51 protein-coding genes and 1 riboswitch (2 of these 52 cut by a window edge) are annotated in these 57671 nt (G+C 40.1%); of the genes, 24 read left to right on the top strand and 27 right to left on the bottom strand.

Annotated elements, in window-relative coordinates; all coding sequences use genetic code 11:
• From secD to queA, 4 genes are all read right to left on the bottom strand, one after another.
• Nucleotides 1-852: the beginning of a protein translocase subunit SecD gene (secD, locus tag J8L97_RS04735; RefSeq protein WP_211048069.1), read on the bottom strand. 1008 nt of this gene lie to the left of the window's left edge; only the first 852 of its 1860 coding nucleotides appear in the window; the start codon lies at nucleotides 850-852; its stop codon lies beyond the left edge, outside the window.
• A gap of 28 nt (nucleotides 853-880) precedes the next feature.
• A complete protein-coding gene (gene yajC / locus J8L97_RS04730) occupies nucleotides 881-1219 on the bottom strand; it encodes a preprotein translocase subunit YajC (protein WP_010364031.1) in 339 nt (112 codons plus the stop codon).
• Between the two features lie 33 nt (nucleotides 1220-1252).
• Complete coding sequence (gene tgt, locus J8L97_RS04725) at nucleotides 1253-2383, bottom strand: tRNA guanosine(34) transglycosylase Tgt (protein WP_192505812.1); 1131 nt, start codon at nucleotides 2381-2383, stop codon at nucleotides 1253-1255.
• 206 nt (nucleotides 2384-2589) lie between these two features.
• Nucleotides 2590-3630 carry a tRNA preQ1(34) S-adenosylmethionine ribosyltransferase-isomerase QueA gene (gene queA, locus J8L97_RS04720; RefSeq protein WP_192506067.1) on the bottom strand — a complete coding sequence of 347 codons (1041 nt, stop codon included), beginning with the start codon at nucleotides 3628-3630 and terminating at the stop codon, nucleotides 2590-2592.
• 253 nt (nucleotides 3631-3883) lie between these two features.
• Here queA and J8L97_RS04715 point away from each other — a divergent pair, with 253 nt between their 5' ends.
• Nucleotides 3884-6391: an EAL domain-containing protein gene (locus tag J8L97_RS04715; protein WP_211048068.1), complete on the top strand. Its 2508-nt coding sequence runs from the start codon at nucleotides 3884-3886 to the stop codon at nucleotides 6389-6391.
• 156 nt (nucleotides 6392-6547) lie between these two features.
• Nucleotides 6548-6748 carry a hypothetical protein gene (locus J8L97_RS04710; protein ID WP_192505814.1) on the top strand — a complete coding sequence of 67 codons (201 nt, stop codon included), beginning with the start codon at nucleotides 6548-6550 and terminating at the stop codon, nucleotides 6746-6748.
• Nucleotides 6749-6811: 63 nt separating this feature from the next.
• Here J8L97_RS04710 and J8L97_RS04705 read toward each other — a convergent pair whose 3' ends face one another.
• The 7 genes from J8L97_RS04705 to J8L97_RS04675 form a co-directional block, all read right to left on the bottom strand.
• Nucleotides 6812-7717: a hydrogen peroxide-inducible genes activator gene (locus J8L97_RS04705; RefSeq protein WP_211048067.1), complete on the bottom strand. Its 906-nt coding sequence runs from the start codon at nucleotides 7715-7717 to the stop codon at nucleotides 6812-6814.
• 271 nt (nucleotides 7718-7988) lie between these two features.
• Nucleotides 7989-9257 carry an inorganic phosphate transporter gene (locus tag J8L97_RS04700; protein ID WP_192505816.1) on the bottom strand — a complete coding sequence of 423 codons (1269 nt, stop codon included), beginning with the start codon at nucleotides 9255-9257 and terminating at the stop codon, nucleotides 7989-7991.
• A gap of 37 nt (nucleotides 9258-9294) precedes the next feature.
• The gene (locus J8L97_RS04695; RefSeq protein ID WP_192505817.1) at nucleotides 9295-9972 is read right to left on the bottom strand and encodes a TIGR00153 family protein; all 678 of its coding nucleotides are present in this window, start codon (nucleotides 9970-9972) and stop codon (nucleotides 9295-9297) included.
• A gap of 140 nt (nucleotides 9973-10112) precedes the next feature.
• Nucleotides 10113-10814 (bottom strand): phosphate signaling complex protein PhoU, encoded by a 702-nt coding sequence (gene phoU / locus J8L97_RS04690; protein ID WP_192505818.1) that lies wholly within the window; start codon nucleotides 10812-10814, stop codon nucleotides 10113-10115.
• 26 nt (nucleotides 10815-10840) lie between these two features.
• Nucleotides 10841-11668 carry a phosphate ABC transporter ATP-binding protein PstB gene (gene pstB, locus J8L97_RS04685; protein ID WP_192505819.1) on the bottom strand — a complete coding sequence of 276 codons (828 nt, stop codon included), beginning with the start codon at nucleotides 11666-11668 and terminating at the stop codon, nucleotides 10841-10843.
• 28 nt (nucleotides 11669-11696) lie between these two features.
• Nucleotides 11697-13346, bottom strand: a complete 1650-nt coding sequence (pstA, locus tag J8L97_RS04680) for a phosphate ABC transporter permease PstA (RefSeq protein WP_210996560.1) — start codon at nucleotides 13344-13346, stop codon at nucleotides 11697-11699.
• Nucleotides 13347-13363: 17 nt separating this feature from the next.
• Nucleotides 13364-15598, bottom strand: coding sequence for an ABC transporter permease subunit (locus J8L97_RS04675; protein WP_211048066.1), 2235 nt, complete (start codon nucleotides 15596-15598; stop codon nucleotides 13364-13366).
• A gap of 347 nt (nucleotides 15599-15945) precedes the next feature.
• On the opposite strand from J8L97_RS04675, the gene J8L97_RS04670 reads away from it, so the two are divergent.
• The 3 genes from J8L97_RS04670 to J8L97_RS04660 all read left to right on the top strand — a co-directional run bounded on the left by J8L97_RS04670 (nucleotide 15946) and on the right by J8L97_RS04660 (nucleotide 20125).
• A complete protein-coding gene (locus J8L97_RS04670) occupies nucleotides 15946-16452 on the top strand; it encodes a glycine cleavage system protein R (protein ID WP_192505822.1) in 507 nt (168 codons plus the stop codon).
• A gap of 110 nt (nucleotides 16453-16562) precedes the next feature.
• The gene (gene ppk1 / locus J8L97_RS04665; protein WP_211048065.1) at nucleotides 16563-18650 is read left to right on the top strand and encodes a polyphosphate kinase 1; all 2088 of its coding nucleotides are present in this window, start codon (nucleotides 16563-16565) and stop codon (nucleotides 18648-18650) included.
• Nucleotides 18647-20125, top strand: coding sequence for a Ppx/GppA phosphatase family protein (locus J8L97_RS04660; protein ID WP_211048064.1), 1479 nt, complete (start codon nucleotides 18647-18649; stop codon nucleotides 20123-20125). The genes ppk1 and J8L97_RS04660 overlap by 4 nt, the downstream gene beginning before the upstream one ends.
• Nucleotides 20126-20135: 10 nt before the next feature.
• Here J8L97_RS04660 and J8L97_RS04655 read toward each other — a convergent pair whose 3' ends face one another.
• On the bottom strand, nucleotides 20136-21404 hold the full coding sequence (locus J8L97_RS04655) for an EAL and HDOD domain-containing protein (protein ID WP_211048063.1): 1269 nt from the start codon (nucleotides 21402-21404) through the stop codon (nucleotides 20136-20138).
• Between the two features lie 176 nt (nucleotides 21405-21580).
• On the opposite strand from J8L97_RS04655, the gene J8L97_RS04650 reads away from it, so the two are divergent.
• Both J8L97_RS04650 and J8L97_RS04645 read left to right on the top strand, forming a co-directional pair.
• Nucleotides 21581-22324 (top strand): ABC transporter substrate-binding protein, encoded by a 744-nt coding sequence (locus tag J8L97_RS04650; protein ID WP_211048062.1) that lies wholly within the window; start codon nucleotides 21581-21583, stop codon nucleotides 22322-22324.
• A gap of 46 nt (nucleotides 22325-22370) precedes the next feature.
• Nucleotides 22371-22937, top strand: a complete 567-nt coding sequence (locus tag J8L97_RS04645) for an alkylphosphonate utilization protein (RefSeq protein ID WP_192505827.1) — start codon at nucleotides 22371-22373, stop codon at nucleotides 22935-22937.
• A 49-nt stretch (nucleotides 22938-22986) separates the two neighbouring features.
• Here the strand turns inward: J8L97_RS04645 and J8L97_RS04640 are convergent, their stop codons facing one another.
• Complete coding sequence (locus J8L97_RS04640) at nucleotides 22987-23823, bottom strand: 23S rRNA (adenine(2030)-N(6))-methyltransferase RlmJ (RefSeq protein ID WP_210996573.1); 837 nt, start codon at nucleotides 23821-23823, stop codon at nucleotides 22987-22989.
• A 179-nt stretch (nucleotides 23824-24002) separates the two neighbouring features.
• Between J8L97_RS04640 and zapB the strand changes: the two genes are divergently transcribed.
• From zapB to J8L97_RS04605, 7 genes are all read left to right on the top strand, one after another.
• On the top strand, nucleotides 24003-24233 hold the full coding sequence (zapB, locus tag J8L97_RS04635) for a cell division protein ZapB (RefSeq protein ID WP_192505828.1): 231 nt from the start codon (nucleotides 24003-24005) through the stop codon (nucleotides 24231-24233).
• A complete protein-coding gene (locus tag J8L97_RS04630; protein ID WP_210996554.1) occupies nucleotides 24233-24520 on the top strand; it encodes a cell division protein ZapA in 288 nt (95 codons plus the stop codon). The genes zapB and J8L97_RS04630 overlap by 1 nt, the downstream gene beginning before the upstream one ends.
• Before the next feature lie 64 nt (nucleotides 24521-24584).
• Nucleotides 24585-25580, top strand: a complete 996-nt coding sequence (locus J8L97_RS04625; protein WP_211048061.1) for a hypothetical protein — start codon at nucleotides 24585-24587, stop codon at nucleotides 25578-25580.
• An 11-nt stretch (nucleotides 25581-25591) separates the two neighbouring features.
• Nucleotides 25592-27058 (top strand): LysM peptidoglycan-binding domain-containing protein, encoded by a 1467-nt coding sequence (locus J8L97_RS04620; protein ID WP_211048060.1) that lies wholly within the window; start codon nucleotides 25592-25594, stop codon nucleotides 27056-27058.
• Nucleotides 27059-27113: 55 nt separating this feature from the next.
• Nucleotides 27114-27602, top strand: coding sequence for a peptidylprolyl isomerase (locus J8L97_RS04615; RefSeq protein ID WP_210996551.1), 489 nt, complete (start codon nucleotides 27114-27116; stop codon nucleotides 27600-27602).
• Between the two features lie 3 nt (nucleotides 27603-27605).
• Nucleotides 27606-28334 (top strand): SDR family NAD(P)-dependent oxidoreductase, encoded by a 729-nt coding sequence (locus J8L97_RS04610; RefSeq protein WP_211048059.1) that lies wholly within the window; start codon nucleotides 27606-27608, stop codon nucleotides 28332-28334.
• A complete protein-coding gene (locus J8L97_RS04605) occupies nucleotides 28331-29164 on the top strand; it encodes an amidohydrolase (RefSeq protein ID WP_211048058.1) in 834 nt (277 codons plus the stop codon). The genes J8L97_RS04610 and J8L97_RS04605 overlap by 4 nt, the downstream gene beginning before the upstream one ends.
• On the opposite strand, the gene J8L97_RS04600 is transcribed toward J8L97_RS04605, so the two are convergent.
• The 5 genes from J8L97_RS04600 to J8L97_RS04580 are packed head-to-tail and all read right to left on the bottom strand — an operon-like array spanning nucleotide 29161 to nucleotide 33244.
• Nucleotides 29161-29928 carry a YggN family protein gene (locus J8L97_RS04600; protein WP_211048057.1) on the bottom strand — a complete coding sequence of 256 codons (768 nt, stop codon included), beginning with the start codon at nucleotides 29926-29928 and terminating at the stop codon, nucleotides 29161-29163. The genes J8L97_RS04605 and J8L97_RS04600 overlap by 4 nt on opposite strands.
• A 56-nt stretch (nucleotides 29929-29984) precedes the next feature.
• Nucleotides 29985-30458, bottom strand: coding sequence for a DUF1566 domain-containing protein (locus tag J8L97_RS04595; protein ID WP_247682533.1), 474 nt, complete (start codon nucleotides 30456-30458; stop codon nucleotides 29985-29987).
• 48 nt (nucleotides 30459-30506) lie between these two features.
• Entirely contained in the window at nucleotides 30507-32171 is a 1665-nt protein-coding gene (locus J8L97_RS04590; RefSeq protein WP_211048056.1) for a DUF1566 domain-containing protein, read from the bottom strand.
• A 17-nt stretch (nucleotides 32172-32188) separates the two neighbouring features.
• Nucleotides 32189-32521, bottom strand: a complete 333-nt coding sequence (locus J8L97_RS04585) for a hypothetical protein (protein WP_192505837.1) — start codon at nucleotides 32519-32521, stop codon at nucleotides 32189-32191.
• A gap of 12 nt (nucleotides 32522-32533) precedes the next feature.
• On the bottom strand, nucleotides 32534-33244 hold the full coding sequence (locus J8L97_RS04580) for a DUF2982 domain-containing protein (protein WP_211048055.1): 711 nt from the start codon (nucleotides 33242-33244) through the stop codon (nucleotides 32534-32536).
• 255 nt (nucleotides 33245-33499) lie between these two features.
• On the opposite strand from J8L97_RS04580, the gene J8L97_RS04575 reads away from it, so the two are divergent.
• The 5 genes from J8L97_RS04575 (at nucleotide 33500) to J8L97_RS04555 (ending at nucleotide 42112) form a co-directional block, all read left to right on the top strand.
• Entirely contained in the window at nucleotides 33500-34555 is a 1056-nt protein-coding gene (locus J8L97_RS04575) for an efflux RND transporter periplasmic adaptor subunit (RefSeq protein WP_211048054.1), read from the top strand.
• Between the two features lie 3 nt (nucleotides 34556-34558).
• The gene (locus J8L97_RS04570) at nucleotides 34559-37660 is read left to right on the top strand and encodes an efflux RND transporter permease subunit (RefSeq protein WP_211048053.1); all 3102 of its coding nucleotides are present in this window, start codon (nucleotides 34559-34561) and stop codon (nucleotides 37658-37660) included.
• Nucleotides 37653-38183, top strand: a complete 531-nt coding sequence (gene msrA, locus J8L97_RS04565) for a peptide-methionine (S)-S-oxide reductase MsrA (RefSeq protein WP_211048052.1) — start codon at nucleotides 37653-37655, stop codon at nucleotides 38181-38183. The genes J8L97_RS04570 and msrA overlap by 8 nt, the downstream gene beginning before the upstream one ends.
• 194 nt (nucleotides 38184-38377) lie before the next feature.
• Nucleotides 38378-38548, top strand: a riboswitch (cobalamin riboswitch).
• An 87-nt stretch (nucleotides 38549-38635) separates the two neighbouring features.
• The gene (locus J8L97_RS04560; protein WP_211048051.1) at nucleotides 38636-40627 is read left to right on the top strand and encodes a TonB-dependent siderophore receptor; all 1992 of its coding nucleotides are present in this window, start codon (nucleotides 38636-38638) and stop codon (nucleotides 40625-40627) included.
• Nucleotides 40628-40630: 3 nt separating this feature from the next.
• Entirely contained in the window at nucleotides 40631-42112 is a 1482-nt protein-coding gene (locus tag J8L97_RS04555; RefSeq protein ID WP_211048050.1) for an Ig-like domain-containing protein, read from the top strand.
• Between the two features lie 47 nt (nucleotides 42113-42159).
• On the opposite strand, the gene J8L97_RS04550 is transcribed toward J8L97_RS04555, so the two are convergent.
• Nucleotides 42160-42642 carry a YajQ family cyclic di-GMP-binding protein gene (locus tag J8L97_RS04550; RefSeq protein WP_192505844.1) on the bottom strand — a complete coding sequence of 161 codons (483 nt, stop codon included), beginning with the start codon at nucleotides 42640-42642 and terminating at the stop codon, nucleotides 42160-42162.
• Between the two features lie 138 nt (nucleotides 42643-42780).
• Between J8L97_RS04550 and J8L97_RS04545 the strand changes: the two genes are divergently transcribed.
• A complete protein-coding gene (locus tag J8L97_RS04545; protein ID WP_211048049.1) occupies nucleotides 42781-43131 on the top strand; it encodes a VanZ family protein in 351 nt (116 codons plus the stop codon).
• Nucleotides 43124-44026, top strand: a complete 903-nt coding sequence (locus tag J8L97_RS04540; protein ID WP_211048048.1) for a ketopantoate reductase family protein — start codon at nucleotides 43124-43126, stop codon at nucleotides 44024-44026. Before J8L97_RS04545 ends, J8L97_RS04540 begins: the two co-directional genes overlap by 8 nt.
• A 52-nt stretch (nucleotides 44027-44078) precedes the next feature.
• Here J8L97_RS04540 and thiI read toward each other — a convergent pair whose 3' ends face one another.
• Together thiI and J8L97_RS04530 are read right to left on the bottom strand one after the other, a co-directional pair.
• Nucleotides 44079-45539, bottom strand: coding sequence for a tRNA uracil 4-sulfurtransferase ThiI (thiI, locus tag J8L97_RS04535; protein ID WP_211048047.1), 1461 nt, complete (start codon nucleotides 45537-45539; stop codon nucleotides 44079-44081).
• 106 nt (nucleotides 45540-45645) lie between these two features.
• Nucleotides 45646-46302 (bottom strand): TetR/AcrR family transcriptional regulator, encoded by a 657-nt coding sequence (locus tag J8L97_RS04530; RefSeq protein WP_211048046.1) that lies wholly within the window; start codon nucleotides 46300-46302, stop codon nucleotides 45646-45648.
• A gap of 188 nt (nucleotides 46303-46490) precedes the next feature.
• Here J8L97_RS04530 and coaD point away from each other — a divergent pair, with 188 nt between their 5' ends.
• Together coaD and J8L97_RS04520 are read left to right on the top strand one after the other, a co-directional pair.
• Nucleotides 46491-46973, top strand: a complete 483-nt coding sequence (gene coaD / locus J8L97_RS04525) for a pantetheine-phosphate adenylyltransferase (protein WP_210996539.1) — start codon at nucleotides 46491-46493, stop codon at nucleotides 46971-46973.
• Entirely contained in the window at nucleotides 46970-48355 is a 1386-nt protein-coding gene (locus J8L97_RS04520) for a capsule assembly Wzi family protein (protein ID WP_211048045.1), read from the top strand. The genes coaD and J8L97_RS04520 overlap by 4 nt, the downstream gene beginning before the upstream one ends.
• A 1918-nt stretch (nucleotides 48356-50273) precedes the next feature.
• On the opposite strand, the gene argH is transcribed toward J8L97_RS04520, so the two are convergent.
• From argH to argC, 5 genes are read right to left on the bottom strand one after another with little or no spacing between them, the layout of a single operon-like run.
• Nucleotides 50274-52139: an argininosuccinate lyase gene (gene argH, locus J8L97_RS04515; RefSeq protein ID WP_211048044.1), complete on the bottom strand. Its 1866-nt coding sequence runs from the start codon at nucleotides 52137-52139 to the stop codon at nucleotides 50274-50276.
• A gap of 34 nt (nucleotides 52140-52173) precedes the next feature.
• Nucleotides 52174-53382: an argininosuccinate synthase gene (locus J8L97_RS04510; RefSeq protein WP_211048043.1), complete on the bottom strand. Its 1209-nt coding sequence runs from the start codon at nucleotides 53380-53382 to the stop codon at nucleotides 52174-52176.
• An 8-nt stretch (nucleotides 53383-53390) separates the two neighbouring features.
• A complete protein-coding gene (locus tag J8L97_RS04505; RefSeq protein WP_211048042.1) occupies nucleotides 53391-54311 on the bottom strand; it encodes an ornithine carbamoyltransferase in 921 nt (306 codons plus the stop codon).
• An 11-nt stretch (nucleotides 54312-54322) separates the two neighbouring features.
• Nucleotides 54323-55096 carry an acetylglutamate kinase gene (argB, locus tag J8L97_RS04500; RefSeq protein WP_211048041.1) on the bottom strand — a complete coding sequence of 258 codons (774 nt, stop codon included), beginning with the start codon at nucleotides 55094-55096 and terminating at the stop codon, nucleotides 54323-54325.
• On the bottom strand, nucleotides 55093-56109 hold the full coding sequence (argC, locus tag J8L97_RS04495) for an N-acetyl-gamma-glutamyl-phosphate reductase (protein WP_211048040.1): 1017 nt from the start codon (nucleotides 56107-56109) through the stop codon (nucleotides 55093-55095). Before argC ends, argB begins: the two co-directional genes overlap by 4 nt.
• A gap of 181 nt (nucleotides 56110-56290) precedes the next feature.
• Here argC and argE point away from each other — a divergent pair, with 181 nt between their 5' ends.
• Nucleotides 56291-57439, top strand: a complete 1149-nt coding sequence (gene argE, locus J8L97_RS04490) for an acetylornithine deacetylase (RefSeq protein ID WP_211048039.1) — start codon at nucleotides 56291-56293, stop codon at nucleotides 57437-57439.
• A gap of 52 nt (nucleotides 57440-57491) precedes the next feature.
• Here the strand turns inward: argE and J8L97_RS04485 are convergent, their stop codons facing one another.
• Nucleotides 57492-57671, bottom strand: the end of a protein-coding gene (locus tag J8L97_RS04485; protein WP_211048038.1) for a zinc-dependent metalloprotease. It continues 2250 nt past the right edge of the window; 180 of the gene's 2430 nt are visible here — the last part of the coding sequence; the start codon falls outside the window, past its right edge — the gene reads right to left on this strand; it ends in the stop codon at nucleotides 57492-57494.

The following is a 57671-nucleotide window of genomic DNA, read 5'->3' as shown; positions in this document are numbered from 1 at the left end:
AAACTCTAGCGTTGCCGTTGCACCTAAGATCTCTTTTGCACGGGCTGTATCTTGTACACCAGGTAACTGAACAATAATACGCTCAGCGCCTTGGCGTTGAACATTCGGCTCTGCAACCCCAAGTTGGTTAATACGATTACGAATAATCGTTTCATTTTGTTTGATGGCGTATTCACGAATTTCTTTAAATTTTTGCGGTGAAAGACTCGCAAAAAAAGCTAAATCATTACTGCTATCATTAATAAATGTATAAAGAGGGTAACGCCCTTTTAGGAAACGCTCTGCTGCATCCCTATCTGTATCACCACGCATTACAACTTGAATACGCTCACTACCGGAAACTCGTCGAACGCTGCGATAACGCAGTTTTTCACCACGTAAATCGCTCTTAAAATCTTGCTCCATGGTTTCTAACGCATTATCTAGCGCAGTGACCATATCTACTTCCATAGTAAAATGTACACCGCCACTTAAATCCAACCCGAGTTTCATTGGATTACCACCTAAGTTTTTTAACCACTCAGGTTGAGCTGGGCTCATATTTATTGCAGAAATATACTCTTCACTTAATGAGTCACGCAAAATATCTTGAGCTTTTAACTGCTCTTCGACATTTTTAAAGCGTATTAGCACTTGCCCATTTTCTAACACCGTTGATTTAACAGTGACATTATTATCGTTAAGTGTTTTATTTACTTGATCTACTACGCTTAAATCAGCACTAGCACCTTTAGTACCAGAAACTTGTATGGCCGGATCTCGGCCATACAAGTTTGGTGAAGCATATAAAATGCCCACCGCTAACACAGCGAGAACAAGTAAGTATTTCCACATTGGATACTTGTTTAACACTGGACTATCCCTTTTTTATTGTTATGTATTATAGCGACTTCATTGTACCTTTAGGTAACACTGCCGAAATTGCTGATTTTTGAACTGTTACTTCTGCTTGATCATTTAAAGCCACAACAACAAAGTCTTTGTCATCAGATACTTTTGATATTTTCCCAACTAAACCGCCTTGTGTTAAAACCTCGTCACCTTTGCCCAACGCTCCCATCAAACTTTTATGTTCTTTTACACGCTTCGCTTGTGGACGGTAAATTAGGAAGTAGAACACCAAGCCAAATACGGCTAACATGATCAACATTTCCATACCACCACCTGCAGGTGCTGCGCCTGCCGTGCTTGCATGTGCACTCGACATAAATAAACTCATAATACTTCCTCTTTAATTTTTAAAATTTGCTATTTAATTTGTTGTAGTATCAGCCAGTGGCGGTACTGGTAAATTACGGCGTGAATAGAAATCAGCAACAAATTCATCCAATTTACCTTCACTAATTGCATTGCGCAACCCTTCCATAACACGTTGATAGTAACGTAAATTATGAATAGTATTTAAACGTGCGCCTAGAATTTCATTACATTTATCTAAGTGATGTAGGTAAGCGCGAGAGTACCCCTCACACGTATGACAATCGCACTCAGGGTCTAACGGCCCCGTATCTGTTTTATGTACAGCATTGCGGATTTTTATCACCCCGCCTGTAATGAATAAATGACCATTACGCGCATTTCTTGTTGGCATAACACAGTCAAACATATCAATACCGCGACGCACAGCTTCTACTAAATCTTCAGGCTTACCCACCCCCATTAAATAACGAGGTTTATCTTCAGGCATTTTATATGCACAATTGTCCAAAATACGAATCATATCTTCTTTTGGTTCGCCGACTGACAAGCCTCCGAGTGCATAACCGTCAAAGCCTATTTCTTCTAATCCTTTTTGTGATACCGCACGCAGCTCAGGGTACATGCCTCCTTGAATGATCCCAAACAAAGCGGAAGGGTTATCACCATGTCCTTCTTTTGAGCGTTTAGCCCAACGCAATGATAATTCCATTGAATCACGCGCTTCTTTTTCAGTCGCTGGGTATGGCGTACATTCATCAAAAATCATAACAATGTCAGACCCTAAGTCACACTGTACCTGCATCGCTTTCTCAGGTGACAACATTATTTTCTCACCATTAACCGGCGATTGAAATAAAACGCCTTCCTCAGAGATTTTACGCATCGCCCCTAAACTAAATACTTGGAAGCCACCTGAGTCAGTAAGAATTGGTTTATCCCAATTCATAAAATCGTGTAAATCACCATGTTGTTTGATGATTTCAGTGCCCGGACGCAGCATCAAATGAAAGGTGTTACCTAAGCAAATTTCAGCGCCAGTGCCTTTTAACTCATCTGGCGTCATACCTTTTACTGTACCGTACGTACCTACAGGCATAAACGCGGGGGTTTCTACAACACCACGGTCAAAAATCAAGCGGCCACGGCGCGCTTTTCCGTCAGTACGATCTAATTCAAATTTCATTATTACCTCAAAGTCGGAAAAACAGTCCAACATAAACAGCTATTAACAGTTAGTCGTTAATAATCAGGTTAAAAAATCTGCTCGATTCTACCTTGTTTATGGGTGCAATTCTAATTATTGGGCCGAAATTTGACTTTTAAAGCAAGTGAAGACTAAAAGTGATGATTTTGTTAACAAGCCCAGTGAGGTCTGGGCTTGTTTAATTACTACTTTTGGGTTTGTTTTGTTAAAAACATTGCATCACCGTAACTGAAAAAACGGTATTGCTCTTCAACCGCAGTGTGATATGCACTCATAATATGCGCTTGGCCAGAAAATGCGCTCACCAACATAATTAGAGTCGACTCGGGTAAATGAAAGTTAGTCACCATTGCATCCACGACTTGAAACTCATAACCTGGGTAAATAAATATATCAGTATCACCATAAAACGCTTTTAACTCGCTGTCACTTGCTTTGGCTGCTGATTCAAGTGAGCGTACTGAGGTTGTTCCCACAGCAACAACTCTCCCCCCTTTGGCTTTTGTTCTCGCAATGGCTGCAACCACATTATCTGGCACTTCAATATATTCAGAGTGCATAACATGATCATCTATCTCATCTACACGCACCGGTTGAAAAGTCCCTGCGCCGACATGTAGCGTAATAAAAGCAGTTTCAATCCCTTTGTTTTTAATTTGTTCAAGTAGCGCTTCATCAAAGTGTAACCCAGCTGTTGGTGCTGCGACTGCACCAGGTTTCTCATTGTAGACGGTTTGATAGCGCTCTTTATCTTCATCTTCATCAGGTCTGTCGATATAAGGAGGCAACGGCATATGACCAATATCATCTAAAATAGTTAGCACGGTTTGCTCACCCGCAAATTTTAATTCAAACAGTTCTCCATGACGCGCCACCATCGTTGCCTGAGCCTTACCTTCAAGAATAAGTTCAGTGCCAGGCTTAGGTGATTTGCTAGCACGTACATGTGCCAGCACCCTATGCTCATCAAGGACCCGTTCAACCAGTACTTCTACTTTACCACCTGACGCTTTTTGTCCAAACATCCTAGCAGGGATAACTTTTGTATTATTAAACACCATCAAGTCATTCGGTTCGAGCATGTCGATAATGTCTTTAAAGGTTTTATGATCAAGCTGGCCACTATTACCGTTTAAGGTGAGTAAACGACTACTTGTTCGTTCTTTTTTAGGATGACGAGCAATTAATTCATCTGGTAATTCAAAGCTAAAATCAGCAACGCGCATGGCAACTTCTCTCAATATCTTAATTGGCGCCAAGTCTAGAGATCCTAAAAGCCTAAATCAAGTGCTTGTAACCTTGCAAAAATAGCATTAACCTAGCCTGATTGCTGGCTGCTGACAAAAAAGCGCAACGCACCAAAGGAGTTGGATATGCGAGTTACACTAGATAGCCAATTAGAAACAATTACTTGTGACATTACTATAGCTAGAGGTACGGATTGTTACTAAAGACTGACATGGGTTTAAGGTTGTAACCATGGCAAGACAACTTAACTTGCTAATTGTGAACGCGAGCAATGAAGAACGCTGCGCGATAAAACAAACACTCTCTAATTTAGATGTGTTTCAATTCATTGAACGTGCAGATAGCCAAGCTGCTTTACAAGTATTAAAGAAACAAGCGGTTGATTTGATCATAACGGGGTTAGATGTCGGAAAAATAGATGGCTGGCGCTTCGCTAGGATGATCCGTTCAGGGTTACTTCAAACCCCAAAAAATACGCCGATTGTTCTCATACCGCCGATTTATTGCGAGCGCATTGCCGAAACAACCGCCCGCAGCTACAGTATCGATGCAGTATTACCATTCGAACGCCAAGAGATGTTGCCTCAAGTTTTAGCTAATGTACTATCGACACATTTAGAAAAAAGTAGTCGTTTGGATCTATTATTACTCGAAAGCGATACTCAACGAGCCAATGAAATTTGCCAACATTTGGCACTGAACTTCTCGTGTACACATGTCACAACAGCTAATGCCGCGTTATCGCAATTTTTACAACATCAATACTCTATTGTACTGCTAGATGCTACCGCCACCCATGCTGAAGCGGCTAAAGAATTAGTTGATAGTATTTTAGAGCACAACCCCAACCAAGCAATCGTCACGATTATCGACAATAAAGACGCTGATTATGCTGAGCAGTTGCTACTTCTGGGTGTCACTGACTTTGTTCGTGCACCATATGATATTTCTATGCTCGGAAAAGTATGTGATCATGCCGCTCGACGCGAAGATTTCATGGTGAGTTATGCCGAGTTTGCCGATAAAGTCTCTTTGTTAAGTCGCAGTGAACATCGCTATAAAGAACTTTTTTCAGCACATCAGCGTATCTTGTTACACTTAAACACCGTAGTTATGGAACTGGATACACAAGGCCATATACGTTTTATAAACCCAGCTTGGGAGTCTCTCTCTGGGTACCGAATAAAAGCCAGTATTGGTAAAGGGTTGTGTGATTATTTTGGTATAGAACATCAAGAGACATTACAAAAAACACTTGGCAATATCTTATCTGGTGAGTTACAACATGCTCAACTAGAGCTTAAGCTTGTTCACCAACAAGCGCACAGTATATGGACAGAATGCCGCTTTCAATTGATAAAAAATAGTACCAATCGAGCGACAATCACAGCTACTTTAGACAATATTCATGAACGTAAGCAAGCCGAATTACAGTTGCGTCATCTCGCGCTACACGATACTTTAACTGGCTTGCATAATCGCTACTATTTCGATCAGCAATTGCAGTTGTTATGCAGTAAAATTGAACCTAACTCGACAACCGAGCACGCCCTTTTATACATAGATTTAGACCATTTCAAAATCATCAACGATAGTAAAGGCCATCAACAAGGAGATATCGTATTAAAAGAAGTGTCGCAACTATTTGGCAGCAATATCGATGATGAGCATTTAATTTTCCGTATCGGCGGTGATGAATTTGCAGTCATTTTAAAAAATATTAATTTACTCGATGCCCATTTAGCGGCCGAAAGTATCTGTGTTGCTATCGAAAAACATATTTTTCATTCAGAAGAGCATAGCTATTCAATTAGCTGCTCTATTGGACTGACACAAATAACCCCCAGTAACCATGATGCAAATGAGTGCCTTAAACAAGCTGATATTGCACTTTACATAGCAAAAAATTTAGGTCGTAACCTAGTACATTGCTATAACAAAGAAGACGCTCAAAATAACACGTTACAGACGGGACTTGAGTGGGGCCACAGTGTGAGGCAAGCACTGCAAAATAACCATATCGAACTACATTATCAAGCTATTTGGGACTTCAAAAAGAACACGGTTGCTTACTATGAAACCCTCCTGCGTCTAAAAATTAATGATGAACTCGTTTATCCAAACCACTTTATTCCCGCTTTAGAGCTGCTCAACGATACTTTCCTCATGGACAAGTGCGTAATTAAACAAGCCATTAAAGACGTTGCAGAGCATCAGGAGCTCAATCAAATTGCCATTAACCTCTCTGCACACTCTTTCTTAGATGAGCGCTTATTACCGCATATACAAGCGTGTTTGATTGAATATCAAGTGCCTGCTGAACATATTATATTTGAAATAACTGAATCAGCGAGTATTAACAACTTAAACGCAACACAAACCATGATAGCTAAGTTAAATCAGCTTGGTTGCCACTTTTCGATTGATGATTTTGGTACTGGATTTAGCACTTTTAGCTACTTAAAACAGTTGCCTGCGCAGCACGTTAAAATTGACGGATCATTTGTTCGAGATATGCTTAATGACCCCATTGACCTCGCATTGGTAAAAGCGGTACATGATATAAGTCACTCATTAGATAAACGCTCTGTCGCTGAGTATGTTGAAAACATTGAGATTTTTTTAGCCCTTAAAGACATAGGTGTCGATTATGGTCAAGGCTATTTCATTGCTAGACCCATGCCTATTTCAGCGTTAAAAGACAATTTAGAAACTATTTTAGCCAGTAAAACAAGTTGATAAAAAATAATTGCAAGGGCCCTCTTTTCCTTGTCAAAAAATCATCTATAATTACTCTAATGTGAAGATGTCCACCTAAGTCATTGATTTATTCTTTTCTAGTGGACATTCAATGGATTGAGCTACATCACGCTATGGATATCGAGGAGTGTTATTATGCTACTACTGATTTCATTTTTATTGACGGTTCATTTTATCGTCGCACAGCAATGCTACCGTATCTCACTAAATAAAGGTTACCCGAACAAGTTGTTTATAACACTTGCACTAATACCTTACTTCAATTTAGTGGTGTGGGTATATTTATTGTTTTTACCAAATCTCAATAGTGCTAGGAACTTTGAACAGCCACTATAAGTGATCAATTAACATTAGTTAGTCTCTTTAATGGGTGCGTGATGCACCCATTTTTTATTTTGTTTACTTACACTGTTCAGAAACAAATACACCCACTTGCTCACTGAACAGTCTAAAGTCACGAATTCGACCTGTGGTTTTTCGCCACAATAATCCAATTTCGCGATAGGCATCTGCTTGAGAAGCTTTTGCCGTCATGTTTTTTCCATCTAAAATGCCCGCATTAATTGCCATTTTAGGCAAAAACGTCACACCATTTTGATACTCCACCATACTTAATAAGGTATGCAAATTTGCAGCTTCAAAGGGGTTTATGCATGCACTGCGGTTTAAATGACATGCGCTAAGTGCATGGCCTGTCATACAGTGCTCCTTTTCTAGTAAAAACACACTTTGTTCTGGCAATAAATTAAAATCTTCAACGCCGTCGGCTACGAGATACTCTTTGTGGTGCACCAGAGAAAAGTGATCTTGCGCTAAAATTTGAGTGTGAAATTTGTCAGTATGATAAGGCAATGCAAGCATGCCCATATCAATATGACCATGCTCCAGCTTATCTAACAGGCGATCACTGGTGTCTTCGACCAAAACAAGTTGTAACTGCGGGAATTGTTGTTTACAGAACTGATATAGTGGTGCAGCAATAAAACTCGCAATAGTAGGGATCACGCCTAAAGTAAGCTTGCCAGATAAAGGGTGTTTATAACTTTTAGTTAATTCTTTTACGCTCATCATATCCGCAATTATTTTTTTTGCACGAACAACGACCTCCTCTCCGATATCAGTAAACATCAGACTGCGATTTTCTCGTTCTATGAGTTGACACCCCAGAGTTTCTTCCAGTGTTTGAATCGCGCTACTTAGTGTCGATTGACCGATAAAGCATGCTTCAGCAGCTCTGCCAAAATGCTGGTGTTGATGCACTGCGATTAAATATTGAAGTTGCTTGATACTAGGTAAGTTATTCACTGTATAAAACTTTGCTACGGCTTGAGATAGATAGTAGCAGTATAACCTTGATGCCAGGCAAGGAAAACAATTTGCTTATATCAATTGCTTAAAGTGCACTCCTAGATATATGGGTAATATTTTAATATGATTAACACATTTTTATTTGAGGGTACCAACTAGGCAAAAAATGCAAACTTGAAGAACCGTGACTTATAAGCGATTAAAAAATAAAAAGACCCCAATACCTAGAGTATTGAGATCTTTTCAAGCTAAAAGTCTGTTTTATTAATTACACGCCAAATGCGGTTCTTAATATGTAGAATATAACAATAGCAAGGGCAGCGCCAACTGGCAATGTGATTACCCAAGAAACTACAATGTTTCTTACCACTGACATATTCAATGCCGCAATACCACGTGCCATACCAACCCCTAACACCGCACCCACTAATGTTTGTGTAGTAGAAATTGGAAGACCAGTTCCTGAGGCGATAACAACTGTTGAAGCAGCTGCTAATTCAGCGGCAAAGCCTCGGCTAGGTGTTAAATGTGTGATCCCTTCACCAATTGTTTTTATTACTTTTTTACCTAAAATGGCTAGACCTGCAACAATACCGAACCCGCCTAAAGGTAAGATCCACCAAGCAATTGCCGCTTTCTTAGCAATTTCCCCATTGTTTTCAACAATGTTAACAACAGCAGCAAGTGGACCAATCGCATTAGCAACATCATTTGAACCATGTGCAAATGCCATACAACAAGCCGTCAATACCATTAAGATAGCGAATACTTTCTCAACGTTATTAAATTGCATTTGTTTATCAGCTTGTGGATCCATTTTCATACGATCTATCACAAACTTACCGATAATACCGATGACAACAGCAATACCGATAGCCAAAGCATAACCTTCAAAAGTGCCTAAGTTAATGCCTATGTGCTTCAAACCCTTTTTGATCGTTACCAAAGACATAACGAAGCCGGCAAGGCCCATATAGATAGGCACAAAGCGTTTTGCATTCTTTAGTGGCTGCTCTGTGTCAAATATGAGTTTCTGCGCACTCATAAATATGAGATAAGCAATAAAACCTGATATTGCAGGAGTCACAATCCAACTCCCCACAATTCCCGCAACTTTATCCCATTGAATCGCTTCACTACCTACCGCAACTAGGGCAAAACCAATAATGGCACCAATAATCGAATGTGTTGTTGATACAGGCCAACCCAGCACTGACGCCAATAGTAACCATGTTCCGGCTGCAAATAGTGCTGAGATCATACCTAACACCATCAGCTCAGGAATATCCGCAAATGGCGCGGCATCAATGATCCCTTTTCGGATTGTTGATGTCACTTCTCCACCTGCCAGATACGCACCAGCGAATTCAAAGATCATAGCAATAATAATTGCTTGCTTAATAGTTAGTGCTTTAGAACCAACCGAAGTACCCATCGCATTGGCAACGTCATTCGCACCAATACCATAAGCCATAAAAAAACCCACTGCGGCAGCTAAAAGCACCAACATGGTACCGTAGGATGCAATGATATCCATTGTAAAACCTTACTTTTTTAAAACTATTATCTTTAGATTAACGCGCAAGCATTACTTCTAATCTCGAACCAACACGTTCTGCAATATCTGCAAGCTCACCAACCCATTCAATGATTTTATATAAAAACATCACATCAATTGGATTTAGTTCACTTTCAACCGCTCGTAATTCTCGGCGGATTATTATTTGCATATCATCCGTGTCTTGCTCAATTGCATCCAACTCAACTAACATTTTTTCTACCAAGGTCACTTCGCGACCTCTAAAACCGGTTTCCAATAGTTCGTCAAGTTCGTTGATCGCTTTCGATGCCTGTTTTGTAGCATCAACACAACGTTGCAAGTAGGTAAGGAAGTAAACTTGGATAGACTCAGGGATCTCCATTTCACGTCCAACAACGCGACCTGCGATGTCTTTCGCTTTATTGGCGATTTTGTCTTGGTGGGTAATTAATTCCAATAGATCTGTTCGTTCTACTGGCATAAAAAGACCACGAGGAAGCTGTAAACGTACTTCACGTTTTAAAACATCTGCTTCGCGCTCTAGATTGCGGATCTGAACTCGTAGCGCTTCCGCTTCTGTCCATTCCCCTTTGAAAACATGATTAAAAAATGGCACCAAAGACTTACTCGCCTCATGTACTATTTTAATGTGTTCTTCCACTGGCTTAATAGGAGATTTTGCAAATACTCCTAAAAACGCGTTTGTAGGCATAATTGACCCTTAAATCATATTTATATGCTTTGCAGCACGAATTTTACAGCATTAAGCGCCATTGTGAACGGATTTTTATCTATAAGATGATTAAGTCGTGCATAATCGAAATTATGCACGCCTGAAAAGATAGCCCGGTATTAAAGAGATTTTTCTATATCTTCTTGAGAAGTATGACGAATATCTTTTCCATTCACAAAATAAATTACGTATTCTGCAATATTTTGACACCGATCTCCAATCCGCTCTAAAGAACGCACAGACCAAATTAAATCCATAATTTTGGGTATTGAGCGTGGATCTTCCATCATATACGTCATTATTTGACGTGTTAATGCTTCATATTCTCTATCTACCTTTGCATCTTCTTTGTGTACTTCAAACGCTTTTTGTACATCCATTCTTGCAAAAGCATCAAGTACATCATGAAGCATTCGAGAAACTTGGCGGCCCATATTATCAATATTCAGCAGCAAATCTTGTTGATCTTTCGTAAACGAGTCTAACGCTACACGTGCAATCCTTTCCGCTTCATCACCTATACGCTCTAAATCTGCGATAGTTTTAGCAATCGCAACAACCAAACGTAAATCACTCGCAGCCGGCTGACGCTTTGCAATAATACGTGTGCACTCTTCGTCAATGTTCACCTCCATTGCATTGACTTTATAGTCATTTTCACTGACTTTACGCGCCTTCTCGGCATCGCAACTGTTCACTGCATCTAATGCAAGATTGAGCTGCTGTTCAACTAAGCCACCCATACTTAATACATGGTTACGCACATTTTCCAGCTCTTCGTTAAAACGACCTGAAATGTGTTTATTTAAATTATGTTCCACTCTCATTCTCCTAAAAACTGATGCGCTTAACCGTAACGACCTGTAATGTAATCTTCTGTTTTCTTCTTTAGTGGCGTCGTGAATAAAGTATTAGTATCCGCATATTCAATCAACTCCCCCATGTACATAAAGGCAGTTTGATCAGATACACGCGCAGCCTGTTGCATATTGTGCGTTACGATAACAACCGTATACTTGTTCTTTAAATCATTGATGAGCTCTTCAATGACCAATGTTGAAATGGGATCGAGTGCTGATGTAGGTTCATCAAGTAATAATACTTCGGGTTCGATTGCAATAGAACGCGCAATCACTAAACGCTGCTGCTGACCACCAGATAAACCAAACGCGCTATCATGTAGCCTGTCTTTTACTTCATCCCAAAGTGCAGCACCTCGTAACGACTTCTCTACAACTTCATCCAATTTACGTTTATCTTTTATACCCTGTAAACGAAGGCCATACACAACATTTTCATAAATTGATTTAGGGAATGGATTTGGTCGTTGGAATACCATGCCTACATTTCTGCGCAATGCCGCAACATCTACACGCTTATCATAAATGTTTTGCCCGTGTAAGATTATTTCGCCTTCAATGCGACATGTATCAACCAAATCATTCATACGATTAATACAGCGAAGTAACGTTGACTTACCACAGCCTGATGGCCCGATGAACGCGGTAACCTGCCCTTTTGGAATAAGCATGTTCACATTACTAAGAGCTTGCTTGTCGGCATAGTAAAGATCGAGGTTCTTGATCTCCAGTGCGGTTTGCTCTGGAGACAAGTTTGCTAAATCTAATTTCATTTGGCCATTGGCCTGATTAACTTCTGGAGCTACTGTAATCATGTTTTTTACCTACTTAAAATCTTTACTATTAATGCTCAAGTGATCTGAACTTTTCACGCAAATGGTTACGAATACCTATTGCTGTAATATTGAGTGCTATGATCACCGACACTAACAAGAATGCGGTTGCATACACTAACGGCCTTGCAGCTTCTACGTTTGGACTTTGAAAACCAACATCATATATATGGAAGCCTAAGTGCATAAACTTACGATCTAAATGTATATATGGAAAATTCCCATCCAACGGCAAGGTTGGTGCCATTTTAACAACACCTACTAACATCAATGGCGCAACCTCACCTGCAGCACGTGCTACGGCTAAAATTAACCCTGTCATAATAGCAGGGCTTGCCATTGGTACAATAATACGCCATAGGGTTTCTGCTTGTGTTGCGCCCAAAGCCAAAGAACCATGACGTACTGAGCTTGGAATTCTAGATAACCCTTCTTCTGTTGATACAATGACAACGGGTAACGTTAATATTGCCAGTGTCAATGCAGACCAAATTACACCTGGTGTACCAAACACCGGACTTGGTGCAGCTTCAGGGTAAAATAGCTGATCTAATGAACCACCTAACACGTACACGAAAAAGCCTAAGCCAAATACCCCATAAACAATAGAAGGGACACCTGCGAGGTTTATTACTGCAATTCTAATCATTTTAGTTACTGCATTTTTCGCAGCATACTCATGTAAATAAATCGCCGCAACCACACCAAATGGCGTCACAATTACCGCCATTAGCATAACCATAAATACCGTACCGAAAATAGCAGGAAATACTCCCCCCTCGGTATTGGCTTCTCGAGGGTCATCACTCACAAATTTACCAAGTTGAGACAAATAGTGTACAACTTTTGCAAATGTGCCCATATCATTTGGAAACCAAACATCTAACACCTGATAAATGGGTAGTGTAACCAACTCACCGCGCATATCTCTTACAACAACTTGATCACGTTTTGCTTGATTACGCAGTTCAAATAAACGCTTTTCAAAAACCTTATACTCCTCACGCAATGCAACTCGTTGCGCTTGTAAATCAGCAACTCGTTCATCGGTTAATGCGTTATCGAGCTCATAACCTTTTTCTTTTAAACGTAACCTTTCAAGTTCATAGTTAATATGGCCAATGTCGCCATTTTGTAGGTCGAGTGCTTCATCGTTAAGGTCAACGGCGCGCTCAACTAATTCGTGAAGTTTATCAACAGACTGATTTTCAACAACTTGACCATTTTCAACGATATGATCAACGTACCCATAAAAGTTACCATTTTTACTACGCTCGAATACTGCCAGCTTGGCTGGCATTGACTGCTTCATAATATCGGTAGAAAGTACCCATCTAAAATCAAGCTCTACGTACTCTCGGTTACCCGTTTTTACAAGTATACGTTCTATATCTTCAGCATCAAATGCCGATAGATCGTAACCGGCCGCCTCTAATCGAGACTTTGGCACCATTTCTCTGTCATAGATTTCACCTATAACAGTTTGCTTTGCAACCGAACCATTAAGTTCTAATTCAACAACCTCTGATGGCCAGAAAAAGCTCAAGCCTTTCCATGCGATCATCGCTAATAGCCCAAGTACCGATATTAAACTGATACTAACGGCACCACCTGTCATCCAGATCCATGGAGAACCTGACTTAAACCACTGCTTTACCATGTCATGAACTCCCGTAATTACATTGAGCTGTATTTTTCACGTAACTGCTGACGAACAAACTCAGCAATCGTGTTAAATACAAAAGTAAAAATAAATAGTACAAATGCAGCTAAAAATAGAATGCGGTAATGTGAACTACCCACTTCTGATTCTGGCATTTCAACTGCAATATTGGCGGCTAATGTACGCATGCCCTGGAAGATGCTCCAATCCATAATAGGTGTATTACCGGTTGCCATTAGTACAATCATTGTTTCACCCACGGCACGACCTAGACCCATCATGACCGCTGAGAATATACCTGGACTCGCTGTCAGCAACACCACCCTAACCAACGTCTGCCACTGAGTAGCACCGAGCGCCAGTGAACCATTTGATAAGTGCTTTGGCACACTAAATACCGCATCTTCAGCAATTGAGAAAATAGTGGGAATAACGGCAAAGCCCATCGCGATGCCAACTACTAACGAATTGCGCTGATCAAATGTCATTCCCAATTCATTAGTTAAATATTGGCGAACATTGCCATCGAAAACATACTCTTCTACACCACCACTTATCGTAAAAGATAACCAGCCAACCAATAACACGACCGGAATAAGTATGATTGAATGCCAACCTTCGGGTAGCAAATGACGTATATTCTCCGGTAATTTAGTCCACAAGAATGCGGTTGCTATCATCGATAGCGGTAACAAAATGAGTAATGCGACGATTGCGGGTAAGTGTATTTCTATGAGTGGCGCTAACCATAATCCTGCTAAAAACCCTAAAATAACGGTTGGTAGTGCTTCCATTATTTCAACCGTTGGCTTAACAACTCGACGTAATTCGCTCGACATAAAGTATGCGGTGTAAATAGCTGCAGATAGTGCAATCGGTACTGCGAACAACATGGCGTACATTGCCGCTTTAATCGTACCAAAAGAAATAGGTACCAAAGAAAACTTTGATTCAAAGTCATCTGAGGCGGACGTAGACTGCCACGTATAAGCTGGTTCTGGGTACCCTTCATACCATACTTCTTGCCACAATGCAGACCATGTTACTTCAGGGTGTTCGTTATGAATATCAAATATGGATAGCTTATCATCTGCAATAATCAACGCCGCATTTGATCGCGGAGATACAGCAAAAGCGTCAATGGCACCTTGGCTGACTTTACCTTGCCACAAATGCGCTTGGCTCGTTGTATAATAAAGCCCTAAATCACCACTATCCGTTGTTGTAAAGAAGGTACGACGATAAAATTCACTATGGATATCAACATTGCTGTTTTTGCTCGTTTCAAACGCGCGAATTTTATTAAACTGGCGACCATCATCTGTATTAATTTCAAACCACTGGGAAACTTCGCCATTATCATTTGCGAGCATGAGAGAGTTAGCACCGGCTAATAAAGTGGTGCCTACTAAATTGGCATTTTCTTCATTTGCAGCCAAAATTTGGAGCTGTTTAACATCACTAGGATCGCGTGTATCAAATATGTAAACTTGATTTGCTGAACGAATGAATGTCCGTGTTGTGTCTGGTGACATAAGCAACTCATCGATGCGGCTGTCAACTGCCAACTCTGTGCGCTCAATCACCCACTCAACTTCTCCACTGAACATATTTTCTTCCGCGGTAAAAGAAGCAAATATAACGCGCTTATCACTCGTTAATGCAACCACGGCTGTTTTTTCTTCGTAATGACTAAACGCTAAACGTTCAATGGCGTGACCTTCTTCGTCCACTAATAATTGCTGACCATCTAGCGGATAGCTCAAGCGTGGTGTAATGACCCGTTCGTTGCCAGGAAAAGTTACTAAGAAAGAAGGACGTACCAATTGAACTTGGCCATTATCAAGTCCATATGCATATTGCCCCAAAAAAGGAGCACTTTTTGCGAAGCTCGTAACCTGTCCATCTAGATTCGTTGCTAGACTTTTCAATTTTTTACCTGTATTGGCACCTTTAAGCTGAAAAAAGTCCACCCCACCGGTTTTATTCAATAGGTAAGCAATTTCTGTTTGTTCTTCTACGCCAATACCAACATATTGTTCAGTATTTTGCAGTACGATGTCGACACGTTTCTCAACTTTAGCTGACTCCAAAATTGGTTGTACAACATACAATAAATAGAAGAAGATCATCAACAAAGCGATCAAAACCATTACCCCACCAGCGGTAATGCCATATTGTGCGAACCGATCTTTTAATAGACGGCTTCTATCCGTTTTAAAAGACGGTTGCTGCGGATTTGAAGACATCAAAACACCCTTTTATCTTAAAGTTGCGCGCATTATATTTCATCAAGATGACAATTATGTTACACCGTGCATGTTACATGAAGCTAGGTATAACATCATGTTTTTAGGTACGGATTTTTCAACTGGAAAGTTGCATAAACTGAAGAAATAAGATTGACGTATAGCAGTTTGCATTTGTTTACATTTCAGCGTTGAATTTATTGGACAACCACAAACACTGAACTAATCTATAAATGCATTATCTACCTTAGTAGGCTATGTATAAGGATCATACCCACTTTGTTGTAGCCGCTTTTTTCAATGCCTTGTCATACTTAACAAGGCTACAATAATAAGAGATACGCATTATGAAGCAGTTAGTACTAACCATTATCGGAAAAGATCGACCAGGTCTAGTTGAAGAAATATCTTCAACATTACTTTCACACCACGGTAATTGGCTTACCAGTAATTTAAGCCATTTAGCAGGCCAATTCGCGGGCATTGTACAAGTTGAAATTGCTGAAGAGCATTTACAGGAAATTCAAGATGCTTTAAAAACGCTTGCAGGCTTAGAAATAAAAATAGAGCTAGGTGAGCTAGAAGCTGCACCTGATACACCCGAAACATTAAACCTCGTTATTACCGGCAATGATAGACCCGGTATAGTACAAGAGCTTGCTTCTGTGATCCGCCATAAAGGAGCAAACATCACGCATTTAAATTCTCGAAAACAAAGCGCGCCAAATTGGGGGGTACCTATATTCAGTGCGTTTGCAACAGTTACCTTGCCAACTGGCATGCACAAAGATAATGTTATTGATGCATTAGAATCAATAACCAGCGATTTAATTGTCGATATTGAATCGGATTAACCCCATATCGATTTCGTAAATAGTTAGTCATGACAAGCGTTAAGGCTTGTCATGAAAATGTCACACCTTGGACCTATATTACTTTTAATTTCTTCCTAAAGAATTAAAAAATGCAGGCGACCTCTCATCCTACTGAAACGATAAGTTACTTTTCAAAAGAGCTCAGTTGGCTTTCGTTCAATGAACGAGTTCTACAAGAAGCAAAAGATAACAGCAATCCAATAATAGAAAGAATGCGATTTTTAGGTATATTTTCCAATAATCTAGATGAATTTTTTCGAGTTCGTGTGGCCGATGTAAAGCGGCGTGTATTATTAAATAAATTATCCGATGCGCACTTTGATGCCGATGAAGCACTACTTGCTAATATTAATAAAAAAGTACTTGAACTCGGAAAGAAATTCAACGTGGTTCACCAGCAAATATTGGCCGATTTAGAAAAGCACAATATTCATGTGGCACAGCCCCGTGATTTATCGGAACTGCACTTAGCGTGGCTTAAACAATTCTTTAAAGACCAAGTATTACCACAGATGTCGCCCATGCTATTAACTGAGAATAAAGATTACTCTAACAATATCAACGATACGATGATCTATTTTTTTGTGCAAATGCTCGGAGAAAAGCAACATCACGCATTACTTGAAATCCCCACAGATCGCATTGAACGCTTTGTTCAATTACCCCCAGAAAAAGCCAAGCGTCATAAAACAATTGTGATGCTAGACGATGTCGTTCAATATTTCATAAAGGATGTTTTTAAAGGCTTTTTCAATTTTGATAGTATCGATGGCTATGCAATAAAACTGACCCGAGATGCAGAGTACAATCTAGATAACGAAATAGAAGAAGGCCTTTTAGATAAAATGTCTAAAGGCTTAAAACAACGCTTATGTGCGGAACCCGTTAGGCTCGTATATGACCAAGCTATGCCCGAAGAAATGCTTAAAACCATGAAAAAGCGTCTCGGTGTTACCCATCAAGACGCCCTGATCCCCGGAGGCCGCTATCGTAATTTTAGAGACTTTATTTCGTTTCCAAATGTTGGACGGAAGCATTTAGAAAACGCGCCATTACAGCCATTACAAAGTGCAGCCTTCGACGCACATGGCAGTGTATTCAAAGCGATTTCAGAGAAGGATATTCTGCTTTATTATCCCTATCATACCTTTAACCACATGTTGGAATATGTACGCCAAGCTGCTTTTGATCCCAAAGTTACACAAATAAAGGTGAATATTTATCGAGTTGCCAGTCGCTCTCGGTTAATTTCATCTTTATTAAGTGCAGCCAAAAACGGCAAGAAAATAACCGTCATGGTCGAGTTAAAAGCCCGCTTTGATGAGCAAAATAATATTGAATGGGCTAAATTACTTTCCGAAGCTGGGATTAAGGTAATGGTCGGTATTCCTGCATTAAAAGTGCATAGCAAACTCTGCGTCATTCACCGTAAAGAGAAAGGGAGAATAGTAAAATACGCGCATATCGGCACCGGCAATTTCCACGAGAAAACAGCGAAGATTTATACTGACTTTAGCCTATTTACAAAACACACCGATATATGTAATGAATGTGATAGCGTTTTCAAATTTATAGAAAGCAGCTATCGACCCTTTCATTTTGAACATTTGATGATTTCTCCTGTCAATGCACGAGATCGTATTCTTGATTTAGTCGACCGTGAGGTACGACTGTGCGAACAAGGAAAGGTAGGTAAAATCACAATAAAGATAAATAACCTAGTTGATAAGCAATTGGTAGATAAGCTGTACTTTGCAGCCCGTCACGGTGTTAAAATTCGTATTATCGTAAGAGGGATGTGTGCATTGGTCCCTGGTTTACCTCGTTTTAGTGACAATATCAAAGTTATCAGCATCGTTGATCGGTTTTTAGAGCACCCCCGTGTTATGGTATTTGAAAACGATGGAGATCCTCAGGTCTATATTTCATCTGCTGATTGGATGACTCGTAATCTTGACCACCGTGTTGAGGTAACTGCACCTATCTATGATGACGAATTAAAAAACGTCATCATAGAAATATTGGAGCTGCAATTACGTGACCGATGTAAAGCTAGGGTCATTGATAAAGAACAAAAGAACCTCTATGTTCGCAGAGGTAATAGCAAAAAGATCCGTTCACAGTTGGCAATATACGACTATCTAAAGAAATGGGAAAATAGTAAGAGCACACAATGACAGAATACCCCTCTATTGCCGCCGTTGACTTAGGCTCAAATAGCTTTCATTTATTAATTGCGAGAGAAGTCGACGGACGCTTTCAAATATTACATAAAGAAAAGCAAAGAGTGTACCTCGCTGCAGGACTAGACGATGATTTCTACCTATCATCCGAAGCAATTGAACGCGCATTGCATGCGTTAAAACAGTTTGCAACAACCTTAAAAAGCTTCTCTCATAGTCATGTACAAGTTGTTGCTACATACACATTGCGCAATAGTAAAAATATTCAACATTTTTTACACAAAGCTCAGCAATGCTTCCCATTTAAAATCAATGTTATTTCGGGGCAAGAAGAAGCACGCCTTATTTATCAAGGCGTCGCTAACTATATTCATAATGAACACAACAGATTAGTTATTGATATTGGTGGAGGTAGTAGTGAACTCATTATTGGCCGACATTTTAACCACCTCTTATTGACAAGCCGTAATATGGGTTGTGTTAACATGACGCAGCAGTTTTTCTCAGATGGTAAGTTAACAGAAAAACGCTTTAATAAAGCACTAATCAAAGCTGAGCAAGACTTAGAAGTAATTACAGCTAGTTATTTAAACAAAGGTTGGGAAACCTGTTTAGGTACCTCAGGTACCATCAAGACACTGAGCGCAATCAATCATGCTTACTTTAATGAGTCACACCTCACTCTGAAAAGTCTAACACACATCAAAACACTCATATTTGAACAACAACAATTACAACTATTGGTGCTAAAAGGGCTTCCTATTGAACGCCGCAGTAGTATTGTCGGTGGCCTCATTGTATTAATTGCGATATTTAAACAACTCAACATTCACTCTTTAGAATACTGTGATTTTGCATTACGTGAAGGACTTATGCATGAGGCCCACCAGCGTAAAGAGTTTGATATTCGTGCCCGTACTATAAATACTTTATGCGAGCACTACACTGTTGATACAGCCCATAGCGATAGCATTTGTCAAACTTTACGACAATTTTTTGCCGCAACAGAACAAAGCTGGCAGCTTAATAACTGTGATTTACAGATTTTATGCTGGGCTGCACAACTTCACGAAGTTGGTTTGACTATCAATTCATCAGGCTTACACAAGCATAGTGCTTATATTATTATGCACAGCCAACTTCCTGGTTTTACACAAGAACAACAACTATTACTCAGCACTTTAATTCGTTTTTACCGAAAGAAAATCAAACCAACTGACATTCACGCACTTTTTACTGAGCAACCAAAGAACTTTGCTAAACTATTGACCTTGCTGCGCTTAGCAATAATTTGCAACCAGAAGCGACAGTATCAACAAACAGGTAAGATAGAATTACAAGCACGAGAAGACACACTGAGCATTAAACTCGATGCAGATTGGGCTAACAAGCACTCGATTTTATTTGCTGATTTACAGCAAGAGCAACGTTATCTAACACCACTCAATATCAATTTGGCTCTAATTTAATAAAGTGATGTTAAACGTGCACCACGGCAAAGATATCATCTGCATAAGTCCGGCTTTGCATCGCTAAATCAAATAAGTGCGTTTTATTCGTCGCGGGTCGAATGGCATTCAGAATGGCTTCAGCCTCTTGCCAATTATTATGCTCAATTTCTAATGCTAAGCGCAACGCGCCCCCCATAAGTCCTTGATAATTTAATAACGCACTACTTAATGAACTATCTAAAGAAAACTCAGAAATAACCACCGACAACTCAATCTCTAATATGGCATCTAATATTGACATTAAACCGATTAAATAGCCCTGCTCAGCCATTTCATCTCCACCCGGTGCTAGAAATAGTTCAATAAACCGAGCTCGCATCAAGCCCATTTTTGTCAACTCTGCTGGCTTATCAAGCCCGAGCTCACTCAGTGCTAATACTCGAACAAATTGGCGTATCGCATCCTCACCCAAATACACAACAGCTTGAGCAATCGACTTCATTTCAATTTTATTATCGCCAGCTTTCGCATTTGCTAATTTTAGAATTCTTGCTGTTAAGCTTAAATCTTTCGCAACTCGCTGCTGAACTTCTTTAAAACACAAATTCGTTTTCGCTGTGCAACGTAGTAAATCGAAAATTGCGGCTTTGGAGGGTTCAATGTTGCCATGGTTTAACATTTCTGGACGAGCGAAAAAGAAGCCTTGGAAATAATCGGCCCCAGCAGCATGAATAAAGTTATATTCCTCGAGCGTTTCAATCCGTTCCACAACTATTTTTACATCCGGATAGGTCCGTTTTAACTTTTTCAGCATCATCGTTGTTTTAATGATTGGCTGCTCGACTTCTAACTTAATATAATTCATAAGTGGCAATAAGGGTGCCCAACGTGCGTCCCCGTCATAATCATCTAAAGCAAAATGATAACCCTGCTTTTTTAGTCTTACGACCGTTTCAACCAACTCGGTAATATTTTGCGAGCGTTCGACGATTTCTACAATTAGATTTTCAGGATTAAGTAACTTTGGGAGCTCATGTAATAAAGATTCATCAGAGAGGTTAATAAATGCTCTATGCCCTGCAGCAAGCCGATCAACGCCTACAAGCATTAACGAATTGAAAAACATTCGGCCCGTGGCTTGACCGTCGGTCACGCCAGACGGGAAAGCATTGTTATCTGAATCTCGATACAATAATTCATACGCATAGATATTTTGAGCTTTATCAAGTATTGGCTGGCGTGCAATATATTGCACTGAAGAATTTTTAACTTTTGCGATCGTGCCACTCATCAACATCAATACCCTTGTTTTAACTAATGAAGCTCGGGAACTATCAGAATACGATATGCATGTAAGCTGAGCAATTAAAAACTCATGTTCTTATCAATAATTATCAATATACGTATAAGCTTATAAATAAACTTTACACGCATCTGGTATTCCTTTACACGGTTTTGAACTAACATTGTGATATGAATGTACCAAAAAGAATAGTAACCCTTTGCTTAGTGTGCGCTGTTTGGTCATCAAACGCACTCACCAAAAACCACTTAGAGTATAGCTTAAGTGGATCAGGTAACTATTACCCTTATTACACACATGACCCAAGGGCTCCTGGCATACTTCCTGAAGCAATCCAAGCAATTTTAAAAGAAGCAAATATTACAGGGGAAGATCTCCTCTTGCCAGCAAAGCGCACCAACTATTACTTACAGCAGCAAAAAATAGACTTTGATTTAGTGAGCCCTAGCTGGCTAAAAGACACTGAGTTAAACAATCCACAATATATATTTTCCATTGCAATATTACCAATCTCAGAATACATTGTGACTCGTCTAAAAACACATGTTCCCCCCTCTCTTGAGCATATGATTGTAGGGACGGTTCGAGGTTATTATTATCATAATGATGAAGTGTTTGAACGCGTAGATTTCAATTCTGAAAAAGAGTTGATGCTTGCACTACATCGTAAACGTGTTGATCAAATCATAATCGGTAATTTGCCAGCACTATATTGGTCTAAGAAACTGAATATTCGATTTTTTATGGCTGCAATACACTCTCAAGGGTATATCCACATGCGCTTATTGTCTAAACATAAACACCTATTGCCAACCATAAATAAAGCAATTGAAGCTTTGTCAAAAAAAACCTACTTTAAGAACATTGAACGAAAGTACTTACAATCTCTAAGCGCCACTAGCGAGGGTCCATAATAATCACGTATAATTCCACTTTCATTTATGTTTGTAGGAATAAATTATGAGTATCGCCGCCACTTTAGCTCAAAGAAGCAACGGACAATGTGAATTATGTAGCAATAATACAGGTCTTGACGTTTTTGAAGTACCACCTGTAAATGAAGCTCACTCAGATAAATGTGTGTATCTATGCTCAACATGCAAACCTCAAGTTGAGGGCAATGAAACGCTACAAACAAATCATTGGCATTGCCTAAATGATAGCATGTGGAGCCAAACACCAGCCGTACAAGTCGTTGCTTTTCGTCTCTTAAGCCAATTGGCTGTCGAGCATAGTTGGGCACAAGATGCGTTAGATATGTTGTATTTAGAAGATGACACGCGAACTTGGGCTGCTCAGGTACTCGCAGATGAAGATGAGATTGTTCATCTGGACAGCAACGGTGTACGACTCAATGCAGGCGATACCGTAGTGCTAATTAAAGATCTAGATGTAAAAGGCAGTAGTATTGTGGCAAAAAGAGGAACCGCAGTGCGTAATATTGGCCTAACCTCTAATCCGGACCATATAGAAGGTCGAGTTGATGGTCAACGCATTGTTATATTAACTAAATTCGTCAAAAAGTAACTCGGATTCAAAGTGGTGCCGCTATATGACAATAGGGGCACCGGCTAACTTATTCTTCGACAAGCTGTTCGCTGCGATAAAACCCATTTTCATCACTCAAGATGTCAACCAACTCAGGTAATACATCGTCCATAGTCGCTTTCAATGTCCAAGGGGGGTTAATGACTATCATACCCGAAGCTGTCATACCATGTTCTTGAGTATCGCAACTGGTTGCCAATTCAAACAGTTGAATATTGTTAATACCTGACTCCTTAAGCGTCTCTTCTAACAAGTCAATACGCTCTCTATCCACAACTGGGTACCAAATCATATAAGTACCAGAGTTAAAACGTTTATGTGCTTTAATGATCATTTTCGCAGCTTGCTGATAATCCGTTTTTATTTCATACGGAGGATCCATTAAAACACATGCACGTCTTGATGCAGGTGGTACCAATCCAAGTAGCCCTTTAAATCCATCTTCACCACGGACTCTTAAAGACTTTTTATGTGACAAATTCTCTTCTAAAAGCCCCAAGTCTTTAGGGTGTAATTCAAAAAACCAGCCTTTATCTTGACGTCTTAAAAATTGCTCAGCCATTTTCGGCGAACCCGGATAATACAACAAGTCTGTTTTATTGAACGATTTAACCAAAGTAACAAAATGCGCCAACGTTTCATTGCCGCCATCATAGTGCCAAAGCTTTGCTATGCCGTCTAAATACTCTTGGGTCTTTTGCGCATCACTACTGTTGAGCTCAAAAAAACCAGCTCCGGAATGGGTATCAATGTAATCCAAAGGCTTATCCTTGCGAGTCATGTACTCTAATACTGTCGCAAGGACTAAATGTTTAATAATATCTGCTGGATTACCCGCATGAAATGAATGTCTGTAACTAAGCATAAAGAGACCTTGCTTCGCAATTGAGCAATTTTGCTGAACCGCTTGTGAATAAAATAGGGTATATCCGTCATTATCACCCAAAGTCATAGAAAAATCAGCATAAAGGTGCGTAATGACTAGCATCCTACGTCACTTTGTTTTACATTTGCATGACAAAAATACTGTATAAGAGCGCATTTATGAATAACGACACTCTCCCTCAACTCGAACAGCTGATCGATCAACTCATTGCTCAAAATGAGCGACTAAATAATGAAGTTTCAGGACTTAAAGAACAAAATAGTAAACTAATCGATGAAAATGAAACTTTACAACTTGAAGTACTTGAAAGTGAAGAGAAGCAAAAAGAAACAAGTAGCACTTTAACTAATCTACTTGATAAACTGCAAAGTGCAACCCAGGCGAGCTAATGTCTGAGAAGATCAATCAAGTTGATGTGACTCTGCTTGGCAAAACCCATCAATTTGCCTGTTCTGAGGGGCAAGAAAACGTGCTCCTCGATGCCGCGAATTTACTGAATGAGCGCGTTACCCAAATGAAGCAACGCGCCACAGTTCGTAATGAACAAAATGCATTGCTATTGGCTGCGCTTTATTTGTGTCACGATTTGCAAGCTCTTGAGCAGCAGCAACAAACGCACCATCAGTCGCAACAAATACTAATTGATAAGCTAATATCACACCTTGAGGTTGATTGAAGTCTTTATAAAAAGCGTATTTTCGGTTAAATTATCGACATGAGATAGATGGGTTTTTCTAATTATGCGTTTTTTCATTTTTATACTTCTATTGTGTTTTCCCTTTTTTACCTTTGCCCAAAAGTGGCATCAGATTGATCCTAATACATTTATTATTTCTCCTCCAAAAAATGCAATACAGTTACAAACAAACCTTGCCATACTGACAGGTAAAAATTGCGCTGCGGTTATAAATGCACATGGTGATTTCACCGCCATTGAGCTAACCATCAAGCAAATCAAGAACCGTATAAAAGTCCCTGTTTGCTATTTAATTAGTACGAGTAGCGACATTCATGAAGTAGTTGGCATTGCTTTAATGCAACGTGCATTTCCTTCAGCCTCATGGATTGCACCTTCACATGTGAAACATAACCTAAGCAATTATCAGCACGCCTACAAAGACAAAGTCTCTCAGTACGTAAATAGTTATGAGGTCAGCACTCAAAGAGTGGAAAATTTTGATTTAGAAGGCAAAGCGCTTTGGAAAAAGAAAATGCGACTGGCCAATCAACGGATCCAAGATTGGAAAAGTATTCCTCTTCGCGCTCCCATTGAGGGTAAAAAGCAATTGCAACTAGGTAACCATTTAATTGATATCGAAACGTATTCAGCATTCAGTAAAGAAGATTTATTTATATTCAGTCACCTCAACAATGGCATGTTTGCGGGTACCAGCGTCGATCCGATCCCCTATGTCACACACTCAAAGCTCAATCAATGGCTTCAGACTTTAAGTATTATGGAAAATACATCACAGATTAAATGGCTACTTCCGAGCCATGGAAAACCTTATAAACGTGCCGCATTAAACAAACCTATCACTTTCTTACGCACCGTGATGAAGCACAGTATACGACAAAACAATGCATTCCCTGAAGAATTACTCAAGCGATATCCTAAAAAAGAATTACAGCCCAAACTAACATTGTTATATCAGATTGCCGTGCAGCACAGTCCAAAAAATAATAACAAAACGCTATCTGTACAAATGCCTAATTCCCCGCCTCCTCAATTGTAAAAGGCAAATCCATGCGCATTTTTTATTTACTGACCATCCTTGGAACTTTAAATGGCTGTGCAACAATTCAGCCACAGGAAAATAATACTCAAGCGGTATTTACAGCTCTTACAGAGACCAACAAACCTGAGCCAACAATAGAACCAAGCTCAACCAAGCCGCCAGCTAACAATTTTAAATTACCTGAAGAGCCCCCTTTACTGCCTCCCATAACCAACCTTTGGCAAGTGATAGTTAACCAACTAAGCTTTGATGTCGTACCTACATCTCGGCTGCATAAACGAATTGATTGGTATTTAGCACAACCAACTTATTTGGCTCAGGTCAACAAAAGGGCCGCGCCGTATCTATACCATATCGTGAAACGTGTTGAACAACGTGGGTTGCCTATGGAGCTCGTTTTACTGCCGTTCGTAGAAAGTGATTTTAGGCCCACAGCTGTTTCTCAACAAAAAGCCGTTGGCGTATGGCAATTAGTTGAAGCGACAGCATACCACTTTGGCGCCATATCTGATCCCTGGTACGATGGGCGCAAAGACGTACTCTCCGCGACGGATGCTGCCCTCGACTATTTAAGCTATTTATACAAACGCTTTAATGGCAACTGGTTACATGCAATAGCCGCCTATAACACGGGGGAAGGCCGAGTAAAGAAGGCCATTGACCGTAATAGAGTAAAGGGGGTCAGTACGCACTTTTGGCATTTAAAACTGCCAAAAGAAACATCTGAGTACGTACCTAAATTACTTGCGTTAAGCTATTTATTACAAAAAAAGCACCCAAAATTTACTCGGCCACACCTGCCTAACTACGCGCTCACGACCGCATTAGATGTTGGTCAGCAATTTGATTTTGGCGTTCTTTCTTCCCTAGTGAATGTTCCTAAACAAACAATCCACCAGTTAAATCCAGGCTTTCTTCGCCATCAAAGTTCCCCTCAAGGTCCACATAAAGTATTACTGCCAATGACTGAAAAAAAGCTATTACAAAGTCAGTTCTTTAAGCGTCACTTTAGCCAAACATATACGGTAAAAAAAGGTGATACCCTTTATAGCATCGCTAAGCGTTTTAATACTAAAGTTAAAACAATCACGCTACTCAATAACAAAACGAGCCCCTTATTACATATTGGTGAAGTACTTTCTCTAAATAAAGTGACCCAATCTAATAGTTTACTCATTGATTACGAGATCAGTCCTTACCTTATTGAAAAGAAACAAACCAAGCCCGTCACAATTGAGTATTTTCACCAAATCAAACCCGGTGACTCTTTATGGGAGGTCAGTCAGCTCTACAAGGTCTCGGTCAAAGACTTAATGATTTGGAATGAGATATCAGCACACAGCATGCTCAAACCAGGCAATACGCTGATTTTGCATTTACCCAAGCCACAGTTGGTATCTGAACCTGTAAACACTAAACAGTATTTGTCGGAGTTAGAGGTGCTCGTGAAACCAGAAAGCGGGCCTAGACCCTAGCTTAGTAGTGCATCGTCACGTAAAATGACTGTATAAATTACTTACAGAGACTGATATGCACATTACTAAAGACACCGCTGTTGAATTCCATTACACGCTCAGTGAAGGCGATCAACATATTGAAACGAGCACGACTGATGAGCCGCTTAGCTACATACACGGTAATGACAGTATGCTGCCTGGTCTTGAAAAAGCGCTTGATAATAAAACGACGGGAGATAAATTCAGCGTGACACTTTCTCCAGAAGAGTCGTATGGAGAGTTTAAAGAAGGCTTAGTACAGCGTATTCCAATTAAACACCTACAAGGCTTAGGCAACAATAAAGCTTGGAAAGCAGGTATGTCTGCCATTGTGGAGTCAAACCAAGGTAGACACCAAGTTACCATCATTAAAGTGGGGAAGTTCAACGCTGACTGTGACCTTAACCACCCATTCGCTGGCAAAACTTTAACGTTCGACGTAGAAGTGATCTCGGTACGAGAAGCCACGGCAGAAGAACTCTCGCATGGGCATGTTCACGGTGCCGGTGGTTGTGGACATTAAGCTATGACAAAAGTTGCCATTGTTACCGGTGGCAGCTTTGGCATTGGCCTCGCCATTGTCGAAAAGCTGCTATCACAAGATTATCAAGTCTTTAACCTCGACATAGCCCCCTGTGAGCGTGGCCAGTTCATCCATTGTGATGTCAGTAACGTTGCACAGGTCAACGCTGCAATCGCACAAATCACAGAGAAAAACAAACGCATTGATGTCTTAGTTTCCAATGCTGGAAAACATTTAAGCGCAACGATTGAAGAGACTGATGAGAAAACTCTTGATCAGCTCTTTTCTCTTAATGTAAAAGGTGCATATGCGGCCACAAAAGCCGTATTACCAACAATGAAAGCCCAAAATCATGGGGCTATTATTTTCATTTCCTCAGATCAAGCTCTCGTCGGTAAACGCAATTCATTCGCTTATAATCTAACAAAGTCAGCACTCGCCTCAATGGCCAAAACAACAGCGCTAGATTACGCATCAAATAACATTCGCGCCAATGCAGTGTGCCCTGGCACAATAGAAACCCCACTATTCCATAGCGCAATCGATAAATATTGTGAACAAAGCAACGCAGATAAAGCCACGGTAGTTGCAGAAGAGGCCGCATTGCAACCACTTGGCCGTTTGGGTAAAGCGCAAGAAGTTGCAGCATTAGTGGCATTTCTCGTCAGTGATGATGCCAGTTTCATAACCGGCAGCCTACAAACTATTGACGGGGGGTATACGGCGCAATGATTGCCATTATTGATCCTCACATTCATTTTTTTGATTTGCAAATGGGTCAATATGAATGGCTGGTGGGGGATACCCCGCCAAATTGGGCCAACTTATCTCTGATAAAACAAAACCATAATCCCAATCACTTAAAAAACCCCACTTTCTTAGTGGAAGCAGTCGTGCATATTGAAGCCGGGTTTGATAATCAACACCCTCACAAAGAACTCGAATGGCTTGCGAAGGCAGCTCGGCCATTGCGGTACGGGGCTATTGCCTATATTGATATCACATTAGAGCCGATACACTTTTCTGAGCAGCTCTCTAAGTTGCTTCACGACCCTTGCCTTAGAGGCATTCGTGATATTACTGAAGGCACTGATGCAATACGTTTACTGCACCCCAATGTATTCACAAACCTCTCCACTTTGAGCTGTCACAAGTTATGCTTTGAAGCGCAGTTTGAACTAAACAATCAACAAGTTGCCAACCAAGTTGCCAACTACTGCCTATCATTACCTCACCTATCATTGTTTCTTAATCATGCAGGGTTGCTTGAACGTAATACAACATGGGATCACAGCATGGCTAAGCTATCAAGCTGTCCAAATATAGCGATCAAATTTTCGGGTTTCGAGCACCTTATATCTCCATTATCAAAAAGCACATGTCTACAACTATGTCTTCAATACTTTGGAGATGAACGTATCATGTTCGCTTCAAATTACCCCGTATGTTTGATGGAAAAAAGTTATGAAGAAATATGGCTGGAGTACCGTCAACTTGTTGAAAGTGAAGTGTTATGGAAAAAACTCAGTTACCACAATGCAAAACGGTTATATCGCCTTTAAGATCGTATTTGTACCAAATCATAAGCGGTTAAATCCGGCACTATTGCCTGAAGCCTAGCCTCCGTTTCATCCAAGGTATTTAAGCACTCACAATATTCTTCAGCTTTACTTTCTAGTTGTTGTGCTTTTTTCTCTAATGATTTATCAATTTCTTTCGTGATAATATCCATCCGCTGGCTCATATCAGTAATACGGTCTTCTATATTGCCCTCTCGCGATTTAAACGCATCGCCTAAAGAGACTAAAATCGCTCCTAAAGATCCATGAACAGCTGAGTGAATTTTTTGACTAATCTCTTTCGTGAAAAAATCATCTATCTTCGATAAAGACTGAGGTGCAATAAAGAAGAAATCATCCCCTCTTTTAAACTTATCCATTAAAGCACGCTCAACATACTGTAACTGTGTTTTAAGTACTTCAGGTTCTTTATCTGACATACCTTCAACAACTTGTTCAATCGCACTTAAACCCAAATTTACACCATCCGTTGCTAAACTTACCAATTCAGGAACGGTGTCTCGTATCCCTTTTGAATACTCATATAAAACTTGTGTTTCTTGTTCAGAGAGATCGATCCAATAGCCTTGAATTAAAAGTTGGGTATCATTATTAATTTGTACTCGAGTTTGCCCTTTATCAACAATACGGATCACTGAATCAGTTATAATCAAACCATGCCCAAGCTCAACCTCACACTTCCCCTGAGCAAAGCAAGTAAGTGGCAACATAGACAACAGCAAACTGCAGCGCTTTATGAATGACATAGAATCCCCTTAACTTACATCGCGTCAGAATATCAAACTTTCACGCAATGCCAAAACTATTTGCTGTACCGAACGAGTCGTAGAAATATATCAGATGTTTTGGCTTTAATGTTGTTTTTCCCATCTGAAAACTGGTAAGCCCACGCATGGTCAATTTGTGTTATCGCAGTGGTACTCGTCCAATAGTTTTCATTAAGCGTTCCTGAGAAAATGGTGATATTGGCAGCAGGTTCTACACACTGGAACTCAACAATACTTGCCAACTCTTTTATATTTGGTACATGCCAATCTTTAAACTCCCCAAGCTCATCATTCACAGCGGCACTCAAAGCTTGTTGCCAATTAAGTTGTTGAGCTGTACCTGTACAGCTCTGATCTCCCGAATTATATACTTCGCCAAAATTACACCGTTGCCACATAAGCCCAGTGAAAGAGTCTGTTACAGTGCCTTCTGTTGAGATTGAAAACCTTTCCGTCGGCGACGTACTAACAACGGTTGATATACAAGTTTGCGCTGCTAATAACGACATTGAAGTCATACATATGCAGATTAATATAAAAATTCTCACAAATAACTCCTAAGGTGTTCTAACCAAACGCACATACGCAGTATTCTTTTTCGGGTAAGCTAAATCATTACCTGTTTGCATATCGAGAATAAAAGCTTGGGTTAAACTACGACCATCAACGCTTGTTTGAGTTGTCCAATAATACTGATGATTTAATAATGCGGCAGATGGTATATTTGGGAAGAAGATTGGATCTAATAATTGGTTACCATCACTATGGCCAAAGTCAATAATCCCGAGTAACTCTAAGTATGTTGGAAGGCGCCAATTACTGCCTCCACAAAAATTACTAGCATTAACATCATCTATTAAAGATTGAATACCACAATTGACATTACTTGGGCACGTGGAATTGGCTGGACCAATAATTGAACCATCTTGTGCATTCCCATCAGTAGATAAATACCAAGTATAATGGTTTTTACCATCCCGTATTGATGTATTGGGAACTGTGCCAGTATTGGTCTCTTTTACTTCCCAAATTAAGCCTGTTACGTTATCACGAACACAGGTAAACACGCTCTCAGAGTCTGGGAGCTCATCAGCAAATTGATTCAATTTGGTAAAATCAAAGCCAACTCTACCTGTGCCTGTCTTATCAATTAAATTCGCGACGCTATCGCGCCCAACATCACCATCTTGATTGACAAATGTTGAGTCATTACAAGTAATGACAGAAGTATTACTGAAGCAACTATCCAAGCCCGAATCATTTCGAAGACCTAAAGCTTTGGGCGTAATCGTCACTTTGACACTATCATCTTCAGATAAATTGAGCGGGTCTTTAATAATAACTTTAAAACTGACTTCAGCAGTACTATCGACATTTGGCGCGATAAACGTTGTGGTGCACGACGCAACATCATTAATTACAACAGGTAAGTTACTTCCCTGTTGACTCCAAAGGCATGTATAGCTCCCTGACACACTGACGCTTTTTGACGCATCAAGTGTTACCACATCAAACTCCGTCACTGTTTGCTCATCTCCAGCTTCTGCCAATACAGGGGTATTTGTCGCCGCCAATGTCATTGAAAACTCAGTACCCGCCTCGCCACCTTCGTCATCTTTAACCGTTACACTAAAACGTGCGGTTTGCGTCTGTAATAGCAGTGGATGTACAAATGAAATTTCACTTTCAGTTAAGTCACTCAGTGATAATGTTGGACCTGCCAACTGTTGCCACTGATAAGACACAATCGCTCCGTTTGTATCTGGGTCTGACGATGTTGCAGCACTTAATTTGACCGTATCTGGATATTTAGCTGGTAGCACATCCGGCGCTGTTTGAGTAATGACAGGAATAGGTAATTGATTTTCAGAGGTCACATTGATCGTGATTGTATCAGAAGCAGTTTTATCATTTGGCGCACGGTAATCCACCTGCAACATTATCACGCTATCTGTTTTCACATCTGGTGCCGTTATGGTTACTTCACTTGCCTGTTGAGGGAAACCTTCTAATGCTGGCCCGCTTATAACCTGCCAATTAAACACCCCATCAGCCGGGGAAGCTGAAGCTGCAATCGTCACGCTCGCTTTTTCAACTACGGTGATATTATTATTGACGTTAATACTGGCATTTTCTTGTGCAGGCTCTGAAGATGACGAACCACCACCGCATCCAACTAACAAACTCCCAATCAATAATGGAAGGACTAAACGGTTCAACATACTTCGCTCCTAGCCTGTTACATGTAGCTATCTTGATGAATTCTTACAAATAACTTCGTACCTACTTTACTATAATCCACTTTGTATTCTCGGCCGTCTAAAGACTGAATGAATAACAGCCTTTTTACTTCCCCAAATATATCTGCACTCGCAATATGTACTATTTCTAAATAGCGCTCTTTCGCTTCACGGCGGTTACGAGGCAACTCATCTTTAAACGGAATAAGTCCATTTACTGTGACTTGTATTTTAGGGTGCGACTCCCCGTTAACAATAACTAAATCGAGCTTTTTCTCTTTGTGAATGATCGTGTTACGACCGCTTTTAATATAGGCTCTATCATCGCTCATGGACTGTTCCTGTTACATCTGTTCATTGGTGGCTTGCTCTTCCAACAAGTTTTTAACCACCTGAGCTGGATCTAATTTCCAGCGGTTTAATAAGTATGAAAAACGCCATATATCTCGGTCTAATACATTTGCTGGCAATAGCAAGTCATAGCCCGTCAACGTTTTCAGATTGTGCATTCGATTGGCAAACATCGCGATCAAACCGGTATAGACTTGTCCTGAATCAGAGCAATACTCATCCGATTCAATTAGCCATTCTGATGGGCAGTTGCCATTTTTGCAATGCATTTTAACAGCTTGTAAAAATATATGCCTCTGTTCAATTAATAATTTACCTGCCAATCTCGGCTTTAATGCTAATAAAAATGAATCTATAGAGACCAGTTTAATGCCAACAGCATTTAATTCCAGTAATTCAGGTGCTTCACCAGCTTTAGGTATCCCACTTGAATGCACATTATCGAATGCAATTTTCCATCGCCCAAACTTATGAATATAAACGACGCTTTGTGTACCAAGTACTATACTATAATAAGGTTGTTGGCTTTTCAAAAAACCAAGCAAAATCGAAAAGATAGCAATACTCACCAACGCCGTTTCAACAACACTGATCACACTATCGCGCAAAATCACAAACGCCATAATGATGCAAAGGCATACTGCACCGACGAGCATAAATTCAATACTGTGTTGATTCGCTTGAGCTCTTAATTTAGCTTGCATTTGTTACGCCAACCTCACATATAAAACCCAAAATAAAATACAAACATAATGATCGTCCACGCCAACAATTGTCGTATCTTTTTACATGTTTGACATTCATTGTTTTTTTTCATGTTTAAAAATCAATATTTTAGGTACAAATAAGCCGGTAATTTTAACTTTTACGGCCAACGCACAAATTAACAAGATACCCGACTCCATATTGAAGCGACATATTTTGTACACTAGAGTCATCAATCTCAGTGGTAAAATATCATGTATGCACAACAATCGGGTAAAGCCCTCTTTCCTTTTATTATTTTAGTCCTGATTTGTATAACAGGCTATTTGTATTTGCCAACTTCTCAAGGAAAACCGACAAATATTAAGCCAAATACAATCGTCGTCAGCACAATCACCGCACAAGAACAATCTCGTATTATATCAGTTGCAGCAGTTGGTAATGCCCGAGCCAATCAGGCCATTGATGTTATCAGCTCACAAGATGATTATGTTACACATATCTATTTTGCTGATGGTGATTCAATTCAGCGAGATCAAAAATTGGTACAGCTCTTAGATGCGGAAGAGCAACTTGCCGTTGAAGAGTTAAAGATTCAATTAAAAGAGCAACAAAGGCAGTTATCTCGACTCAATGAATTAGCAAAAACACAATCAGCTGCGCGCTCAGCTTTGGAAGAGCAACGCTCTGTCGCGGATGCTTTATTTACCCAACTGCAAAGCGCTAAAGTCAAATTAGCACAAATGACTATCAAAGCGCCATTTGACGGTGTGCTAGGTAAAAAACTTATTTCAACCGGCAGCTTTGTTGATAGCAATACCAGCATTACTACTTTGGATGATATCAGTGTTATAAAAGTGGACTTTCAAGTACCTGAAAAATATTTGGGCCAACTAAAAAAAGGCATGACAGTCACCGCCATTAGTGATGCTTACAGACACACCACATTTAACGGTTATGTTTCTCATATAGACCCTCGCATTAACGAAACTACCCGCAGTGTTCAAGTGACAGCCGATTTTGCCAACAATAATGCGCAACTTAGGCCTGGGATGTTATTGCAAGTAACACTAGAGTTACGAGCACTTACCGCTATCATGCTGCCAGAAAAAAGCATTATCCCACGGAAAGATCAACACTTTATATACATCGTGGATGATCAAGATAAAGCACAGTTAACGAATGTTGAACTTCACACGCGATTTAATGGCTGGGTGGCTGTTTCTAAGGGCGTAAACATTGGTCAAAAAGTTGTCACCGAGGGCACTACCAAGATACATTCTGGTTCTTCTGTGACTGAAAAGGGGTAACTTGTGAAAATAACTGATACTGCAGTCAAAAGACCCGTATTCGCCATCGTTATTAATTTACTATTACTGACTTTTGGTCTTGTCGCATTTAGTATGCTGCCGCTACGAGAGTACCCTGATATTGAAACCCCCATAGTAAGTGTAAGTACCAACTACACAGGTGCATCAAGTGAGGTCGTTGAAGCAAAGATAACGCAGGTTCTGGAAAACAGAATTTCCGGTATAGAAGGCATTAAAAGTATCAATTCATCTAGTCGGAATGGTCGTTCAAACATCACCATTGAGTTCGATATCGACCGAGATATAGACGCTGCCGCGAACGATGTAAGGGAACGAGTTTCGCGTGCACTCGACAGACTTCCAGAACAAGTGAGACCGCCTGAGGTTTCCAAATCTAACTCAGATGAAAGCCCAATAGCATGGTTTGTACTTAATAGTGAAAGTATGGACACTTTGCAACTGTCGGATTATGCCCAACGCTTCATTGTGGATAGATTGGCTGTGGTTGATGGAGTGTCTAATGTCCGTATTGGTGGAGAGCGCCAATATGCGATGAAGATATGGTTAAACCGGCAAGCAATGGCAGCGAGAGGAATCACTACAAATGATATTGAACAGGTACTACGTCGTGAAAACGTCGAATTACCAGCAGGTGAAATAGAATCTCTAGATCGCGATTTCGCAGTCAGAATTGCCCGCAGTTATAAAAGCCAAAGTGACTTTAATAATTTAGTGATAAAGCGCGGAGAGCAAGGTTATTTAGTTCGTCTTAATGAAGTCGCTAACGTAATACTTGAAGCGGCAGACAACGAAAGTACTTTCAGGGGGAATGGAAAAAATATGATTGGGCTGGGCATTGTGAAGCAAGCCAAGGCCAATACACTTGACGTCGTAGACAACGCACGTCAAGAACTCGAGAAAATCAAGCGAAACCTACCCGAAGGAACAACGATTCAAGACAGTTACGACTCATCTATTTTCATTCGCGAGTCCATTACGGAGGTATACCGTACGCTCGCGATTGCGATGGCTTTGGTGGTCACCATTATATTTTTATTTTTAGGTACGGTCCGAGCCACGCTTATTCCTGCGATTACAGTGCCTGTAGCACTTATTGCAACCTTTATGTTTCTACTGTCAATGGGCTACTCAATTAATTTACTGACCCTGCTCGCACTCGTATTAGCTATCGGACTAGTGGTAGACGATGCCATTGTTATGTTAGAAAATATTCATCGTCGTATTGAAATAGGGGAACCGCCATTACTTGCAGCCTACAGAGGCGCTAAAGAAGTCGGATTTGCGATTATAGCGACAACACTGGTTCTTATTTCAGTATTCGTTCCCTTGGTATTTATGGACGGTCGTATTGGCGCACTCTTTACTGAGTTTGCTATGGCGGTCAGCGCCGCGGTTTTATTTTCAAGTATAACAGCTCTCACTCTGGCGCCGGCGCTCAGTTCAAAAATACTAAAACCTACTAGCAGTAATAATAGATTTAGCCAATGGATGGACGCTCAGTTCTCACGTTTAGAGCGAGGGTATCGTAATGTACTAACTGCTAACCTGAAACGCCGTTATAGCCTTATTTTTACTCTTATCCTAGCAGGATTTACCAGCTTTACTTTATTTCAACAGATCCCATCAGAACTCACCCCTAAAGAAGATCGTGGTACCTTTTTTGTGATGATGAATGGCCCCGAAGGTGCAAGCTACGAGAACAATGAACTAAATATGGCTCAAATAGAACAACGCTTACTTCCTTATGTGGAGACGGGAGAATTGAGCAGAGTGCTTGTTAGGGTTCCAGGCTGGGGTGGCCAAGGCGGTGTTGCGATCATAGGCATGCCAGATTGGGATGAGCGAAAACGTTCAACATGGGAAGTAATGGGTGAGATAAGCACTAAAATGCGCGAAGTAACTGATATTAGAGCTTTTGCTATTATGCGACGAGGAATTGGTGGTGGTGGTCAATCTCGGCCTATTGAATTTGTGCTACAAGGTAATGACTATCAAGAACTAGCACAATGGCGAGATAAGATCATTAATCGAGCTCAAAAGAACAAAGGGCTCGTTCGACTCGACCATGACTACAAAGAAACTTTTCCACAGTTTTTAATTCAAATAGATAAAACTAAAGCGGCTGATTTAGGTGTGTCTATCAGTGATATAGGTAATACGCTTGAAACAATGTTGGGGCAACGCAGAGTCACCACCTTTATCGATCGGGGTGAAGAGTATGATGTCATACTAAAAGGCACAAAAGCTGACTTTGGCGGTCCCAATGATATCGCAAATATTTTTGTCAAATCACGTACTGATGAACTGATCCCTCTTGACAGCTTGATCAGCATCAATGAAGCGGCCACCGCGTCACGTCTAAATAGATACAACAGAATGCGTGCTATAACGATCACGGCAAACTTAGCGAATGGCTATACGTTGGCTGAAGCTCTGGACTTCTTAAACACTGTTGCAGCTGAAGAGAATAATATTGATGGTGCAATAGACTACAAAGGTGAATCACAACTGTTTTATGAAGGTGAATCAGCCATGACTTACGTCTTTATCTTAGCACTAACCGTGACTTTTTTAGTGCTCGCAGCACAATTCGAAAGCTTTATTCACCCACTAGTAATTATGTTAACTGTGCCACTTGGCCTCGTTGGTGCGATGTACGGACTTTACCTAACCGATAGCTCGCTCAATATATATAGCCAAATTGGTATCGTCATGTTAATTGGTTTGAGTGCCAAAAACGGTATTCTGATTGTTGAATTTGCCAATCAACTGCGTGACAAAGGTATCGCATTTGAACAAGCCATCGTAACGGCATCGGTCCAGCGCTTAAGGCCTATCATTATGACTTCACTTACGACTGTAATGAGCGCAATTCCACTCGTTATGGCTGTTGGCCCCGGTTCTGAGAGTCGAATGGTGATTGGTGTCGTGGTTTTTGCTGGGGTGAGTGTATCCACATTACTCACTTTATTTGTGATCCCTTGTGCGTATAACTTATTGTCTAAAAACACACAATCACCAGAGTTTTTAGCGCTACAATTAGAGCAACAGGCTACAGCTATAAAAAAGGTTGAACATGACTAGTATAAAAAAAGCCACTTTTGGTGGCGGCTGCTTTTGGTGTATTGATGCTGCATTTCGTCGCGTTAGAGGAGTTACATCGGTTCGCTCAGGCTATACAGGTGGACACACACCAGAGCCAACTTATAAAGCTATTTGCCAAGGTGATAGCGGCCACGCAGAGGTAGTGGAAGTAAGCTTTGACAGCACCATGGTTAATTACGACACTTTACTGGCTATGTTCTTTACGTTACATGATCCAACCCAGTTAAATCGCCAAGGTAATGACATTGGTACACAATATAGAAGTGTGATTTATTATCACGATGAATATCAGCATCGCACAATCAGTGATACGATCACAAACATTCAGCAACAAATATCAGCACCTATTGTTACCGAAGTCAGCGAAGCACAAACATTCTACGCGGCAGAAGACTACCATCAAGACTATTTTAATGAGAACCCTAATCAGGGGTATTGCAGTATGTTAATTGCGCCAAAAATAGCAAAGTTTGAACAACGATTTGTGAATAACATAGATTAAAACTCCCGTCTAATGAATGGGATGCCATAGAAAGCTTGCTTTCGAACATCCCAAAAAACCATAACACCTTGATTTTTAATAAACAAAAATCATTCACCCTCTTTTATCGCCATCAAATATAATTTAGAAATCGACATAACACAATTATCAAGACACCGTATAGACTTTGACATTTACCTATAAAGACCTCAGACTACGCGTCAAAATAGTGAGGTGCTTAATCCTCTTGTATCGGATAAAGATAATCGGGAAATTAGTGCCGTAACCACCTTGGTTAAATAGTCTAATACTGCCCCCGCAACGGTAATGGCTGAGCAAACATGTTCACCAAAGTCCGGAGACCGGCCTCACTATAAAATCCAGTTTATAATATTGCGGTGGGCAATATGGGATATATCGTGATGCTTTAGCATGACTGTATTTCTCATTGCTCCCCTAATAATGAGATACTTATGCAACTATTTATGTTTTTTGTGTTCGCTTTATTGGTCATACCCACAGTATCAAGCAAAGAGGTCGCGCCCAGTGACAGCACCAACATAGAAATTTTAGAAGTTGAACATACAGGCAGCTATTCACCCTCTTATAAAATTTTCCAGCGTCATGAGTTTATTAATAGTGCTCAAACCTTGTCCGATATTCTAAGCTCTATAAATGGTATTCAAATACGCCAAATCAGTGGACTCGGTAACCCAGTTGCAATTTCTATCCGAGGTTCAAATAGTAAGCAAGTACAATTTTATATTGATGGGCAGCTCGTCAACGACAGTCAATTTGGTGGATTCGATTTAAATCAAATCCCAACAGAGCAAATTCAGAGCATAGAAATAAGTAAAAGCCAAGCCATTGGGACTGGGGCTACTCCCATTGGCGGTGTTGTAAGGATCAATACGTACAATCCAGATAGCTCACAAAAAAAGCTATCAGCCGTCGTCGGATCTTTTGGTCATACCGAATTAAATGCTACGGTCAATACGATTTTTGACCAGCATACTTTAACGCTCGGCGCACAAACGCTAAATACCAATAATAATTACCAATACTTAGTGCCTCAAACGTTTAACAACCCTTCTATTTCTGAAAAGCAGGCATTGCTTAACAATGGCTACAGTAAAAATACACTCTATATCAATGATAATATAAAATTTGAAAACAACAGAGTTAGAATTCACGGGCAATATTCAGATCAAACGAAAGAGTTACCGAATTATAGAAATAACTCCCCTGAAACCACATCCAATTTAGCCACTAAAACATGGCGTCTCGGCTATTTGCATACGTTGCATGATATACATGCTTATGTACCCAGCATTGAGCTGGATAGCTATTATCAAGATAAGAGTGAAATTTATTTAGACGCCCCCAACGGAGTTTCAGAGCAAAGTTATCATTATAACTCTGATAAAAAACATGTGAGCGTAAAGCCAACGGTTATCTGGGACAGTTATACATTTACACCTTTTATTACCCTCACCGACCACGCCTTTCAGTCCGAACAATTCATAAATGATCAAGCAAATCCATGTAATGGCATCAGCGAATGCGATATCAAAGCGCAATTGCAGCAAACAAGCTACGGCACACGTATCGAGTGGCAAGGAAATACACTACCTATTAATATATATGGGTTGTACAACAAGCTACACAACAAATCGAGTAATGAGCCTCTCAAAAGTACAACAGCGCAAACGCTATATGCTAACGACCAGTTCGATACACATGAGTTAGGAGCTACCTATCAATGGCACGAAGTTGTTGCTGAATTCGTTTTCTCTAAAGGTGTCAGAACCCCAACATTGTTTGAACTTTATGGTAATCGTGGTGCTTTTAAAGGTAACGCAAACTTATTACCTGAGCGCTCTAAAACAAGGGCTATCAACTTTGCATATAAGGGTAAAACTCTGGTGCTTAATGCTTCTAGTTATATAAAAAAACAAGAGAACAGCATCGTCGCTATTTTTAATTCCAGCAATGTGGGAAGCTATACAAATGTCTCTGAAGCCACTTTAAAAGGCTTAGAGTTACAAACTAATTATAAGTTTAATACTCAATGGCTGTTTGCTCTACAAGGCACATTCATTCACTCAAATACACACTCAATCTTCAGCGCTTTTGACGATAAAAAGCTGCCTGGTGTTTATCATAAACAATACGGCGCAGCGCTCACTTACCAAATGAATAACCAGTGGAGTGTAAGCCTTAATCACAAAATAGACCGTGAGCTTTACTTTAATCGCAGTAATAAATTCCAAAGTGAAAAAAATCGCGGTAATGGCACACCAGCCGATAGAGAGGTAACCGACCTGACATTCAACTGGTCACATAGCCAACATAATTTGAACTTGACGTTCAGTAACCTGTTTAATACTGAGTATCAAGATTTAGCCAATCGCCCCGCTCATGGGCGCAGTATCCAACTTAAATATTCTTTAAAGGGCATCTAAACCATGTTTCATACGCTAGCTAAAAAAAGCTTACCTTTGAGCCTTATTGCATCTGCTTTTGTACTTACAGGCTGTGGCTCAAGTGATAAAAATAATGCACCAACACTCACAGGTAATCAATCACCAACAGTCCTAGAAAATACCACTTTAGTTGGCTCATACACGGCAAATGACGTTGATGGAGATGCATTAATATTAAGCTTGAGCGGTGAGTCAAGTGCACTGTTTAACCTTGAACAATCAGGAGAGTTGAGCTTTAAAGACGCACCTGATTTCGAAGAGGTTGGAGACACGACATTTAGTGTCACAATAACGGCAACAGAGCAAACTAATGATAAGCTCAATGCATCATTAACAATTTCTATTTCTCTTGATGATGTAAAAGATACACCTGATTTTGCAGTTGTCCAAACCGTTTCCCCCGACTTTTTGGGCTCAGAAGTGATTTACATCGATCCTGTCCAACAAAGTGTTGAAACCGGCTTTTATATAAAAGATGCCTCAGACTACACGCTCAGCACATACAAATCAGATATATACCATATTGGTCGACATAAAATTGATGAAATCACAAAGTACAATCGTGCGGCACCTGACGTTGCGCTTTGGTCATATTCAACACAAGACAGTCAAGACTCGGTGAGTCGAAACCCGTACTCATTAGTCTCATTAAATGACAATAAAGCTTATCTTATCCGCTATGGTTCTGGAAAAGTGTGGATAGTAAACCCGCAAGCCACACAAGCTGAAGACTTCAAAATCGGGGAGCTAGACATTTCTCACTACGCACATAATAATGCGAATAATACCCCAACCCCATCATCAGCTGCAATACTGGATGGTAAACTGTATATTGCCATGCAGCGTATTGATGACAATTGGGCGCCGGGTATTGCTTATGTTGCAGTATTTGACACCTCAACTGATACAGAAATAGAAACCAATGCATTAGCTGATGATGAATTTAAAGGCATCCCGCTTGTAGGGAGAAATCCATTAGAGAATAGTGTTATCACTGCTAATGACAAAGTATATGTCACGTCTCGAAGTTCATATTCTGGGACTGATTTATCATTAAGTCGAATTGAAGAGATCACCCCTGAGGACTATTCAGTACGAAACATTATTGACGCACAAGCCATCCCAGAAAACGAATCAGCCGTTATCAAAGCGAGTGTTATCGTATCTGAGGAAAAAGGTTACTTTTATAGTAATCAAACCTTTTTTAGCCCAGAGTACCATGTAAAATCAACCCTGCATGAGTTTAACCCAACGACAGGCGCAGTGATTGCGAGTAACATTGCCAACACTGGCGATGATGCAATAGTACAGCTAGCTTTGGATTCAGCAAACTTTTTATGGATGGGGATCAACAACCCAACAACACCTGGTGTTGATATTATCAATACTGCCGATAATACCCCTGAGGGTACACGCTTACTAACTGAACTGACTCCGTCAACGATTCGCTTTGTGGAAAAGTAACAGTTCTAATAAAAAAGCCTGCAAATGCAGGCTTTTTTATAGAAAAATCAGTCTCGGAAATTTTTAAATTGAAATGGTTGACCTAGCTCCCCGCTGCGCACAACCTGCATTGCTTCTTGTAAATCATCTCGCTTTTTACCCGTTACACGCACTTCTTCACCTTGAATAGAGGCTTGCACTTTAATTTTTGCATCTTTAATTACTTTGACCACTTTTTTAGCCATCTCCTTATCAATGCCCTGCTTCAAAGCCACTTTACGAGATACATATTTCCCAGAACGCTCAATATCTTTGAGTTCTAAACTTGCGACATCGAGACCACGCTTTGACGCCTTACTGGCTAATATATCGAATAACTGCATCACTTGTGGATCCGCTTCCGCTTTTAACGTGATCGTTTCATTAGCAAGTTCAATTGAAGCATCTACACCACGAAAATCATAACGGGTTTCAAGCTCACGTTTGGCATTGTCTACTGCATTTTGTGCTTCTGTAATTTCAATTTCTGACACGATGTCAAATGATGGCATAATAATCCTCCTAATAGATATCCATCAATTATATCAATCTAAAATTAAGTTTGGACAGCTTTTTATATTCACCCAACAGCCAGTTTTCAATGATATACTGACCGCACTCTTTAACACACCAACAATCTAGGATGTTTTGTGACCAGACGTATTTATCAAATTGTTTTGCTTATCACCTTGGCCATTTGTACTGTATTGTTTGCGAGAGAAATCCAGCATTCGGGCATACAGATAGAACACCTTGATAAAATTGCTCACTTCGGCATATTTTTCATACTCGCTTTTATTATGCAGCATGCTTTTAAATGGCCTATGTGGTTACAAATTACTTTATTAGCAAGCTATGGAGTTGGCATTGAATTAATGCAAGGCATGCTACCCCATCGTCAAGCATCTTTTGCAGATTTTATCGCCGATGTACTTGGGGCTATCAGCTATTACGCAAGCTATACTTTATGGCGTACTTGGTGCGGTAAGAAATATGGCTAATATACACATTCTGGGGGCCGGTGCTATTGGCTTATCCCTTGCCAATGCTTTTAGTCGCACTCACCATACGACTTTGCTAGTAAGACGCGAATACGCAACCCCATTTACTTTTTATCACGATCAAAAAAGCCATGTTCTCCCTGTTGAGCACATCAACATTTATTCACTAACACAACGCTCCCTCGTTATTAGTAACTGCTTTATTTGTGTCAAAGCATATCAATTAGCGCACGCTTTTTATTCAATACTCCCGTACTTAACAGAACAAGCAAATGTATTTATTAGCCACAATGGCATGACTAACCTCAATGAATTTAAACAACACCTAAGTCCAAAACAAGCACTTTTCTTTTTTAGTACGTCAATGGGAGGATTAAAAATAAATGATACGACGGTACAGGCAACGGGAGTCGGAGAAACCTATTTAGGTGTATCAAATGCAACAGCCTCAGAACGATTATCATACTGCTTTAGTGAGTTTTTTTCTTCGCTCTTACCTCATAGCAAGATCCACCCTGATATTGAGCAACTAAGGTGGCAAAAGCTACTGGTGAATATCGCTATAAACCCTTTATCTGCAATCCACCAAATCAGAAATGGCCAACTACGCCAACCAAAATACGCCAGTACCATTTTACAATTATTAAATGAAGCATGTGCCGTCGCGCGTGCAGAAAAAATCGATGTTGAGCTTAGCGAAGCACTAACAACAGCCTATCAAGTAATGGCTCGCACACAAAATAATTCCTCATCTATGGCGCAAGATGTTCTGAATAATAGAAAAACCGAAGTAGAGGCTATTTGCGGATATATCGTACAAAGAGGTGAACATCACAGCATTGACACGCCTTTTAACCGAAAGATGCTCATTCAATTATTGGACTCTCACAATTGATGAAAAAAAGCTGAGTATGCATAACTCAGCTTTATCATAAGTGCACTCCCCCCTATTCAGGCTTGTACACTTTTACGTTCATAAACCCATTCTCATGCAAGATAAGTGCTTGCAACTGACTCATTACGCCTTTTTTACAGTACAGATAATATTCTTTATCTTGAGGTAAATCCGCAAACTTGGTACTTAAACGGAAAAATGGTAGGTGTACAACTTCCACATTATCTACTTCAAGAGGCGATGCATCTTCCTCATCGGGCGCGCGAATATCTAAGATCACGCCATTTTCGGGTAGCTGACTTACACTCTCAGCTTCTTTTACTTCTTCTTTTGCTTCAGCTTCTATATCTCTAATGTCTTTCACTGTGGCATTTTTAATGACCGTGTCTAACACATCAAAATCAAATTTAGCTTCTTCGGCAATAATTGTATCAAGTTTGGCTTTTACTGTTGGTTTCTTAGAAATAACACCACAGTATTCTGGCATTGCTTCCGCCATTTCAATGGTGCCTATGTCTCTTGCTATATTAATGATTTCGGCTTTATCATGTTGAATCAGCGGGCGAATAATCAACGTTTCCGTCACTCTATCAATGACATTTAAGTTCACAAGCGTTTGGCTCGATACCTGCCCAATACTTTCACCAGTGACTAAAGCCGGAATATTTAATCGCTCTGCGACTTGGCTACCCGCACGTATCATCATGCGTTTGAGCACCACTCCCATTTGACCGTTTTCAACATTTTCAAGGATTTCAGCAACAACAGGTTCAAAATCAACAGTAATAAATTTAACCTTATGTGTGGAACTGAAACGATTCCACAAGTAATGACTTACCTGTTTTACACCGATTTCGTGAGCTGCTCCCCCAAGATTGAAGAACAAAAAGTGTGTACGAGCGCCCTTTCTCATCATTTGATAAGTTGCGACCCCAGAATCAAACCCACCAGAAATGAGCGAAAGTACATCTTCTTGAGTTGGTAGTGGAAATCCTGCAATACCGTAATGGGTATGGGTTACAATATAAGCTAATGCCCCCTTAATTTCTATTTTTACAGTCACTTCGGGTTTGCTAAGCTTTACCTTTGCACCTGATACATTTTGATTTAAGCCACCGCCAACATAACGTTCAACATCAGAGGACGTAAACGCATGTTCCCCTTTTCGTTTAACTCGAACGCAAAAAGTTTTATTTTCAATACTGTGTCCGGCAAGCTCTAATGTACGTTGATAAATATCATCAAGAGTATCAAAGGGTGTCTCCTGTACTTCAATAAACTGTACAATGCCTGGTACTCGTTTTAAGTTATCGATAAACAACGCGTGAATTGTTTCATCAGTACTTTGACTCTCAACTGAAATATTGTCCCAGTTATTTTTTACTCTGACATTTTCATCAAAACGACGCAAAATAATTTTGATATTTCTTTCAAGCACTTGTGTAAAGCGCTTACGAACAGATTTGCTCTTGATTGCGATCTCAGGATGCAGTTTGACGATAAGTTTAAGCATAGAAATAACTCTTTAGACTGGGCGAATGCGCGCCGGGACAACTGGCGCGCGATTATAGCAAACTTCTACACGACTAGGAAATAACCACTTGGCTAAAATGACCTAATTACGCAATACTCGGTAATGATTCATCAGCCAATTGCTGATAATGCGCTTGTAATAAACCTATTTTTTGTGTACTTAGGTCAGTACAATAAGGCTTAAATAACATCAAAACTTTAACTATCCCATTGTAAATATCTTGCTGCTCTAACACCCCAGTTAAACGACGCGCTTTCACATAAGGCGTCCAAAAACTCACTGTCATTTTCAACATATGTGCGACTTCAACTGCATCCTCATCGCTAATATCAATCACTTTGCTGGTTCTTAAGCCAATCACCACTGATAGAACTTGTTCAAACAAGTCTGCTTGAAAAGAAATGTACTCCTTTTTCAACACTTCATCCCTCGCTAAAATATCGGTTAAGTTGTCATAGAAAAAATGATAACGCCACATCAGTTCAAACAATGAATCTAAGTACTTAGTTAGTTGTTCTAGCGGTTCAAACTCCGTATTCAAAGGTTTAAAATGAGTACTTAAATGCTCTCGATATAATGTAAAAATATTACGGATAATGTCTTCTTTGTTTTTAAAGTGGTAATACAAGTTCCCCGGACTTATTCCCAAATTAGAAGCTATGTGGTTGGTGGTTATTGCTCGTTCTCCATGTAAATTAAACAAAGCAATACTGGTACGAATAATTTTTTCCTTGGTATTCATATCCTGTTCTCTCTAACACGCAATTTTTATAATGTAAGTAATATATAACCAGCTAAGTATAGCTAATTAGAATAACTGAAAATAGCATTAATCAGTTTTAGATATAAGCAAAAATGCATCTAAGCAGACCAGTGAAATATAAGCAGAACACTGGTATTATGACGCAAACTCATCGAACTCATTGATTTATGAAAGTAACTGCCCTATACCCAGGAACATTTGATCCATTAACAAATGGTCACTCTGATCTCATTAAACGAGCAGCTAAAATGTTTGACGTTGTGTTGCTGGCCATAGCCTACAATCCAAACAAAAAACCCTGTTTTACGCTCGATGAACGTGTGGCGCTGGCCGAACAGGTACTTAGTGAATATAAAAATGTGCAAGTCATTGGATTTTCTGGTTTACTCGTCGATTTGGCACAGCAGCACAATGCCAGTGTACTTATCAGAGGTATTAGAGCGGTATCTGATTTCGACTATGAATTTCAATTAGCAAATATGAATAGACGATTAAACCCCGATTTAGAAAGTGTTTTTCTTACTCCTTCAGAACGAAACTCCTTTATCTCCTCTACTTTAGTTAAAGAAGTTGCGTTACATGGTGGAGATGTAAGTGAATTTGTCGACCCTATCGTCGCTCATGCATTAAAGGAAAAACTACACGGATGAAACATTTACCGTTAACACTCGCAGTCTGTTTGTTCACCAGTACACATGCTATAGCAAGCCCTTGGATCACATCGGACGAAAGCGCGCTCAAGCACTCACTCGACTTACTCGCAAGCCATGGTGTAATCAATCGTCCAATTAATCAATACCCACTTTTATGGCAAGGTATTGTACAAGATCTCTCTCGCGTTGATGAAAGTACACTCAGCCCACAAGCGCATTTTGCCTTACAGCATGTTAAACATGCTTTGCAACAAGCAAAGCGAGCACAATACTCAAGCATTAAGGCGTATTTTGATGACGCTCCTTCGCTGAATAATGACTTCGGTTCACGACAAGCTGCTCAGTCAGGTATAAATACATATAGCATCATCACTGGCACTAACGTCAGCGCTAAAATACAAGTGAATTATGCTGACAAAGCAATAGATGAGAAAAAGATTAATCACTATGGTAGTCACTTAGCAATACTATATGGAAATTGGTCCCTCAGCGCGGAACGTTTGAATTATTGGTGGGGTCCAGCCAATGACAATGCGATGATGTTGTCGAACAATGCCGCCCCAATGAAAGCAGTACGACTCAGCAGAGCCAACAGTGATTATGATGGCCCTCGTTTTCTATCATTTATCGGGCCTTGGCAAGTCACAGCGATTGCGGCTAAGCAAAAACCTCGTTTATCGCAAAAACACACAGGAGACTTTTGGGGAATAAGACTATCAACTACGCCAATTAGTGGTTTAGAGCTGGCTTTTAGTAGTACAAGTAGTGACTTTATTTTCTCTGGCCCAAGTAATTTAAAGGATACAGATAAAACAACAACACAACGCCGACTGACCAGTTTTGATTTTAAATATTCAACCCTCATTGCAAATCGAGCATTGTCTTTTTATGGTGAAGTGATGGGCGATAACGATAAAGGTCTCGCGCCACAAAATAGTATGCAGACTTTTGGTGCCGAAACATTTTTTAGTAACGCCCACTATCGTGCCAAAGCCTATATTGAATATAGCGACAGTACAACTGACTGCAAGGCACAGCAAGCAAGCTTTCAATGCAACTTTGCTGAACCTTCACAAGGCTCCGATTACAAAGAGCGTGATCAGTGGCTAGGCGCAGCAATTGGGCCTCAAGCTAAAAGCATTACCCTTGCTGCAGATTACTATCAAATGTCTGGCATCGGTGCTTATGCCAAATTAAAACACATCGAATTTGAACATATCAAAACCAAGCGCACTTTATTGGAAGTAGGCTATCAACACGGCTTGCTTGGAGGACTAGGTAAAATAAGTACTTCTGTTTGGCAAGATAAAGATGAAAATAAAAATGGGAATGATGATGTGAACAGTGCAGTAAAATTAAGTTGGGAATTCCAGTTTTAATCCGAAGAGCATAAAAGTATGTATAGGTAAGTTTCATCAAGCTGGTCTTATACTACTTTTATATGCTCACTATGTCACCTCATGCCAGAGAGTAGATGTTTAGCACGCATATTAAGTATCAATGATACTCGAAAAAAAGTAAAACCATGGATACACCTAATAATAGTACGGGCATAGTTAGCCGTGAATGATTCAAAACATAGTTATCTTCTCATTAAGCCCGCCCCGAAACACAAGCCTCCTACTAGATTTAATAAAGCAGTTATTTAACATATACAGCACTGATAAAAGATCGCACCCGGCTTTTAAATTTATATTACCAAGAAATCTCTATGTATAATTAAAGAGAGTACTACTATTAAGTCTAGTAAACTAATAGACTTGATATACAGATTAGCCAGCCACACGGGATAATAGAAAATCTCCTCTGCCACACTTACCATGTGTAAGAGTAAGAAAAGCAACCCACTCGATGCGACACATAAGATAAGGTAAAATCTTGATATTATCCATTTTTTAGAATTAATTTCATGAGCTTATAAATTTTTAAAATAACTAAAAAAATCTATTATGCAATACAAAAAACCGAATACCCTGATAAGGTTCAATGGAAAAATCAGTGATTGACACTAAAAGTTGGTATTATAGGAACGAAATTGTAGAAAGCTCACAAACACAGATTCAAGCGGGTAATGCTTTTCATCAGCTTTAAAAGCACTTGGCTCAAACATTCGCGCAAATTCAGCCGTGTAGTGATCAAAAGCATAGATAACATCAAGTTACTTACCAAACCACTCAACAATGGCAAGAAACTAAGTGATGAACTAAACAATTCTAACTTATACGATGACTCTATTAAGGCTGTGGATATTAAAATTTTTCTTTGAAAGGGTAAGATCAGACCTATTGTAGTTAGAAAAGTAGTTATATATTATGACAATGATAATTCCAGATTAAACCATGAAATTTCAGTTACACAAAAAAACTAAAATACAAAGCATTCATTTAAAAAGAGCATGAATATAAAAATTTATTACCTATATATTAGTTAAGAAGAAAACCTTTTCTTTATTGCAAAAAAACCAAGTAAATCCCGATTTAAAATAAGAACTGAAACCATAAATATATCAACAGAATTCACTAAAATAGTATATAAGTGCCAAAACCACCAAGAATCTTTATTTTCAAAGAAATGGAGGTCAATGAACATTATAAAAAATAACATTGAATTTATTGATAAACCTAAAAACACGTAAAAAGATGCTGTACAGAACTCTATTTTTCTTAGTTTATGAATTAAGTAAATAAGAAGTATAACGAGTAAATCATATGCTATCCACTCTAGATAAACCCAATAGCTAAAACTTAACTTTACTAAATGATTACTTATAAAATAGGAAGTTGCCATAACAGCTGAGGTAATCAGCAGAGAGAGTTGTCTATTAATTCCAGATATATAAAAGAAAAGGTTAAGTAGAAAACTCAACCCCATTCCAATAACGATAATAGTATCAAAGTGTAAAGATAACTCCGATAATGCATTACTCAGCTGGACTATAATATGTACTCTCCAAACCTCTAATCTTTAGACTTAGGCCTCGCGCCACCGCCTCGAGCCCCAGAAACAGAGCCTAGAATTGACTTACTTATTATGACCTTACCAGAAAGTTCTCTATTCTTACTAGCACTTTTCGATGATTTGCTTTTTTTTGCTAACATTTCAATTGATATAAACATAATTTCCCTCAGTTCCAATATTAACTCTTTGACACTTCATGCCCGAAGTGTCAAAAAGCCATGACCATTGAAATTAGGCAAATACCGAGCCACAATGTTAAAATATTTAACAACAAAACCAAGAATTGCAACACTATTCAGAAAAACAAAATAAACTAATTGTAAATCACAATTAATAACTCTATGCGACATACCTGCATGATATAAATTTACTGGACTTATTGGTTAACATAAACTCCATTGCAACCTCATCACAATTGTCTTTTCTTAAACACAACTCACAATCTTTCATGACTTTTTCAGGTAAACTTTCTTTAGTGCAATCAATAAACCCTTGCTTTGTAAAAAAACCTGGCACCCTTGTTAACACAATGATGCGATGTAGCGCCAACTTTTTAGCTTTAGACAATAAATAGTCAACCAATTGCTGCCCCTGACCTTTGACGTCAACGCTTGGGTTGATGCCTAATGAGCGAATTTCGGCCAAACCAGTATCATAAATATACAATGAAGCACATCCTGTTACTTTTCCATCCACTTCTGTCACTGCAAATTCATTGATTGAATGTACCATGTCACTTTTGGCGCGCGGTAGGTTCTCTCCGACCTTAGCCCAGTACTGCACAAGCCCAGCAATTGCTTCTACATCATTTAACGTCGCATCTCTTACCGTAATTTGCCGTTTTTTTTTCGCAGTTTTAATCGCATCACTTACTTGCGGCAAAGATGTGCCGCCTATCGCTTGCCGTGCGGCAATACATGCGTCAATTTCTAATACCGGATAAACATCTTCCTCAATGGCATCACAAACAGCTTTAAACTCCTCAATCGGAAGCTGTTCAAGATTTTTCTGCTTCGCAATTGCTACTTGAACTAGCTCACCAACAATATGATGCCCTTCTCTAAATGGGATCCCTTTGGTCACTAAATAATCAGCAAGTTCAGTGGCATTAGCGTGCCCCCCTCGCGCCGCTAATAATGTGCGTTCAGAGTTGACTTTCAGCCCGTTTAAACACGCTTGCGCCATATGAATACAGGCTAACCAAGTTGGCATTGCATCAAACAACCCTTCTTTATCCTCTTGCATGTCTTTGTTATATGCAAGTGGCAGCGCCTTTAGAGTCATCATCATGGCACTAAAAGCACCAAATACTCGCCCAGTTTTACCTCTTATTAACTCTAAGGCATCAGGGTTTTTCTTCTGAGGCATCAGTGATGAACCTGAGGTAACACTGTCGCTGAGTTCGATAAATCCAGCTTCTCCTGAATTGTAAAAAATTAAATCCTCCGCGAAGCGCGATAAATGAATCATTGAAATACTGGCACAGCTCAGTAATTCTACGACGAAATCTCTATCTGAGACTGAATCTAAGCTATTTCTTGATGCTTCAGTAAAACCGAGTGTAGACGCCAGAGCTTGCCGATCTATAGGGTAAGCTGTGCCAGCCAAGGCTCCACAGCCAAGAGGGCACACATTCAAGCGTGCAATTGCATCATTGAGCCGTGACTCGTCACGTTCCAGCATCTCGACATAAGCCATACACCAGTGACTAAATAGTACTGGTTGTGCACGTTGTAAATGCGTATAGCCAGGCAGGATAGTACCAAGTTCACGTTCTGCAACCGCTATAAAGGCAGCTTTCAAGCTACCAATCGCGGTCAATATTTGCTCCGCGCTTTGACGACTCCACAACCTGAAATCTGTTGCAACTTGATCATTTCGACTGCGCCCAGTATGAAGCTTCTTCGCCAAGTCACCCACTTTGCCGATAAGCTTAGCCTCAACGTAAGAATGAATATCTTCAAACCCTGATGTGGCAACTGCAGTCGGGTTTTCCTCAACCTCAGATTGTAGCTGCTGTAACGCGTTGACCAACTCTTGATGCTCATTACCAGTTAAAACATCAACTTGCTGTAATGCGCCTGCCCATGCAATTGAACCAATTATGTCCTGCTCTGCCATTTGATAATCAAATGGCAATGAGTCATTAAATTGCTTAAATGCAGCGTCAGGGCCTGATGAAAACCGGCCACCCCATAATGCCATGTCTATTCTCCAAACTCAGTACAATTAAATCTGACTATTTTGTTTTACTATTCAATGTTGCTATTCTGCTTGATAATGAAAACAAGCGAATAAAACCTTCAGCATGAGACTGGTCATACACATCGTCATCCCCAAATGTTGCAAAATCTTCACTATATAAGCTATTCACCGACTGCTTTTGTACCGCATGAACCTGACCTTTATACAGCTTAAGTACAACTTCGCCCGTCGCCTGGTCTGATAACGCTTCTGCGCCAGCTAAAATGGACGCTTTCAATGGTGTAAACCAACGACCGTCATAGACCAAATGCGCAAACTCATTACCCAATGTTTCTTTCCATTTTCGACTAGATTTATCGAGTACCAGTTCATCTACCGCTTGTAATGCAGCCATCATGACTGTGCCACCTGGTGTTTCATAGCACCCTCGTGATTTCATACCAACTAAGCGATTCTCAACAATATCTATTCGACCTACGCCATGTGGTGCAGCCAAGTTATTTAATTGAACTAAGCAATTATACGGGCTATAACGCTCACCGTTTACGGCAACCACTTGTCCTTTCTCTACAGAGACCGATATGTACTCAGGCTTATCAGGGGCCTCTTCAGGAGAGTTAGTCATGGTCCAAACTTGTTCACTCGGTTGATTCCACGGGTCTTCAAGTTCACCACCTTCATGTGAAATATGCCATGCATTTGCATCTCGACTGTAAATTTTTGTCGCAGATGCTGCACATGGAATATCACGCTGCGCTAAGTAGTCCAATAAAGATTCACGACTGGTCAAATCCCACTCTCGCCAAGGTGCAATTACATCAAGATCTGGTGCTAAAGCCGCAAAGCATGCTTCAAAACGTACTTGATCATTACCTTTGCCAGTACAACCATGGGATAACGCATCTGCGCCAACTTTACGTGCTACCTCAACCTGAGCTTTTGCAATAATAGGTCGAGCCATAGAGGTACCTAACAAGTAAGTGCCTTCATAAATGGCACCTGTTTTTAAGGTCGGGTAAATATATTCACTGACCATTTCTTCCTTTAGGTCAACAATGTGACATTCAGACGCACCTGATGCTATGGCTTTCTCTTCAACACCCGTTAACTCATCAGCGCCTTGCCCTACATCAGCCACAAATGCGACAACTTCACAGTCGTACGTTTCTTTTAACCAAGGTACAATTGCCGATGTATCTAGACCACCTGAATATGCCAATACCACTTTCTTAAATTTACTCATGATCTTCCTTACAGATAATTTGGGTTTAACAACGAGACCAATAATGCATTTTGCGCATGCATCCGGTTTTCAGCTTGTTGAATGATTTTTGAATGGGTGCCATCCATCACTTGTGACGTAATTTCATACTCTCGGTGCGCGGGTTGGCAATGCAATACACAGCTGGCACCGGTTTGTTCTAATAAAGTTTGATTAACTTGATAAGGCATAAATGTCTGTTTTACATGTTCAAGTGGTGTATTGTCGCCCATCGACACCCACGTATCTGCATACAGAACATTTGAACCAGCGGCTGCTTCGACTCTGTCGCTAATCAAAACAGACGCACCGTTAACTGCCGCGATTTGTTCTGCTTGTTTTACTATCTGCGCATCGGGAGAATGCCCTTTGGGGCACACAACTACGAAATCGGTTCCAAGGGTGGCCGCCAGCAACATCAACGAATGTGTTACATTATTGCCAGCTCCTATAAATGCCAACTTAAGTTTACTGACATCTCCATAAACCTCTTGCAAGGTTAAAAAGTCTGCTAGTGCCTGACATGGGTGATACAGGTCACATAAACTATTTACAATGGGAATGCTCGAATTTTCTGACAACGTCGTCAATGTGCTGTGATGATTCACTCGCGCTACCAAACAATCAGCCCAAGTGGCAATATTCAACGCAAAATCACGCACAGACTCTCGACTGCCCATCGCGCCATTTTGTTGATCTAAATAAACAGCATGTCCTCCGAGTTTATTAATGCCAATATCAAAAGATAATCGCGTTCTTAAACTTGGCTTCTCAAATAGTGTAACGACTGATTTTCCGGCCAGTGCCTGACTATATTCTTGAGGTTGTTGCTTAATATTTAGCGCTAAATTAAGTAATTGTAAGGCTCGGTTTTTATTTAATTCCAAACCTGTTAAAAAATGTGTCATCATCGTATTTATTCCTAAGGTGTAACTTGTGTTCCAGCATGTTTTCCGCCAACCAGAAACGAGAGGTTTTCTGGCTTTTGCCAACTTGAAATGTACACTCCTCGTCGTAAATATTGGGCTGCGCGAAGGCTGGTCTTTACTTTGACCTCCATTCCACCCACGATGACTCCTGTTTCAATAAGCATGTTAATCCCCTCAGCATTCAGGTGCCGAATAGGCTGCTTATTTTTATCTAATACGGCTTCTACATCAGTCATAAAAACGAGTTCAGCACCGAGTGCACTTGCGATAGCTTCCGCAGCTTCGTCTGCATTCACATTATATAACTGCCCATCAGGACCAATACCTATTGAACTTACAACCGGTAAACGGCCCATTGCCAACAACTCTGGGAGCACACCGCTTTTCCCAACTTGGCACTGGCCAACTTGGGCTAAGGCTTTTAACTTTTGCGTGACTGTTATGCCTGCTTCATACAAACTACAACCGAAAGGTTGCAAATTTGCGACAATAGCTTGTGCCATTAGCTGCTTATTTGCGCACCCAGACAACGCACCAATAATATATGGCATTTGCTCTTTTGGACTGATCCGTAACCCTTGATGCTTTGCCGTTGCAAATCCAGCATCACTTAACCACCTATCAACTAATGCCCCCCCTCCATGGACCAATATGAATTGGTTGCTTGGGTGACATGTTGCAATTTTAGCCATTTCTTTAAACAACTCTGTCGCTGCATCATCTTGATTTAAAACTGCACCACCCACTTTAATTACCCAGGTCTTCATACGTTATTTTCCTTTAAACCGAGGTAACTAGGCTGTTCATTGACAATATTCATGCACTGAATTGCTTGTCCCGCAGCCCCCTTTAGTAAGTTATCGATGGCAACCACCACGATAAGCTGTTCACCTTGTTGCTGCCACCCAATGTCTACGTAAGGCTGTTTAACTACCCCTTTAATTGAAGGCAAAACACTGCCTTTTAAGCGAATTAAAGGCTCATCAGCAAGTACTTGATACGCTTGTTCAACATGCGCGGCACTCGTATTAGGCTTTAACTTGATATAAATTGTTTCTAAAATGCCTCGCGCAAAGCTGCCCAAATGTGGCGTAAATAAAACAGGGTGTTCAAGGTATTGGGATATTTCAGGGGTATGGCGGTGATTAAACAACCCATATGGCGCAAGTGAAACCTCACAAAAATGCGTCGCCATATTGGCTTTTCTACCCGCCCCAGTAACACCCGACACCGCATTGATAATGACGGGCTCATCCGAAAGTAAGTTAGCATCTTTCAAGGGCTTCAGTGCATTAAGAGCTGCAGTAGGGTAACACCCAGCTACCGCGATCAATTGTGCCTTTTTAATCTCCGCTGCATACCACTCAGCCAAACCATATTGCGCTTTTTCCAGCCATTCTGGTGATGGGTGCTCAAATCCATAATAGTTATCATAATCACCACTGTTTGCTAAACGGTAACCACCAGATAAATCAAACACCTTTTTTCCTTGCGCTAAAAACTTAGGTGCTAACTCAACGCTCACTTTATGATCTGTGCACAAACATACATAATCAGCTTGATCAGAAATAACGATCAATGCCTGTTCAGTAAGCGGTAATAAAAAAGTGTCGAGCAAACCTGTATGTTCTGGATACAACTCACTCAATAACTTGTTTTTATCCAAGCTTTGCTCTGACACATAACAACCCTTCAGGGAGAAGTGGGGGTGTTTGGCTATTAAACTGGCAAGCTCCGCGCCGCTATATCCACTGGCGCCAATAATCACTACATTCTTCATCTTTTGTACTTTCTCTTAATATCAATTGCGTTTTTACATCGTTATAGAATTAAATAGTGAATATTTATCGTCGCATGCCAGCCCTTAAAATATATTTATGCTGAAAAAGTGAATTGATATTCATCTTAAACAGCTTTACATTGTTATGCAATTACTTTGAATAAATATTTTGGAAAATATTATGCAAAACCCAGATTTTTTATCTATGTACCAACAATTGATCGCCAGCCCTTCCATTAGTGCTCTCGATGAATCTCTAAACATGAGTAATCTAAGCACCATTAATTTGCTGGCCAGCTGGTGTGAAAACTTAGGCTTTAATATTGAAATAACTGAGCTGACAAGTGCCCCAGGGAAATACAATTTACTTGCAAAGCGCGGTGAAGGTGATGGTGGTTTAATGCTTGCTGGTCATACGGATACGGTCCCATTTGATGATAGCCGCTGGAGCCAAGATCCTTTTAATTTAACGATCAAAGACAATAAGTTATATGGTCTTGGTACAATTGATATGAAAGGCTTTTTTTCCTTTGTATTAGAGGCTATTAGTCAGCTAGATACAGCAAAACAAACTGCCCCGATTTTAATTTTGGCCACCGCAGATGAAGAAACAACCATGGCTGGCGCACAAGAAATAGCAAAACATCCAACCCTAAAACCTGAGCGCTGTATTATTGGAGAACCGACCGATATGACACCCGTTTTTATGCATAAAGGCCATATGACTTCAGCGATTAGAATAATTGGTCGTTCGGGGCATAGCTCAGATCCTGAGCGAGGGCTCAATGCGATTGAAATAATGCACACCGTCATTGCAAAGCTATTACAGTTAAAAGAAAAGATAAAGAATAAATATTCAATTGAGGATTTTGCAATCCCCTACCCAACACTTAACCTAGGGCATATTCACGGCGGAGATAATGCAAACCGGATTTGTGGCTGTTGTGAATTACATATTGATATACGCCCGCTCCCAGGGCTTAGTATCCAAGAGTTACAACTGCTGTTACTTAATTCTATAAAATCCATCAATGATGAGTACCCCAATAGCGTCTCGGTGATTGATATGCATGAGCCAATTCCGGCTTTTAATGGAGCAAAAGATAGTGCGTTAGTTAGCCTTGCTGAAAAAATATCAGGGGAAAAAGCGGTTGCGGTAAATTATTGTACGGAAGCCCCTTTTATTCAGCAATTGGGATGCGAGACGATTGTGCTGGGACCTGGTTCGATTAAACAAGCTCATCAACCCGACGAGTTCCTTGCCATGGAAAAAATAGTGCCTTCACAACAGATAATCACGCAGTTGATCAAAAGCTGCTGCTTTGAATAATGTGATATGACAAAAAAGCGCCGAGTGACGCTTTTTTGGTCGTTATTTAATACTAAATCGGCGAACCTGGTGGGGTTTTGATGGCTTTAAAGCTACCTAACCATTTACCTGAAATTAAAAAGTGCTGTACTTGCTCAGACAAATAATGCTTAAACGCACTATCGCCTTTACTAACATCATTAAATAATCCGCTCTGCGTATAATCAGCCACCAGCTGCGCTAGATAAAAACG

The organism is Pseudoalteromonas sp. MMG012 (genome assembly GCF_018100875.1).
Lineage (GTDB): Bacteria > Pseudomonadota > Gammaproteobacteria > Enterobacterales > Alteromonadaceae > Pseudoalteromonas > Pseudoalteromonas aurantia.
The sequence above is the reverse complement of the archived record's forward strand: the minus strand, read 5'-3'. Positions and strand labels throughout refer to the sequence as shown.

Coding starts and splice junctions, on each gene's coding strand:
- yajC (WP_010364031.1), bottom strand. CDS start 1,219: ATGAGTTTATTTATGTCGAGTGCACATGCAAGCACGGCAGGCGCAGCA.
- tgt (WP_192505812.1), bottom strand. CDS start 2,383: ATGAAATTTGAATTAGATCGTACTGACGGAAAAGCGCGCCGTGGCCGC.
- queA (WP_192506067.1), bottom strand. CDS start 3,630: ATGCGCGTTGCTGATTTTAGCTTTGAATTACCAGATGAATTAATTGCT.
- J8L97_RS04715 (WP_211048068.1), top strand. CDS start 3,884: ATGGCAAGACAACTTAACTTGCTAATTGTGAACGCGAGCAATGAAGAA.
- J8L97_RS04710 (WP_192505814.1), top strand. CDS start 6,548: ATGCTACTACTGATTTCATTTTTATTGACGGTTCATTTTATCGTCGCA.
- J8L97_RS04700 (WP_192505816.1), bottom strand. CDS start 9,257: ATGGATATCATTGCATCCTACGGTACCATGTTGGTGCTTTTAGCTGCC.
- J8L97_RS04695 (WP_192505817.1), bottom strand. CDS start 9,972: ATGCCTACAAACGCGTTTTTAGGAGTATTTGCAAAATCTCCTATTAAG.
- pstB (WP_192505819.1), bottom strand. CDS start 11,668: ATGATTACAGTAGCTCCAGAAGTTAATCAGGCCAATGGCCAAATGAAA.
- pstA (WP_210996560.1), bottom strand. CDS start 13,346: ATGGTAAAGCAGTGGTTTAAGTCAGGTTCTCCATGGATCTGGATGACA.
- J8L97_RS04675 (WP_211048066.1), bottom strand. CDS start 15,598: ATGTCTTCAAATCCGCAGCAACCGTCTTTTAAAACGGATAGAAGCCGT.
- J8L97_RS04670 (WP_192505822.1), top strand. CDS start 15,946: ATGAAGCAGTTAGTACTAACCATTATCGGAAAAGATCGACCAGGTCTA.
- ppk1 (WP_211048065.1), top strand. CDS start 16,563: ATGCAGGCGACCTCTCATCCTACTGAAACGATAAGTTACTTTTCAAAA.
- J8L97_RS04660 (WP_211048064.1), top strand. CDS start 18,647: ATGACAGAATACCCCTCTATTGCCGCCGTTGACTTAGGCTCAAATAGC.
- J8L97_RS04655 (WP_211048063.1), bottom strand. CDS start 21,404: ATGTTGATGAGTGGCACGATCGCAAAAGTTAAAAATTCTTCAGTGCAA.
- J8L97_RS04650 (WP_211048062.1), top strand. CDS start 21,581: ATGAATGTACCAAAAAGAATAGTAACCCTTTGCTTAGTGTGCGCTGTT.
- J8L97_RS04645 (WP_192505827.1), top strand. CDS start 22,371: ATGAGTATCGCCGCCACTTTAGCTCAAAGAAGCAACGGACAATGTGAA.
- J8L97_RS04640 (WP_210996573.1), bottom strand. CDS start 23,823: ATGCTTAGTTACAGACATTCATTTCATGCGGGTAATCCAGCAGATATT.
- zapB (WP_192505828.1), top strand. CDS start 24,003: ATGAATAACGACACTCTCCCTCAACTCGAACAGCTGATCGATCAACTC.
- J8L97_RS04630 (WP_210996554.1), top strand. CDS start 24,233: ATGTCTGAGAAGATCAATCAAGTTGATGTGACTCTGCTTGGCAAAACC.
- J8L97_RS04625 (WP_211048061.1), top strand. CDS start 24,585: ATGCGTTTTTTCATTTTTATACTTCTATTGTGTTTTCCCTTTTTTACC.
- J8L97_RS04620 (WP_211048060.1), top strand. CDS start 25,592: ATGCGCATTTTTTATTTACTGACCATCCTTGGAACTTTAAATGGCTGT.
- J8L97_RS04615 (WP_210996551.1), top strand. CDS start 27,114: ATGCACATTACTAAAGACACCGCTGTTGAATTCCATTACACGCTCAGT.
- J8L97_RS04610 (WP_211048059.1), top strand. CDS start 27,606: ATGACAAAAGTTGCCATTGTTACCGGTGGCAGCTTTGGCATTGGCCTC.
- J8L97_RS04605 (WP_211048058.1), top strand. CDS start 28,331: ATGATTGCCATTATTGATCCTCACATTCATTTTTTTGATTTGCAAATG.
- J8L97_RS04600 (WP_211048057.1), bottom strand. CDS start 29,928: ATGTCATTCATAAAGCGCTGCAGTTTGCTGTTGTCTATGTTGCCACTT.
- J8L97_RS04595 (WP_247682533.1), bottom strand. CDS start 30,458: ATGTCGTTATTAGCAGCGCAAACTTGTATATCAACCGTTGTTAGTACG.
- J8L97_RS04590 (WP_211048056.1), bottom strand. CDS start 32,171: ATGTTGAACCGTTTAGTCCTTCCATTATTGATTGGGAGTTTGTTAGTT.
- J8L97_RS04585 (WP_192505837.1), bottom strand. CDS start 32,521: ATGAGCGATGATAGAGCCTATATTAAAAGCGGTCGTAACACGATCATT.
- J8L97_RS04580 (WP_211048055.1), bottom strand. CDS start 33,244: ATGCAAGCTAAATTAAGAGCTCAAGCGAATCAACACAGTATTGAATTT.
- J8L97_RS04575 (WP_211048054.1), top strand. CDS start 33,500: ATGTATGCACAACAATCGGGTAAAGCCCTCTTTCCTTTTATTATTTTA.
- msrA (WP_211048052.1), top strand. CDS start 37,653: ATGACTAGTATAAAAAAAGCCACTTTTGGTGGCGGCTGCTTTTGGTGT.
- J8L97_RS04560 (WP_211048051.1), top strand. CDS start 38,636: ATGCAACTATTTATGTTTTTTGTGTTCGCTTTATTGGTCATACCCACA.
- J8L97_RS04555 (WP_211048050.1), top strand. CDS start 40,631: ATGTTTCATACGCTAGCTAAAAAAAGCTTACCTTTGAGCCTTATTGCA.
- J8L97_RS04550 (WP_192505844.1), bottom strand. CDS start 42,642: ATGCCATCATTTGACATCGTGTCAGAAATTGAAATTACAGAAGCACAA.
- J8L97_RS04540 (WP_211048048.1), top strand. CDS start 43,124: ATGGCTAATATACACATTCTGGGGGCCGGTGCTATTGGCTTATCCCTT.
- thiI (WP_211048047.1), bottom strand. CDS start 45,539: ATGCTTAAACTTATCGTCAAACTGCATCCTGAGATCGCAATCAAGAGC.
- J8L97_RS04530 (WP_211048046.1), bottom strand. CDS start 46,302: ATGAATACCAAGGAAAAAATTATTCGTACCAGTATTGCTTTGTTTAAT.
- coaD (WP_210996539.1), top strand. CDS start 46,491: ATGAAAGTAACTGCCCTATACCCAGGAACATTTGATCCATTAACAAAT.
- J8L97_RS04520 (WP_211048045.1), top strand. CDS start 46,970: ATGAAACATTTACCGTTAACACTCGCAGTCTGTTTGTTCACCAGTACA.
- argH (WP_211048044.1), bottom strand. CDS start 52,139: ATGGCATTATGGGGTGGCCGGTTTTCATCAGGCCCTGACGCTGCATTT.
- J8L97_RS04510 (WP_211048043.1), bottom strand. CDS start 53,382: ATGAGTAAATTTAAGAAAGTGGTATTGGCATATTCAGGTGGTCTAGAT.
- J8L97_RS04505 (WP_211048042.1), bottom strand. CDS start 54,311: ATGATGACACATTTTTTAACAGGTTTGGAATTAAATAAAAACCGAGCC.
- argB (WP_211048041.1), bottom strand. CDS start 55,096: ATGAAGACCTGGGTAATTAAAGTGGGTGGTGCAGTTTTAAATCAAGAT.
- argC (WP_211048040.1), bottom strand. CDS start 56,109: ATGAAGAATGTAGTGATTATTGGCGCCAGTGGATATAGCGGCGCGGAG.
- argE (WP_211048039.1), top strand. CDS start 56,291: ATGCAAAACCCAGATTTTTTATCTATGTACCAACAATTGATCGCCAGC.